Source organism: Streptomyces doebereineriae (assembly GCF_031845645.1).
GTDB lineage: Bacteria > Actinomycetota > Actinomycetes > Streptomycetales > Streptomycetaceae > Streptomyces > Streptomyces canus.
Map to the genome: position 1 here is coordinate 1 of NZ_JAVREZ010000001.1, position 55,623 is coordinate 55,623.

The 55,623-nt window shown below is 70.9% G+C and carries 51 protein-coding genes and 1 pseudogene (1 of these 52 only partly in view); 20 read left to right on the top strand and 32 right to left on the bottom strand.

The genetic code is table 11. The features are described from left to right. The 7 genes and pseudogenes from RNB18_RS00005 to RNB18_RS00035 form a co-directional block, all read right to left on the bottom strand. Positions 1-122, bottom strand: a pseudogene (locus tag RNB18_RS00005) (electron transfer flavoprotein subunit alpha/FixB family protein); the annotation flags it as partial. A 21-nt stretch (positions 123-143) separates the two neighbouring features. After that, entirely contained in the window at positions 144-929 is a 786-nt protein-coding gene (locus RNB18_RS00010) for an electron transfer flavoprotein subunit beta/FixA family protein (RefSeq protein WP_311712025.1), read from the bottom strand. Positions 930-962: 33 nt separating this feature from the next. Continuing rightward, complete coding sequence (locus tag RNB18_RS00015; protein ID WP_311712026.1) at positions 963-1,709, bottom strand: GntR family transcriptional regulator; 747 nt, start codon at positions 1,707-1,709, stop codon at positions 963-965. Then, positions 1,702-2,868: an acyl-CoA dehydrogenase family protein gene (locus tag RNB18_RS00020; RefSeq protein WP_311712027.1), complete on the bottom strand. Its 1,167-nt coding sequence runs from the start codon at positions 2,866-2,868 to the stop codon at positions 1,702-1,704. Before RNB18_RS00020 ends, RNB18_RS00015 begins: the two co-directional genes overlap by 8 nt. A gap of 27 nt (positions 2,869-2,895) precedes the next feature. After that, positions 2,896-4,089 (bottom strand): CaiB/BaiF CoA transferase family protein, encoded by a 1,194-nt coding sequence (locus tag RNB18_RS00025; RefSeq protein ID WP_311712028.1) that lies wholly within the window; start codon positions 4,087-4,089, stop codon positions 2,896-2,898. Positions 4,090-4,223: 134 nt separating this feature from the next. Next, entirely contained in the window at positions 4,224-4,490 is a 267-nt protein-coding gene (locus RNB18_RS00030; RefSeq protein WP_311712029.1) for a hypothetical protein, read from the bottom strand. A 455-nt stretch (positions 4,491-4,945) separates the two neighbouring features. Next, the gene (locus tag RNB18_RS00035) at positions 4,946-5,404 is read right to left on the bottom strand and encodes a MarR family winged helix-turn-helix transcriptional regulator (RefSeq protein WP_311712030.1); all 459 of its coding nucleotides are present in this window, start codon (positions 5,402-5,404) and stop codon (positions 4,946-4,948) included. A gap of 124 nt (positions 5,405-5,528) precedes the next feature. On the opposite strand from RNB18_RS00035, the gene RNB18_RS00040 reads away from it, so the two are divergent. Further along, on the top strand, positions 5,529-5,882 hold the full coding sequence (locus RNB18_RS00040) for a hypothetical protein (protein WP_311712031.1): 354 nt from the start codon (positions 5,529-5,531) through the stop codon (positions 5,880-5,882). A 15-nt stretch (positions 5,883-5,897) separates the two neighbouring features. Here the strand turns inward: RNB18_RS00040 and RNB18_RS00045 are convergent, their stop codons facing one another. Continuing rightward, on the bottom strand, positions 5,898-6,887 hold the full coding sequence (locus RNB18_RS00045; RefSeq protein WP_311712032.1) for a helix-turn-helix domain-containing protein: 990 nt from the start codon (positions 6,885-6,887) through the stop codon (positions 5,898-5,900). 185 nt (positions 6,888-7,072) lie between these two features. Continuing rightward, entirely contained in the window at positions 7,073-8,050 is a 978-nt protein-coding gene (locus RNB18_RS00050; protein WP_311712033.1) for an alpha/beta hydrolase, read from the bottom strand. Positions 8,051-8,297: 247 nt separating this feature from the next. Here RNB18_RS00050 and RNB18_RS00055 point away from each other — a divergent pair, with 247 nt between their 5' ends. After that, positions 8,298-9,266 carry a TerC/Alx family metal homeostasis membrane protein gene (locus RNB18_RS00055; RefSeq protein ID WP_311712034.1) on the top strand — a complete coding sequence of 323 codons (969 nt, stop codon included), beginning with the start codon at positions 8,298-8,300 and terminating at the stop codon, positions 9,264-9,266. A 113-nt stretch (positions 9,267-9,379) separates the two neighbouring features. Next, a complete protein-coding gene (locus RNB18_RS00060; RefSeq protein ID WP_311712035.1) occupies positions 9,380-10,261 on the top strand; it encodes an LLM class F420-dependent oxidoreductase in 882 nt (293 codons plus the stop codon). On the opposite strand, the gene RNB18_RS00065 is transcribed toward RNB18_RS00060, so the two are convergent. After that, positions 10,258-10,464 carry a hypothetical protein gene (locus RNB18_RS00065; RefSeq protein ID WP_311712036.1) on the bottom strand — a complete coding sequence of 69 codons (207 nt, stop codon included), beginning with the start codon at positions 10,462-10,464 and terminating at the stop codon, positions 10,258-10,260. The genes RNB18_RS00060 and RNB18_RS00065 overlap by 4 nt on opposite strands. A gap of 116 nt (positions 10,465-10,580) precedes the next feature. Here RNB18_RS00065 and RNB18_RS00070 point away from each other — a divergent pair, with 116 nt between their 5' ends. Next, positions 10,581-11,486 (top strand): LysR family transcriptional regulator, encoded by a 906-nt coding sequence (locus tag RNB18_RS00070; RefSeq protein ID WP_311712037.1) that lies wholly within the window; start codon positions 10,581-10,583, stop codon positions 11,484-11,486. A gap of 107 nt (positions 11,487-11,593) precedes the next feature. Here the strand turns inward: RNB18_RS00070 and RNB18_RS00075 are convergent, their stop codons facing one another. Continuing rightward, positions 11,594-12,157, bottom strand: a complete 564-nt coding sequence (locus tag RNB18_RS00075; protein ID WP_311712038.1) for an NAD(P)H-dependent oxidoreductase — start codon at positions 12,155-12,157, stop codon at positions 11,594-11,596. Positions 12,158-12,276: 119 nt separating this feature from the next. Here RNB18_RS00075 and RNB18_RS00080 point away from each other — a divergent pair, with 119 nt between their 5' ends. From RNB18_RS00080 to RNB18_RS00095, 4 genes are read left to right on the top strand one after another with little or no spacing between them, the layout of a single operon-like run. Continuing rightward, positions 12,277-12,945: a TetR/AcrR family transcriptional regulator gene (locus tag RNB18_RS00080; protein WP_311712039.1), complete on the top strand. Its 669-nt coding sequence runs from the start codon at positions 12,277-12,279 to the stop codon at positions 12,943-12,945. Between the two features lie 59 nt (positions 12,946-13,004). Continuing rightward, positions 13,005-14,039 carry a LacI family DNA-binding transcriptional regulator gene (locus tag RNB18_RS00085; protein ID WP_394817586.1) on the top strand — a complete coding sequence of 345 codons (1,035 nt, stop codon included), beginning with the start codon at positions 13,005-13,007 and terminating at the stop codon, positions 14,037-14,039. Between the two features lie 17 nt (positions 14,040-14,056). Beyond that, on the top strand, positions 14,057-15,235 hold the full coding sequence (locus tag RNB18_RS00090) for a 4-hydroxybenzoate 3-monooxygenase (protein WP_311712041.1): 1,179 nt from the start codon (positions 14,057-14,059) through the stop codon (positions 15,233-15,235). 30 nt (positions 15,236-15,265) lie between these two features. Next, positions 15,266-16,702 (top strand): benzaldehyde dehydrogenase, encoded by a 1,437-nt coding sequence (locus RNB18_RS00095; RefSeq protein ID WP_311712042.1) that lies wholly within the window; start codon positions 15,266-15,268, stop codon positions 16,700-16,702. 3 nt (positions 16,703-16,705) lie between these two features. Here RNB18_RS00095 and trxA read toward each other — a convergent pair whose 3' ends face one another. Next, complete coding sequence (gene trxA / locus RNB18_RS00100) at positions 16,706-17,092, bottom strand: thioredoxin (RefSeq protein WP_311712043.1); 387 nt, start codon at positions 17,090-17,092, stop codon at positions 16,706-16,708. A gap of 144 nt (positions 17,093-17,236) precedes the next feature. Here trxA and RNB18_RS00105 point away from each other — a divergent pair, with 144 nt between their 5' ends. Then, positions 17,237-18,676, top strand: coding sequence for a dihydrolipoyl dehydrogenase family protein (locus RNB18_RS00105; RefSeq protein ID WP_311712044.1), 1,440 nt, complete (start codon positions 17,237-17,239; stop codon positions 18,674-18,676). Here RNB18_RS00105 and RNB18_RS00110 read toward each other — a convergent pair. Continuing rightward, on the bottom strand, positions 18,673-19,317 hold the full coding sequence (locus tag RNB18_RS00110) for a peptide deformylase (protein ID WP_311712045.1): 645 nt from the start codon (positions 19,315-19,317) through the stop codon (positions 18,673-18,675). The two genes, RNB18_RS00105 and RNB18_RS00110, sit on opposite strands and share 4 nt — an antisense overlap. Positions 19,318-19,453: 136 nt before the next feature. Here RNB18_RS00110 and RNB18_RS00115 point away from each other — a divergent pair, with 136 nt between their 5' ends. Continuing rightward, on the top strand, positions 19,454-20,851 hold the full coding sequence (locus RNB18_RS00115; protein ID WP_311712046.1) for a PepSY-associated TM helix domain-containing protein: 1,398 nt from the start codon (positions 19,454-19,456) through the stop codon (positions 20,849-20,851). 18 nt (positions 20,852-20,869) lie between these two features. On the opposite strand, the gene RNB18_RS00120 is transcribed toward RNB18_RS00115, so the two are convergent. Continuing rightward, positions 20,870-21,316: a MarR family transcriptional regulator gene (locus RNB18_RS00120; protein WP_311712047.1), complete on the bottom strand. Its 447-nt coding sequence runs from the start codon at positions 21,314-21,316 to the stop codon at positions 20,870-20,872. Further along, entirely contained in the window at positions 21,313-21,795 is a 483-nt protein-coding gene (locus tag RNB18_RS00125; RefSeq protein ID WP_311712048.1) for a MarR family winged helix-turn-helix transcriptional regulator, read from the bottom strand. The genes RNB18_RS00120 and RNB18_RS00125 overlap by 4 nt, the downstream gene beginning before the upstream one ends. Before the next feature lie 92 nt (positions 21,796-21,887). On the opposite strand from RNB18_RS00125, the gene RNB18_RS00130 reads away from it, so the two are divergent. Then, positions 21,888-22,853: a pirin family protein gene (locus tag RNB18_RS00130; RefSeq protein WP_311712049.1), complete on the top strand. Its 966-nt coding sequence runs from the start codon at positions 21,888-21,890 to the stop codon at positions 22,851-22,853. Between the two features lie 372 nt (positions 22,854-23,225). Here RNB18_RS00130 and RNB18_RS00135 read toward each other — a convergent pair whose 3' ends face one another. The 5 genes from RNB18_RS00135 to RNB18_RS00155 all read right to left on the bottom strand — a co-directional run bounded on the left by RNB18_RS00135 (position 23,226) and on the right by RNB18_RS00155 (position 30,711). Then, positions 23,226-24,011 (bottom strand): sulfite exporter TauE/SafE family protein, encoded by a 786-nt coding sequence (locus tag RNB18_RS00135; RefSeq protein WP_311712050.1) that lies wholly within the window; start codon positions 24,009-24,011, stop codon positions 23,226-23,228. A 135-nt stretch (positions 24,012-24,146) separates the two neighbouring features. Continuing rightward, positions 24,147-26,009 (bottom strand): hypothetical protein, encoded by a 1,863-nt coding sequence (locus RNB18_RS00140; protein ID WP_311712051.1) that lies wholly within the window; start codon positions 26,007-26,009, stop codon positions 24,147-24,149. 555 nt (positions 26,010-26,564) lie between these two features. After that, positions 26,565-27,320: an NPP1 family protein gene (locus tag RNB18_RS00145; RefSeq protein ID WP_311712052.1), complete on the bottom strand. Its 756-nt coding sequence runs from the start codon at positions 27,318-27,320 to the stop codon at positions 26,565-26,567. 13 nt (positions 27,321-27,333) lie between these two features. Continuing rightward, positions 27,334-28,449, bottom strand: a complete 1,116-nt coding sequence (locus RNB18_RS00150) for a glycoside hydrolase family 19 protein (RefSeq protein ID WP_311712053.1) — start codon at positions 28,447-28,449, stop codon at positions 27,334-27,336. 75 nt (positions 28,450-28,524) lie between these two features. Then, the gene (locus tag RNB18_RS00155; protein WP_311712054.1) at positions 28,525-30,711 is read right to left on the bottom strand and encodes an RICIN domain-containing protein; all 2,187 of its coding nucleotides are present in this window, start codon (positions 30,709-30,711) and stop codon (positions 28,525-28,527) included. A 194-nt stretch (positions 30,712-30,905) separates the two neighbouring features. On the opposite strand from RNB18_RS00155, the gene RNB18_RS00160 reads away from it, so the two are divergent. Together RNB18_RS00160 and RNB18_RS00165 are read left to right on the top strand one after the other, a co-directional pair. Continuing rightward, positions 30,906-31,985, top strand: coding sequence for a YihY/virulence factor BrkB family protein (locus RNB18_RS00160; protein ID WP_311712055.1), 1,080 nt, complete (start codon positions 30,906-30,908; stop codon positions 31,983-31,985). Between the two features lie 50 nt (positions 31,986-32,035). Then, positions 32,036-32,509, top strand: coding sequence for a phosphatase PAP2 family protein (locus RNB18_RS00165; RefSeq protein ID WP_311712056.1), 474 nt, complete (start codon positions 32,036-32,038; stop codon positions 32,507-32,509). A gap of 33 nt (positions 32,510-32,542) precedes the next feature. On the opposite strand, the gene RNB18_RS00170 is transcribed toward RNB18_RS00165, so the two are convergent. From RNB18_RS00170 to RNB18_RS00185, 4 genes are all read right to left on the bottom strand, one after another. Further along, positions 32,543-33,610, bottom strand: a complete 1,068-nt coding sequence (locus RNB18_RS00170) for a LacI family DNA-binding transcriptional regulator (RefSeq protein ID WP_311712057.1) — start codon at positions 33,608-33,610, stop codon at positions 32,543-32,545. Between the two features lie 119 nt (positions 33,611-33,729). After that, positions 33,730-36,114: a beta-galactosidase gene (locus RNB18_RS00175; RefSeq protein WP_311712058.1), complete on the bottom strand. Its 2,385-nt coding sequence runs from the start codon at positions 36,112-36,114 to the stop codon at positions 33,730-33,732. Beyond that, positions 36,114-37,871 (bottom strand): beta-galactosidase, encoded by a 1,758-nt coding sequence (locus RNB18_RS00180; RefSeq protein ID WP_311712059.1) that lies wholly within the window; start codon positions 37,869-37,871, stop codon positions 36,114-36,116. Before RNB18_RS00180 ends, RNB18_RS00175 begins: the two co-directional genes overlap by 1 nt. A gap of 29 nt (positions 37,872-37,900) precedes the next feature. Continuing rightward, the gene (locus RNB18_RS00185) at positions 37,901-39,067 is read right to left on the bottom strand and encodes an MFS transporter (RefSeq protein ID WP_311712060.1); all 1,167 of its coding nucleotides are present in this window, start codon (positions 39,065-39,067) and stop codon (positions 37,901-37,903) included. Positions 39,068-39,173: 106 nt separating this feature from the next. On the opposite strand from RNB18_RS00185, the gene RNB18_RS00190 reads away from it, so the two are divergent. The 3 genes from RNB18_RS00190 to RNB18_RS00200 all read left to right on the top strand — a co-directional run bounded on the left by RNB18_RS00190 (position 39,174) and on the right by RNB18_RS00200 (position 41,350). Continuing rightward, positions 39,174-39,854 carry a helix-turn-helix transcriptional regulator gene (locus RNB18_RS00190; protein WP_311712061.1) on the top strand — a complete coding sequence of 227 codons (681 nt, stop codon included), beginning with the start codon at positions 39,174-39,176 and terminating at the stop codon, positions 39,852-39,854. Continuing rightward, entirely contained in the window at positions 39,851-40,828 is a 978-nt protein-coding gene (locus RNB18_RS00195) for a threo-3-hydroxy-L-aspartate ammonia-lyase (protein WP_311712062.1), read from the top strand. The genes RNB18_RS00190 and RNB18_RS00195 overlap by 4 nt, the downstream gene beginning before the upstream one ends. 162 nt (positions 40,829-40,990) lie before the next feature. Further along, a complete protein-coding gene (locus RNB18_RS00200; RefSeq protein ID WP_311712063.1) occupies positions 40,991-41,350 on the top strand; it encodes a cupin domain-containing protein in 360 nt (119 codons plus the stop codon). A gap of 27 nt (positions 41,351-41,377) precedes the next feature. On the opposite strand, the gene RNB18_RS00205 is transcribed toward RNB18_RS00200, so the two are convergent. Then, the gene (locus tag RNB18_RS00205; protein WP_311712064.1) at positions 41,378-42,352 is read right to left on the bottom strand and encodes an NAD(P)-dependent alcohol dehydrogenase; all 975 of its coding nucleotides are present in this window, start codon (positions 42,350-42,352) and stop codon (positions 41,378-41,380) included. Positions 42,353-42,473: 121 nt separating this feature from the next. On the opposite strand from RNB18_RS00205, the gene RNB18_RS00210 reads away from it, so the two are divergent. Next, positions 42,474-43,175: an SDR family oxidoreductase gene (locus tag RNB18_RS00210; RefSeq protein WP_311712065.1), complete on the top strand. Its 702-nt coding sequence runs from the start codon at positions 42,474-42,476 to the stop codon at positions 43,173-43,175. Positions 43,176-43,907: 732 nt separating this feature from the next. Here RNB18_RS00210 and RNB18_RS00215 read toward each other — a convergent pair. The 4 genes from RNB18_RS00215 to RNB18_RS00230 form a co-directional block, all read right to left on the bottom strand. Beyond that, positions 43,908-45,254 carry a vWA domain-containing protein gene (locus RNB18_RS00215; RefSeq protein ID WP_311712066.1) on the bottom strand — a complete coding sequence of 449 codons (1,347 nt, stop codon included), beginning with the start codon at positions 45,252-45,254 and terminating at the stop codon, positions 43,908-43,910. Beyond that, positions 45,251-46,108, bottom strand: coding sequence for an AAA family ATPase (locus RNB18_RS00220; protein WP_311712980.1), 858 nt, complete (start codon positions 46,106-46,108; stop codon positions 45,251-45,253). The genes RNB18_RS00215 and RNB18_RS00220 overlap by 4 nt, the downstream gene beginning before the upstream one ends. 134 nt (positions 46,109-46,242) lie before the next feature. Beyond that, entirely contained in the window at positions 46,243-47,553 is a 1,311-nt protein-coding gene (locus tag RNB18_RS00225) for an FtsX-like permease family protein (RefSeq protein WP_311712067.1), read from the bottom strand. A 3-nt stretch (positions 47,554-47,556) separates the two neighbouring features. Beyond that, on the bottom strand, positions 47,557-48,342 hold the full coding sequence (locus RNB18_RS00230) for an ABC transporter ATP-binding protein (RefSeq protein WP_311712068.1): 786 nt from the start codon (positions 48,340-48,342) through the stop codon (positions 47,557-47,559). 142 nt (positions 48,343-48,484) lie between these two features. Between RNB18_RS00230 and RNB18_RS00235 the strand changes: the two genes are divergently transcribed. The 3 genes from RNB18_RS00235 to RNB18_RS00245 are packed head-to-tail and all read left to right on the top strand — an operon-like array spanning position 48,485 to position 52,828. Then, complete coding sequence (locus tag RNB18_RS00235; protein ID WP_311712069.1) at positions 48,485-49,129, top strand: hypothetical protein; 645 nt, start codon at positions 48,485-48,487, stop codon at positions 49,127-49,129. Positions 49,130-49,183: 54 nt separating this feature from the next. Then, positions 49,184-49,777, top strand: a complete 594-nt coding sequence (locus tag RNB18_RS00240; RefSeq protein WP_311712070.1) for a hypothetical protein — start codon at positions 49,184-49,186, stop codon at positions 49,775-49,777. Positions 49,778-49,837: 60 nt separating this feature from the next. Continuing rightward, positions 49,838-52,828 (top strand): family 78 glycoside hydrolase catalytic domain, encoded by a 2,991-nt coding sequence (locus RNB18_RS00245; protein ID WP_311712071.1) that lies wholly within the window; start codon positions 49,838-49,840, stop codon positions 52,826-52,828. On the opposite strand, the gene RNB18_RS00250 is transcribed toward RNB18_RS00245, so the two are convergent. The 3 genes in view from RNB18_RS00250 to RNB18_RS00260 are tightly spaced (each overlapping or abutting the next) and all read right to left on the bottom strand, a layout consistent with a single transcriptional unit that may run on beyond the window. After that, the gene (locus RNB18_RS00250) at positions 52,801-53,457 is read right to left on the bottom strand and encodes a LutC/YkgG family protein (RefSeq protein ID WP_311712072.1); all 657 of its coding nucleotides are present in this window, start codon (positions 53,455-53,457) and stop codon (positions 52,801-52,803) included. The genes RNB18_RS00245 and RNB18_RS00250 overlap by 28 nt on opposite strands. Continuing rightward, on the bottom strand, positions 53,454-54,947 hold the full coding sequence (locus RNB18_RS00255; RefSeq protein WP_311712073.1) for a LutB/LldF family L-lactate oxidation iron-sulfur protein: 1,494 nt from the start codon (positions 54,945-54,947) through the stop codon (positions 53,454-53,456). Before RNB18_RS00255 ends, RNB18_RS00250 begins: the two co-directional genes overlap by 4 nt. Next, on the bottom strand, positions 54,944-55,623 hold the 3' portion of the coding sequence (locus tag RNB18_RS00260) for a (Fe-S)-binding protein (protein ID WP_311712074.1). It continues 76 nt past the right edge of the window; the window shows 680 of its 756 coding nt (coding positions 77-756); its start codon lies off the right edge, out of view; its stop codon occupies positions 54,944-54,946. Before RNB18_RS00260 ends, RNB18_RS00255 begins: the two co-directional genes overlap by 4 nt.

Genomic DNA, 55,623 nt, shown 5'->3' on the forward strand with positions numbered 1-55,623 from the left:
GCACCCGCGCCGAGCGCGACGGCGACCGGCTCGCCGATACGGCGGGCCAGGGTCAGCAGCTCCAGGGTGGGCTTGCGGACGGCACCGTCCACGTGATCGACATAGACGAGAACTTCAGCCATGGGAAAGCAACTCCTGTTGACTCAGATGAACTTCTGGCTTGCCAGGAACTCGGCGAGCTGCTTGCCGCCCTCGCCCTCGTCCTTGACGATCGTGCCCGCGGTACGGGCCGGGCGCTCCGTGGCGGAGTCGACCGTGGTGTAGGAGCCCTCCAGGCCGACCTGCTCGGCCTCCAGGTCCAGGTCGGACAGGTCCCAGGCCTGAACCGGCTTCTTCTTGGCGGCCATGATGCCCTTGAAGGAGGGGTAACGCGCCTCGCCCGACTGGTCGGTCACCGACACGACGGCCGGGAGGGAGGCCTCCAGCTGCTCGGTGGCGGAGTCGCCGTCCCGGCGGCCCTTGACCGTGCCGTCCTCGACGGAGACCTCGGACAGCAGGGTCACCTGCGGCACACCCAGGCGCTCGGCCAGCAGCGCCGGGACCACGCCCATGGTGCCGTCGGTGGAGGCCATACCGGAGATCACCAGGTCGTAACCGGCCTTCTCGATCGCCTTGGCCAGCACCAGCGAGGTACCGAGGGCGTCCGTGCCGTGCAGGTCGTCGTCCTCGACGTGGACGGCCTTGTCGGCGCCCATCGACAGCGCCTTGCGCAGCGCGTCCTTGGCGTCCTCGGGGCCGACGGTGACCACAGTGACTTCGGCATCGTCCGCAGCTTCGGCGATCTGCAGCGCCTGCTCGACCGCGTACTCGTCCAGCTCTGAGAGCAGACCGTCCACGTCGTCACGGTCGACGGTCAGGTCATCGGCGAAGTGCCGGTCGCCGGTGGCGTCGGGCACGTACTTCACAGTGACAACGATCCTCAAGCTCAAGGTCTTCTCCTGATTCTTGCGGGTGGGGAAGCATCAGCGTCCGCTGCGCCGCAGCCGTACGCGATACGAGTAGTGCTCGGGCAGGAAGTGACTGACGGCCAGCTCCACGAGCCGTCCGGCCGCCGACTGGTAGACCCGGTCGATGCGCAGCAGCGCACGGCCCGGTTCGCACCCGAGGTGTCCGGCGATCCCGGCGTCGGCCGCCGCGACGGTGATGCTCTGCTCGGCCTCGGCGATCGGCTCGGGCAGCCGTTCGTCGAGCAGTCCGATGACCGTGGTGGCACCGGCGGTGCCGGGCCCGGCCAGTTCCGGGACCGACTCCAGCAGCCGGCCGACCTCCGGCGGCAGAAACACTGAGGTGTGGCAGAACGCGGTGTCCTCGTGCAGCCGTAGGAAGGCGACCTTGTGCACCCGGTCGCTGTGCAGGCCCAGCCGTCCCGCCGCGTCGACGTCGACCCGTTGGTGCAGGGGTTCGACGACCTGCATGCGGGTGTCGATGGACAGGCCCATCAGGTCGTCCACCGAGCCGAACTGACGCAGGTACTGCTCCTCGCGGGGGGTGGCGAAGGTGCCCCGGCCCGGCACCCGGTGCACCAGTCCTTCGGCGACGAGGTCCTGGAATGCCCGCCGTACGGTCTGGCGGCTGATCCCGAACCGGTCGGCCAGCTCGGCCTCGGTCGGCAGTCGTACCCCTTCCGGGAAGTCCTGGCGCAGGATCGCCGCCCGCAACTCCCGTGCCAGCCGCAGGTAGATGCTGTCGCGCTGGATCTGCTCAGCCATCCAGACCACCCCGCGCCACCAACTGGGCCGCGATCACGTTGCGTTGGATCTCGTTGGTGCCCTCGCCGACGATCATCAGCGGGGCGTCCCGGAAGTACCGCTCGACGTCGAACTCGGTGGAATATCCGTAACCGCCGTGGATGCGGACGGCGTTGAGCGCGAGTTCCATCGCCGTCTCGGACGCGAACAGCTTGGCCATGCCGGCCTCCATGTCGACCCGGCGTCCGGCGTCGGCCTCCCGGGCCGCGTACAGCACGAGTTGACGGGCGGCCGTCAGCTTGGTCGCCATGTCGGCGAGGTAGGTGCCGATCGCCTGGTGGCGCCAGATCGGCTTGCCGAAGCTCTCGCGCTCCTGGGCGTAGCGCAGCGAGTCCTCCAGCGCGGCCCGCCCCACGCCCAGGGCACGGGCGGCGACCTGGAGCCGTCCGGTCTCCAGCCCTTTCATCATCTGGGCGAAACCGCGTCCTTCCCTGCCGCCCAACAGGGCGTCGACGGGCGCTCGGTAGCCCTCGAAGCTCAACTCGCAGCTCTCCACGCCCTTGTAGCCGAGCTTGGGCAGGTCACGGGAGACGACTAGGCCGGGACCGTGTTCGGCGAGCAGTACGGAGATGCCCGTGTGGCGCGGTTCGGCGGTCGGGTCCGTCTTGCAGAGGAGGGCGATCAGCCCGGAGCGGCGGGAGTTGGTGATCCAGGTCTTCGCCCCGTCGACGACGTACTCGTCGCCCTCGCGGCGGGCGACGGTGGTGATCGACTGGAGGTCGCTGCCGCCACTCGGCTCGGTCAGGGCCATGGTGGCGCGGAGCTCTCCGGTGGCCATCCTCGGCAGACAGCGCCTCTTCTGCTCCTCGGTCCCGAAGTGGAGGAGCAGCTTGGCGACGACGGTGTGCCCGCCCATCGCCCCGGCCAGGCTCATCCAGCCGCGCGCGAGTTCCTCGGTGACCAGGACGAAACAGGGCGTGGAGACGGGGTTGCCGCCGTGCTCCTCGGGGATCGCCAGGCCGTAGACGCCGAGTTCCTTCATCCTCTCGATGAGTTGCTCGGGGTAGGTGTCGCTGTGCTCCAGATCCCGGACGACGGGCCGGACGTCCCTGTCGACGAACTCGCGCACGGTCCGTACGACGAGACGCTCGTCGTCGGAGAGGATGTCCAGGACGCTCATCGCTCGTGTCTCCTCCGGTCCAGGGCCTCAGACGACCGCGTCGGCACGCAGCGCCGCGATGTCGTCGCCGGTACGGCCGAGCTCCGTGAGGATCGCCTCGGTGTGCTCGCCCACCGCCGGGACCGGGTCCATGCGGGCGGGCAGTCCCGCGAGGTCGGCCGGGGGCAGCAGCGCCTCCACCGTGGCCCCGCCGGGAACGGCGACCTCGTGCCAGCGGCCGCGGGCGGCCAGGACCGGGTGGTCGAGGAACGCGGCGACGTCGTTCACCCCGGCGCAGGCGATGCCGATGTCCTCCAGGTCCTTCAAGACCGCTGCGGCGTCGGAGCGCGCGATCCGCTCGGCGACCACGGCGTTGAGTTCCTCGCGGTGGGTGACCCGGGCGGAGCCGGTGGTGAAGCGCGGATCCTCGGTTAGTTCGGGCCGTCGTAGGAAGTGCGTACAGAGGGCGAGCCACTCGCGTTCGTTCTGGATGGAGAAGAGCACGTCCTTGCCGTCGGCGGCGGTGAAGGCGCCGTACGGGGCGATGGTGGCGTGCTGGGTGCCCAGACGCGGCGGTTGGCTTCCGCCGTAACGCGTGTAATTGGCCGGCTGGCTCATCCACTCGGCCAGTGCCTCGAACAGCGACACCTCCACCGGGTGGGCCCTGCCGGTGGTGGCCCGGGTGTACAGGGCGGTGAGGACGCCGCTGTAGGCGTACATCCCGGCCGCGATGTCGGCGACCGAGATCCCGACCCGCGCGGTCTCCTCGGCGGTCCCGGTCAGCGACACCAGGCCCGTCTGGCACTGTACGAGCAGGTCGTACGACTTTCGGTCCGCCCACGGCCCGTCGGTGCCGTATCCGGAGATCGTGCACGGGATCAGCCGCGGCCAGCGCTCGGCGAGGACGTCCACGCCCAGGCCCAGCCGGTCGGCCGCGCCCGGAGCCAGGTTCTGTACGAACACGTCGGCGCCGTCGAGGAGTTGGTGCAGGATCTCGAGGCCGCGCGGGTCCTTGAGGTCGAGCGTGAGGGACTCCTTGGACCGATTGAGCCACACGAAGTAGCTGGAGTGGCCGTGCACGGTCGTGTCGTAGCGGCGGGCGAAGTCCCCCTCGCCCGGCCGCTCCACCTTGATCACCCTGGCGCCGAGGTCGGCGAGCTGCCGGGTGGCGTAGGGCGCGGCCACGGCCTGCTCCAGGCTGACCACCGTGACGCCGGACAGGGGAAGCTGCGGCACGCTCATGGGGCCTTTTGTACGGCCAAATCCAAGAGGGTGTCAACGGCCGCCGCAGCCCCACGACCTGTGCCCTTCGCCACCTCGGGGCTGTCGGCGAGATCACCCCCGCCACTTTGTACGGCCCTTCGGCCGAGCACGGCTCAGCTCTGGCGGCCCGGATGGCACAGGACCATGACCGCGCGGGCGACGAGCTCACCCGCCCCGCCGAGCTCCTGTCGGTAACGGTCCGTGGTGTCCCGTACGGCCTCCACGAAGCCGGGGTCGACGGCGCGGGCCCGGGCCGGGGCGGGGAGTTCCTGAGCCATCTCGCGTCGGCGCGCGAGCAGCGCGATGATCTCCTCGTCGAGACGCTCCAGCCGAGTGAGTGAGATGTCCTCGCCCGGGGCGGTGGCCTGGTTCGTCGTCACGCTGAATCTCCGTTCGTCGGCGCGAAACGCGGCGCTGTCCTTCACCGCTGGTCCTTCAAGACCTTGCCCGTGGCGGTCAGCGGCAATTCCTCCAGGAACTCGTTGGTCCTCGCACCTTCAGACCGGCGCACCGGGTGGTGGGCTTGGCGCCGCCGCGTCCGCCATGTCGTGTGCCTTGTCCGCGACGATCCTGAAGCTGGGGCGCGGTGGGTCGTTGCCGCGCAAGGACGTCCGCCTGCCGACGGGCAAGGCGGTCACCTTCCGGCGCACCGGGTGGTGGCCTTGGCGCCGCCGCGTCCGCCATGTCGTGTGCCTTGTCCGCGACGATCGAGAAGGTGAGGCGGAGGGCGCCGTGGACGACCGCCTCGGTGTCCCGCAGCGGTCGGTCGGGTCCACGGCGGGCATCGTCGCGATGGCCTCGGACGCGGCGGGCACCTCGACGAACGGCGTCCGCGTCAGGCCGGGAGGCCGTGGGCTTCGAGGGCTCGTACGAGAGGGGCGAGTTCGGGGTTGGCGGCCGCCTGGTCGAGGGCTTCGCGGAGGGCCTTCTCGTTGGTGGGGCGGGCTTGTTCGAGGAGGGTGCGGCCGGCGTCGGTGACGTCGGTGTAGATGCCGCGGCGGTCGGTGGGGCACAGGTAGCGGGAGAGCAGGCCGCGGTCCTCGAGGCGGGTGACGAGGCGAGTGGTGGCGCTCTGGCTGAGGACGACGGCGTCGGCGACCTGCTTCATCTGCAGGTGTCCGCCCTCGCCGTCGTGCTGGCGGCCCAGGACGTCGAGCAGGGAGTACTCGCGCACGCTGAGGTCGTGTCCGGCCTGCAGGGCGCGCTCGATGTGGGCCTCGATCCGTCCGTGCAGCAGGGAGAGCGCGCACCAGCCCTGGGCGAGGGCGGTCAGTGCGGGGTCTGTGGCGGTCATGGGGCCTGCTTCCTCCGTCCCGGTACGGGTAACGCCCAGGATATTGCATGGCTGAAACTTTCAGCGTCTGCTTCTATAGTGCGCGCGCAACTATCAGAACCCGCACCCGCAGAGAGCGACTCCGATGACGACCCGGCCCTCCACCACGACCCTCTGGCGCCCGACCGGCCCCAAGGAGCTGGACCTGGTCCGGGAGCTCGACTGGCGGGCCTGGCCGCCGAGGCTGCCCGAGCAGCCGATCTTCTACCCGGTCCTCAACGAGGACTACGCGATCAGGATTGCCCGGGACTGGAACGTCAAGCACGACGGCGCCGGCTTCGTGACCCGCTTCGAGGTCGAGTCGGACTTCCTGAGCCGCTATCCCGTCCAGCAGGCAGGTGGCCGCACGATCCTCGAACTGTGGGTCCCGGCCGAGGAGCTCGACGAGTTCAACGCGCACATCGTCGGCGTGATCGAGGTCGCGCACGAGTTCCGCTGACCCTCTGCGGTCCCGCTACGGCCGTGCCAAGTGCCGCATGGTCAGGGCCAGTTGCAGCCGCAGTCGCCCCTGAGGTGTGCGCAACGGCCAGCCCAGCAGATGCTCCGCGTGGGACAGCCGGTCCTGGAGGGTGGAGTGGTGGACGTTGATCTCGGCGGCAGCCGCACGCAGGCTCGCCGTCGAGATCACGGCGTGCAGCGTGCCGAGCAGCCAGGGCGTGGCCGCCCCCGCCGCCTCCAGCGCCCGGACGTCGGGCGGCGGCTCGGCATCCGGCGCGACGAGGTCGGCCAGGAGCGCGACGCCGCCCAGTTCGTCGGCGTACACGATCTTCGGTCCAGGATCCTGAGCCGTGCCCTGCGCGGTGAACCGCAGCGCGGTGCGGGCGTCCGCCCAGGACCGCGGCAGATCGAGCACGGGCACGGCGGGCCCCACTCCGACCCGCCCCGCGGGCAGTACGGCGTCCGCCCGCCCGGCCACGATCCGGGGCGGCCCGTCGAGCGGGGCCAGCGCACGCGCGGACGCCATGGTCTCCAGTCCGAGCCGACGCGCGGCGTGCAACCGGGCGGCCTCGGGGGCCGTGGCATCCAGCACGGTCTCGATCAGCGCCGGGTCATCGACGGGCGCGCGTCCCCGCGTACGGTCCAGCACGAGCCGTACGGCACCCGCGGCCCGCTCCAGAATCACCGCGTCGACCACGCTGGGCGTCGCCTCGGCCCGCTCCAGCCACAGCGCGGCGGCCCCACCCGGCGCGAGCGCGGTCGTGGGCCAGCCCGGATCCGGCGGCACCCCGGAGTCCCGGCGCGTTCCATCGGCCTCGACGCGAACCTGCACCCGCCGCTCGACATCGACCAGCCGGGCAGGCACCCCGGCCAGCACGGCGGCCCCCCGCACCAACGCCTCCAGCCCCGCGCGGGCCTCGGACAGCCGATCGAAGTAGGCGATGACCCGGACGGCGGCACCGGCATCCGGATCCAGCGCGGTGAGGCGCCCGGCCAGCTCTTTCATACGCCCATGGTGCGCCCTGGGGGACGCGAAGCGCCCCCGTGGGACGCGGGACTGTGACATCGCGGCTGCACCACGCGGGGACATGTGTGGCTCCGCCAGGTGAGCCCGCGACCAGCCGCGACGCAGCCGCAGCCGCCCCATGTCCGCACGTGGCGCTTCCTTCCGCGCCGCTGCCCGCACCACCCCTAGCTGCCCAGCAACCTCCTGAGCCACCCCACATGTGCCGCCCGCGCCGCCTGGGACAACGCCGCCTGCGGAGCGAACCCGTCGAACCCGTGGAAGCCTCCCGGCCACACATGCAGCTCCGCCACCCCGCCCGCCTGCCAGATCCGCGAGGCGTACGCGACGACCTCGTCCCGGAACGTCTCCGCCGACCCCACGTCGAGGAAGGCCGGCGGCAGTCCCGACAGGTCCTCGGCCCGGGCAGGGGCCGCGTACGCCGGAACGTCGGGACCGCCCCGCAGTTCACCCAGCAACGCCGTCCAGCCCGTCTCGTTGGCCGTCCGGTCCCAGACCCCCAGCCCCGCCATCTGATACGTCGAGTGACTGTCATTGCGGTCGTCCAGCATCGGGCACATCAGCAGCTGCCCCATCGGACGCGGCCCCTCGCGGTCCCGGGTGAGCAGCGCCAGCGCCGCCGACAGCCCGCCACCCGCGCTGGCACCGGCGATCACGATCCGCTCTGGGTCGCCGCCCAGCTCCTTGGCGTGCTCGGAGGTCCACACGAGCCCGGCGTAGACGTCCTCGACCGGTGCCGGATGCGGATGTTCGGGCGCCAGCCGGTACTCCACCGACACCACCACCGCGTCCAGTTCCTTCGCCCAGGCCAGCGGACCGTCCACCCCGACCCGGTTGTTGCCGAGGATCATGCCGCCGCCGTGGACGTGGTAGATCACCGGACGACCGGTGCCCGCGGACGAGGAACCGGTGGGGCGGCAGATCAGCAGCGAGATCTCGGGGGCGCCCGCAGGTCCCGGCACCGACCGGTCCTCCACCTCGAAGAACCCGCCCAGTGTCAGGTCCAGGTCGGCCAGCATCTCGATGCCCGGTCCCTGACGGACGATGTCGATCTCGTCCAGGGTGAGACCGGGAGAGATCACGTCCTTGATCAGATCCAGGGCGGCACTGAGCTCGGGGTCGAACGGGGGCGGCACATGGGTCATGGCTTCTCCTCACGCGGGGCGCGGCGGCTCGTGGCGTCATGATCGGGGCAACGACGTCCGTCCTGGACGCCGCCGTACGGCGGAACCTGCCCGCCGTACGGCGGGTGGTGAGCGGCGAGATTCCGCCATGTTCTCGTGTGACCTGCGGTTCCTTGCCATCGCGTGACCTGTTGTTCACCTTTTGTAGGTGGAAGGGATCCCCGGTGGTGACAACGCTGTCGATGCCCCCCACGCATCAGGAGAACCAGTGAACGTCTCTCTCACCGTCTGGCTGCTGACCATCGTCGCCCTGTGCGTCCTGGTCGGCGCCGACTTCTTCATCGGCCGCAAGCCCCACGACGTGTCGGTCAAGGAGGCCGGCATCTGGACCGTCGTCTGGGTCGTGTTGGCCTGTCTCTTCGGACTCGGGCTGCTTCTCTTCGGCGGTGGGAAACCCACGGGCGAATTCTTCGCCGGATACATCACCGAGAAATCCCTGAGCGTCGACAACCTCTTCGTGTTCGTCCTGATCATGGGGAAGTTCGCGGTGCCCTCGCAGTATCAGCAGCGGGTGCTCATGGTCGGCGTCGTGATGGCGCTCGTGCTGCGCGCCGGGTTCATCGCTGCCGGAGCGGCGATCATCTCGGCGTTCTCGTGGGTGTTCTACATCTTCGGCGCCTTCCTGATCTGGACCGCCTGGAAGCTCGTCCAGGACGCCCGCAAGGACGGACACGACGAGGAGTACGAGGAGAACAAGCTGCTGAAGATGGTGGAGAAGCGGTTCGGTGTGGCCGACCGCTACCACGGCACCAAGCTGTGGATCGAGGAGAACGGCAAGCGGGTCATGACCCCGATGCTGGTCGTGATGCTCGCCATCGGCTCCACCGACGTGCTGTTCGCCCTGGACTCCATCCCCGCCATCTACGGGCTCACCCAGGACCCGTACATCGTCTTCACCGCCAACGCGTTCGCCCTGATGGGTCTGCGCCAGCTGTACTTCCTCATCGGCGGCCTGCTGAAGAAGCTGGTCCACCTCAGCTACGGTCTCTCGATCATCCTCGGCTTCATCGGCGTCAAACTCGTCCTGCACGCCCTCCACGAGTCCGGCGTCCACGTCCCCGAGATCAGCATCCCCTTCTCCCTCGGCTTCATCGTCCTCGTCCTGACGGTCACCACACTGACGAGCCTGCGGGCCGCGAAGAAGCAGGGGGAGACGGAGGCGGAACGGGTGGTGTGAGAGGCGCGGCGGCCGGAGCACGCATGCGCACGTCTCCCCGCCCCTTGACTTCGAGAGCGCTTCAAGTTCTAGCGTCGGGCAGGTCGGCGAAAGTCCCGTGAACGGAGACGGACATGCGTGTGGGCGTGCACATCAACCGGTTCGACCACCCCGCAGGCGCACCCGCTCTCGGTGCCGAACTCGCCGCCGCGGGTGCCGCGGCGGAGGCGGCCGGCGTGAGCTGGCTGTCGGTGATGGACCACTACTTCCAGATGGAGTTCAACGGCGGCGCCGAGGACCCCATGCTGGAGGCCTACACGACCCTGAGCTTCCTCGCGGCCCACACCGAGACGGTCCGGCTCGGCGCGCTCGTGACCGGAGTGACGTACCGCCACCCCGGACTGCTCGCCAAGATCGCGACCACGCTCGACGTGCTCTCCGGCGGCCGGGCCACCCTCGGCATCGGAGCCGCCTGGTACAACCGGGAGCACGAAGGGCTCGGCGTGCCGTTCCCGCCCCTCGCGGAGCGCTTCGAACGGCTGGAGGAGACCCTGCGGATCTGTCTGCAGATGTGGGACCCGGCGGCGAACGGCCCCTTCGAGGGCACCCACTACCGGCTCGCCGAGACCCTGTGCGTACCGGCCCCGGTCAGCCGCCCGCACCCCGAGATCATGATCGGCGGCAGCGGCGAGAAGAAGACCCTCCGCCTGGTCGCCCGCTACGGCGACGCCTGCAACCTCTTCGCCACCTCGCCGGAGGAGGTCACGCACAAGCTCGACGTGCTGCGCGGCCACTGCGACACCGAGGGGCGCGACTACGACGAGATCCGCAAGACCGTCGCCTACATGGGCGAACCGGCCACCGAGGGCGACCTGGAGGCCTTCACCCGGGACATCACCGGCTACGGCAAGCTCGGCATCGACACCGTCATTCTCGCCCCGCGCATCGACGCCCCCGCGGAGTGGATCGAACGCTTCGTCGCCCCGGCCGTGGAGCGGCTCGCGGAACTGGACTAACCCGCACGCGCGGCGGAGGGCCGGCTGCGGGAGAGGACGCGGGTCCCGCAGCCGTCGGTCACGCGGACCTGCAGCGAGCCGCACGCGCAGCGGGTCCACACCGTCCCGCCCGTCGCCGTGCCGTGCCGGGACACCACCTGGAAGGGCTCGGCGCCGTCGGGCCAGCCGCAGTGCGGGCAGACGGCGCGGATCGTGCTGGTCATGGTGACTCCTCGTACCTCTTGGCTGTTACGGCCGTCGCGACACAGCCCAGAGTGCAGCGGAGTCTTCGTTCACGTCCAGGTTGACTTCCTGGATCCGACCTTGAAGCGTGGGCTTCATGATTGACCTGCGCCGACTCCACGTCCTGAGGGCGGTCGCCCACTACGGCACGGTCACCGCGGCCGCCCGCGCCCTGCACTTCACCCCGTCAGCCGCCTCCCAGCAGATCCGCCAGCTCGCCCGCGACCTGGGCGTCGACCTCCTCGAACCCCAGGGCCGCGGCATCCGTCTCACCCCGGCCGCCGAGAGCCTGCTCGCGCACGCCGACGCCATCCAGGCCCGCTGGGACCAGGCCGAACTCGATCTGCGCGCCGACCACAGCGAGCCCGCCGGACCGCTCAGGGTGAGTGGTTTCCCGGTGGCCGTGTCCGTGCTGCTGGCCCCGATGGCGGTCCGGTTGCGCGAGCGGCATCCCCGGCTGACCGTCGGCATCCAGGAGTTGGGCGTGACGGAGAGCTTCGACCTGCTCTTCGAGGGGGAGATCGACCTGTCGGTCGTGGAGGCGACCCCGTACAACCCGCCCATGAGTGACGTCCGCTACGACCAACAGCCCTTGCTGGACGACCCGTTCGACCTGGTCGTCCCCGCGGACCACCCCCTCGCCGGACGCGAGCGCGCCGATCTCGCGGACGCGGCGCACGAGGACTGGATCGCCCCGGTCCCCGACAGCCCCTGCCGCCCCCACGTGCTCTCGGCCTGCGGCGCGGCCGGCTTCACTCCGAGCGTGGTCCACCACGCTCTCGACTGGAACGTCACGGCGCACCTGGTGGCCCACCGCCTGGGCGTCGCCTTGATCCCCCGCCTGGCCCACCTGACCCCCCACCTGCCGATCGCAAGGGTCCGCTGCACGGGCAACCCGCACCGCAAGCTCCTTACCTGCACCCGCGGCGGAGCGCACGAACGCCCGGCGATCGCGGCGGCGCTGGAAGCTCTACGGGAACTGGCGCCCTCGGCAGTGGTGTGAGGAGGCGCGCCCCGCAGGGGCGCGGGGAACTGCGCGACCGCCCCCACGGACCCGCAGGCAGACGAAAAGGGGCCGGAGTCCAAGACCCCGACCCGTTTCGCCGCAGGTCAGGCCGCGGCGACCTCACCCGCGGTGCTGTGCAGCTGCGCGACGACCTCGGCCAGCTGCGCGGCGACCTCGGCGTCGTCGGCCGGGTGCGTCTCGGCGAAGCGCACCAGCGAACCCGGGATGGACAGCTTGACTTCCTCGAGCACCTTGCCGCCGGCGATACCCACGGACTTGCGGGTCTCGTCCTGCGCCCACACACCGCCGAACTGACCGTACGCGGTACCGACCACGGCGACCGGCTTGCCGCCGAAGGCGCCGGCGCCGAAGGGACGCGACAGCCAGTCGATGGCGTTCTTCAGTACGGCCGGGATGGTGCCGTTGTACTCGGGGGAGAAGAACAGGAACGCGTCGGAGGTCTGCGCGGCCTCACGCAGCTTGGCGGCGGCCGCGGGGACGCTGCCCTCCACGTCGATGTCCTCGTTGTAGAAGGGGATCTCGCCGAGGCCCTCGAAGAGCACGACCTCCGCGCCCTCGGGGGCGTGCTTGACGGCCGCCTCGGCGAGCTGGCGGTTGGTCGAACCGGCGCGAAGGCTTCCGACGAGCGCGAGAATGCGAACAGACATGCGAACTCCAAGGGAGGGTGAAACATTGCCGTAATGATGCGGACCGGGGTCCGCTTAAAGTTGTACCCCCATAACCGGACCTCGGTCCAGTTTTCTTCCCGCTGCTTTACGCTTAATTCATGTCCGCCGTCCTGCCGCCCCTGCCACCGCTGCCGACTCCACCTGATCCCACTGAGCCCGAGCTGCTCCAGCTCGGCCTTCCCGAGGAGGAGCCCTGCCTGCGTGCCGACGCCGCGCGCAACCGGGCCCGGCTCCTGGAGGCGGCCACCCGCCTGGTCGCGGAGCACGGGGCGGCCGGGGTCACGATGGAGGCGGTGGCCGCGGCCGCGTCGGTCGGCAAGGGCACCGTCTTCCGCCGGTTCGGCGACCGCACCGGCCTGCTGACGGCACTGCTCGACCACTCCGAGCGCAACTTCCAGGCGGCCTTCCTCAGTGGCCCCGCCCCGCTCGGGCCCGGCGCACCGCCCGTCGACCGGCTGCGCGCGTTCGGCCACGCGCTCCTGCGCCGGTCCGGCGACGAGATGGACCTGATGCTGGCCGCCGAGCCGAGCCCGGAGCGCCGCTTCACCCCCGCGCCCCGCCGGGTGCACCACAGCCATGTGACCCTGCTGCTGCGCCAGGCACGCCCGGAAGCGGACTCCGAACTGCTCGCCCAGGCCCTGATGGGCTACCTCGATCCCGCCACCATCCATCACCTCACCCGGAGGTGCCAAATGCCGCTGGAGCGCCTGGAGAAGGGCTGGGACGACCTCGTCGCCCGGCTCACCTGCACCGATCCGCCACGGTGAGTTCGGGCCGCGCCCCGGTCCGCTACACCCTCACAGCTTCTGCAAAGATGACGACCGTCATGGTGCAGATACCGAAAACGCCCGCGCCCGTTTCCCCGGCGACGCGCTCGGTTCCCACGAGTGCCGACGTGGCCCGCCTGGCCGGCGTCTCCCGAGCGACCGTCTCCTACGTCCTCAACAACACCAGCGCCGTCCGGATCAGCGAGCCCACGCGCCGCCGAGTCCACGAGGCCGCGAAGGAACTCGGGTACGTGCCGCACGCGGCCGCCCGCAGCCTGCGCGCCGGCCACAGCCGGATGGTCCTGATGCCCGCCCCGTCCATCCCGGTCGGCCCGCTCTACAGCCAGTTCATCAGTGAACTCCAGTGGGCCCTGGGCCGGTTGGACTACACCGTCGTGCAGTACGGCAGCGTCGGCCTGCAGGGCGACGAGGCCGCCCGCGCCTGGGCCGAGCTGCGCCCGGTCGCGGTCCTGGTGCCCGGCACGGGACTCGGCCCGCAGGGTGTGGCCCTGCTCCGGCGCTCCGGTGCCCGGGCGGTGGTCACCCTCGGTCCCGACGCGGTCGAGGGGGCCCACGCCCTGCTCATGGACCACGCGGGCGTCGGCCACAGTGCCGCCACCCACCTGTACGCCCGCGGCCGGCGCCGCATCGGTGTGGTGGTGCCCGAGGAGTCCGGCCTGGAGGCCTTCTCGCTGCCCCGGCTGGCAGGTGTGCGCAGGGCCCTGCACGGCACCGACGCCACGCTGACCGAGCTGCCCCTCGCCTACGAGGAGCAGGCCGCGGCCAAGCTCGCCGTCCGCTGGCGGGACCTCGGCCTCGACGCCGTGTTTGCGTACAACGACGAGTACGCGATGCTGTTAATGCGTGCCCTCCAGGATGAGGGCATCAGCATCCCGGAGGACACCGCGGTGATCGGCGCCGACGACCTGCTCCTCGGCCGGCTGCTGCGGCCCCGGCTGAGCACGGTCCACCTCGAGCTGCCGTCCGGCCGCGACCTCGCCGAACTGGTCGACCGCGCGGTGCGCGAACCGGGCGCCGCGACCGAGACGCACACGGTGCTGGGTGCCACGGTGGTGCACCGCGACTCCAGCTGACGCAGGGAGGCCTGCCCATGCGCACCACGGTCGGGATCATCGGCGGCGGCCCCGCCGGACTGCTCCTCGCCCGCATGCTGCATCGCGCGGGGATCGACTGTGTGGTCCTGGAGAGCAGGACGCGGGAGTACGTCGAGCACCGTCAGCGTGCCGGGATGCTGGAGCAGGGCACGGTCGACGCCCTGCGCGCGTGCGGCGCCGCCGAGCGTCTGGAGACCGAGGGACTGGTCCACCAGGGCATCGAGCTGCGGTTCGCGGGGGAGCGGCATCACATCGACTTCCCTGTCCTCACCGGTGGCCGTACGGTCACGGTCTACGCCCAGACCGAGATCGTGAAGGATCTCGTCGCGCTCCAACTGGCCGAGGGGCCACCGCTGTTGTTCGAGGCGGAGGCTCTGGCGGTCGAGAAGCCGCAGAGCGACGCCCCCGTTGTGCGGTTCCTGCACGAGGGCCGCGAACAGACGCTGACCTGCGACTGGATCGCGGGCTGCGACGGCTTCCACGGCATCTCCCGGGAGGCCTTCCCGACGGCGACGAGCCGGACGTACGAGCACGACTACCCGTACTCCTGGCTCGGGATCCTCGCCGATGTCCCGCCGTCCTGCGAGGAGTTGATCTACGCCCGTGGCGAGCGCGGCTTCGCCCTGCACAGCATGCGCTCGCCCACCGTCTCCCGGCTCTACCTCCAGGTCGCGAACGGTACCGATCCCGAGGACTGGTCCGACGAGCGGATCTGGGACGAGCTCGCCGCCCGCTTCGCGATCGACGCCGACTGGACACTGGAACGCGGCCCGATCACCGCCAAGTCGGTGACACCGATGCGCAGTTACGTCCACGAACCGATGCGGCACGGCCGTCTCCTGCTGGCCGGCGACGCCGCGCACATCGTGCCGCCGACCGGGGCCAAGGGCCTCAACCTTGCCGTGTCCGACGTATCCGTACTCGCCCGGGCCCTGACCGCACTGCACCGCACGGGATCGACACAACTGATCGACAGATATTCGAAGTTGTGTCTTTCTCGTGTGTGGCAGGCCACGCGGTTCTCGTACGACATGACTAGGATGTTGCACGCTCAACCAAATGGGGATGCGTTCGAGAGCCGGATGCAGCTCGCACGGCTGCGCCGCATCACCGCATCCCACCACGCGGCCGCCGAACTGGCCGCGAACTACACGGGACTACCGCTCCCCGTGTGAGTCCCACCGGTGATCGAACGGAGAGCCGTCATGTCATTGCTCGACCCCAAGAGCTGGCAGCCCCACCCCCTGTCGGGACCTGAGTACGCCGTCACCGAGCCCGCCACCGGCGACACGCTCGCCACCGTCACCCTCGCCGGCGCCGCGGACGTGGAGCGCTCCTCGGCGGCCGCCCGTGCCGCCCAGACCGAATGGGCCCGGCTCCCGCACTTCGTGCGCGCCGGGGTGCTGCGCAAGGCCGGTGATCTGTTCTCCGCCCACGCCGACGAACTGCGCGAGTGGCTCGTCCGCGAGTCCGGGTCCATCCCCGGCAAGGCCGACTTCGAACTGCACGTGGCCGCCCAGGAGTGCTACGAGGCCGCCGCCCTCGCCTCCCGCCCCGCGGGCCAGGTCCTGCCCAGCGAGGCACCCCGCCTGTCCTACACGCGCCGGGTCCCGGTCGGCGTCGTGGGCGTGATCGCGCCCTTCAACGCCCCGCTGATCCTCTCGATTCGCTCCGTCGCCCCGGCCCTGGCGCTGGGGAACGCGGTGATCCTGAAGCCGGACCCGCGCACCGCGGTCTGCGGCGGCCTCTCGCTCGCCGCCGTCTTCGCCGAGGCCGGGCTGCCCGAGGGGCTGTTCCATGTCCTGCCCGGCGGCCCCGATGTCGGCCAGGCCCTGGTCGCCGACCCGCGCGTCCCCGTCATCTCCTTCACCGGATCGACCGCGGCGGGCCGCGCGGTGGGCGAGGCGGCGGGACGCCACCTCAAGCGCGCCCACCTGGAACTCGGCGGCAACTCCGCGCTGATCGTCCTGGAGGACGCCGACATCGAGGCCGTCATCTCCACGGCGGCCTGGGGATCCTTCTTCCACCAGGGCCAGATCTGCATGACGACCGGCCGCCACCTCGTCCACGACTCGCTGTACGAGGAGTACGTCGAGCGCCTGGCCGCCAAGGCCGACTCCCTCGCCGTCGGCGACCCGAACCGGGAACAGGTCCACCTGGGCCCGATCATCGACGACAACCAGCTCGCCAAGGTGCGCGGCCTGGTCGAGGCCAGCACCGCCCAGGGCGCCAAGCTGGCGGCCGGCGGCACGCACGAGAAACTCTTCTACCGCCCGACGGTTCTCGCAGGCCTGGACGACAGCACGCCGGCCTACACGGAGGAGGTGTTCGGCCCCGTGGCACCTGTACGGTCCTTCAGCACGGTCGACGAGGCCGCCGCCCTGGCCGCCGCGGGGCCGTACGGCCTCTCGCTCGGCATCGTCACCGGGGACGCGGCCCGCGGTCTCGACCTGGCGGAGCGGATCCCCACCGGCATCGTGCACATCAACGACCAGACCGTGAACGACGAGGCGGTCGCGCCCTTCGGCGGTATCGCCGCGTCCGGCACCGGCGCCCGCTTCGGCGGTGAGGCCAATGTGGAGGCCTTCACCGACGTGCGCTGGACGACGGTACGCGCGGACGTGGCGACCTACCCCTTCTAGGGGTTACTCGCTGTTCTGCTCGGCCTGGGCCTGCTGCTCGGCCACGGCCTTGCGGACCTCGGCCATGTCCAGCTTGCGGGCCTGCCCGATGACGTCCGTCAGGGCGGATTCGGGCAGCGCGCCCGGCTGGGCGAACACCGCGACCTGGTCGCGGACGATCATCAGCGTCGGGATCGACTGGATACCGAAGGCCGCGGCCAGCTCCGGCTGCGCCTCGGTGTCCACCTTGCCGAACACCAGGTCGGGGTTGTCCTCGGCGGCCTTCTCGTAGACCGGCGCGAACTGGCGGCACGGGCCGCACCACGACGCCCAGAAGTCGATCAGGACGAACTCGTTGTCCGTGACCGTCTGGTCGAAGTTCTCCTTGGTGAGCTCCACGGTGCTGCTCATGACGTGATCCCTCTTCCTGGTCTCGGAGCGAAGCCGTCGGCACAACACGGCCTGTCCGCCGGGTATTCCACAGCTCTCACCACTCGGTGTGCGGCGCGCGTACCCCTGGTGGCCCGAGTGCACACCACCCACCAGACTGGGCCCATGACGGAAACGGAAAACATCGCCTCCAGTACCTACGATGTAGTGGTGCTCGGTGCCGGGCCCGTGGGGGAGAACGTGGCCGACCGCACCCGCGCGGCCGGCCTCTCCACCGCGGTCGTGGAGAGCGAGCTGGTCGGCGGAGAGTGCTCCTACTGGGCCTGTATGCCCAGCAAGGCCCTGCTGCGGCCGGTGATCGCCCAGGCGGACGCGCGCCGCCTGCCGGGCCTGAGCGCCTCGGTGCAGGGACCCCTCGACACGGCCGCGGTTCTCGCACGCCGGGACTACTTCACCTCGAACTGGAAGGACGACGGCCAGATCGGCTGGCTGGACAGCATCGGCGCCGACCTCCACCGCGGCCACGGCCGTCTCACCGGAGAGCGCACGGTCACGGTCACCGGTCCCGACGGCGTACGGAAGGTGCTGACCGCCCGGCACGCCGTGGCCGTCTGCACCGGCACCCGGGCCGTCCTGCCGGACCTGCCGGGCCTCGACGAGGTCAAGCCGTGGACCAGCCGCGAGGCCACGAGCGCCCAGGCGGCGCCCGGACGCCTTGTCGTGGTCGGCGGGGGAGTGGTCGCCACCGAGATGGCCACGGCCTGGCAGGCACTCGGCTCGCAGGTCACCCTGCTCGTGCGCGGGAAGGGCCTGCTCAACCGCATGGAGCCCTTCGCGGGCGAACTCGTCGCCGAGGCGCTCACCGAAGCGGGCGTGAACGTCCGCACCGGCACGTCGGTCGAGTCGGTCACCCGTGAGAACGGCACGGTCGTGGTCGTCACCGGCACCGGCGACCGTATCGAGGCGGACGAGATCCTCTTCGCCGCCGGACGCGCCCCGCACACCGACGACATCGGCCTGGACACGATCGGCCGGGAGCCCGGCACCTGGCTGGAGGTCGACGACAGCCTCCGTGTGACCGGCAGCGACTGGCTCTACGCGGTCGGCGACGTCAATCACCGCGCGCTCCTCACCCACCAGGGCAAGTACCAGGCGCGCATCGCGGGCGCCGCCATCTCCGCCCGGGCCTCCGGAGCCCCGGTCCAGGCGGATCCCTGGGGCGCCCACGCCGCGACCGCCGACCACGACGCCGTACCCCAGGTCGTCTTCACCGACCCGGAGGCCGCCGCGGTGGGCCTCTCCCTGGCGGAGGCCGAACAGGCGGGCCACCGGGTCCGCGCGGTCGACTACGACCTCGCTTCGGTGTCGGGCGCCGGCCTCTACGCCGACGGCTACCGGGGGCGGGCCCGCATGGTCGTCGACCTGGAACACGAGATCCTCCTCGGCGTCACCTTCGTCGGCCCCGGCGTCGGCGAACTGATCCACTCCGCGACGATCGCGGTCGCGGGCCAGGTCCCGATCAGCCGGCTCTGGCACGCGGTCCCGTCGTACCCGACGATCAGCGAGGTGTGGCTGCGGTTGCTGGAGGCCTACCGGGACAACTAGGGCAGCTCGAAGCCGAGGGACGCGGCCGCCCGCTCCGGTGTCGGCTGCGTCCACCGCTCGGCCATCGCCTGGTTCGAGGACAGCGAGCGCAGCTCGGCGCGGTCGAGGTACAGCATGCCGTCGAGGTGATCCGTCTCGTGCTGGACGATCCGTGCAGGCCAGCCGCTGAACACCTCGTCGACCGGGCGGCCGTTCTCGTCCTCGCATGTCAGCCGTACCTGAGCGGGCCGCGCCACCACGGCCTGCCAGCCCGGCACGCTCAGACAGCCCTCGAAGAACGCGGCCCGTTGCGTGCCGACGGGCTCGTACGACGGATTGACCAGCACGCGGAACGGCTGCGGCACCCGTCCACGCGCCTCCCGCACCTCTTCCGGTACGGGCGCCGGGTCCTCGACGACCGCGATGCGCAGCGGCACCCCCACCTGCGGGGCGGCCAGGCCTACGCCCGGCGCCGCGTGCATGGTGATGCGCAGGGCCTCGACGAAACGGGACAGCAGCGCGGCGTCCAACTGGCCGTCGTACGGCTCGGTGGCGCGCCGCAGGACCGGTTCGCCGGCCGCTACGATCGGCAGCGGACCGTCCGTGGCCAGGAGTTCCTCGACCAGCTCGGCAAGGGGCGTGCGATGACTCGGAGTTGCCATCGCGCCAGGATGTCATGGCACCGAGCGAGCTGTGGGCCTTCCTTGTGATGCAGGTCACTTCACGTCCCGGGAACTCGATGCCCCCTTCCTCCGACTACTGGACCGCTACCGTCCCCAGCCCTCGGAGATGCCGCCGATGTCCATCGCCCCCTCGACGACCACCGACGAGGCCCCGCAACCGGCCGTCCCGGCGCCGGTCCCCAGCAGATGGGCCCCGCTGCGCCCGCTCGTGCTGCGCCTGCACTTCTACGCCGGCGTGTTCGTCGCCCCCTTCCTGCTCATCGCCGCCGTCACCGGCTTTCTGTACGCCGGTGCCTTCCAGGCCGAGAAGATCGTCTACCGGAACGAGATGACCGTCGCCGCCGTCGGCGACAGCAAGCTGCCCATCTCCACGCAGGTCGCCGCCGCCCGCGAGGCCCACCCCGAGGGGACCGTCTCGGCCGTGCGTCCTTCCCCCGAGGACGACGCGACGACCAGGGTGCTGCTGTCCGGGGTGAAGGGGGTCGACCCGAACCACACCCTCGCGGTGTTCGTCGACCCGTACACCGGCAAGGTCCGCGGCACGCTCGAGCAGTACGGCTCCACCGGCGCGCTGCCGCTGCGCACCTGGATCGACGAGTTCCACCGCGACCTCCACCTCGGCGAGAACGGCCGCCTGTACAGCGAGTTCGCCGCCAGCTGGCTGTGGGTGATCGCGGGCGGCGGCATCGCGCTGTGGTTCTCCCGCCGCCGCGCCCTGCGCAAGGTCCGCGGTACCAGCGGGCGGCGCCGCACCCTCGGACTGCACGGCAGCGTCGGCGTCTGGGCCGCGGCCGGTTTCATCTTCCTGTCGGCGACCGGACTGACCTGGTCGACGTACGCCGGCGCCAACATCGACGAACTCCGCACCTCCCTGGGCCAGTCCACGCCATCGGTCTCCTCGGCCGCGGGCGGCGACCACTCGGGCCACGGCGCGTCCGCCTCGGCCGGAGGCGCCGAGCACGGCGTCGGCCTCGACAAGGTGCTGGCCGCCGCCCGTGCCGAAGGGCTCGGCGACCCCGTCGAGATGGTCCCGCCCGCCGACGAGTCGTCGGCCTATGTCGTACGGCAGGTGCAGCGCAGCTGGCCCGAGAAGCAGGACGCGGTCGCCGTCGACCCGACCACCGGCGAGGTCACCGACGTGCTGCGGTTCGCCGACTACCCGCTGCTCGCCAAGCTGACCCGCTGGGGCATCGATCTGCACACCGGCGTCCTGTTCGGGCTGGTCAACCAGATCGCCCTGATGCTCCTGGCGCTGTCGCTGGTCCTGTTGATCGTGTGGGGCTACCGCATGTGGTGGCAGCGCGGTCGGGGCTCCGCCTTCGGCCGGCCGATCCCGCGCGGCGCCTGGCAGCAGGTTCCGCCGCAGATCCTGGTGCCCGGCGTGGTGGTCGTCGCCGTCCTCGGCTACTTCGTGCCGCTGCTCGGCATTCCGCTGGCCGGCTTCATCGTCGCCGACGTGATCCTCGGCGAGGTCGCCCACCGGCGGGGCAGGAAGGGCGTGACGGCGACCTGAGACGTACGTGCTGTCCCGCTACGTGTTCAGGGCGGCGAGCTCCTCGTCGGCCCGCTCGGTGATGAGGCTCAGTACGCGTCCGGCCACCACGAGGTCTTCCGCGGGGATGCCGGCGTAGACCCGGGCGGTGAGGGGGGCGGTCTCGGCGGACGTCGTCTCGAACAGCGCCCGTCCGGTGTCCGTGATCCGCACCTGGGACGGCTCATGGGGAGCCAGCAGTCCCGCGGAGATCAGCTCGTCGACCACGGAGTGCGCCTCCGTCGCGTCGATCTTCAGCGCGCCGACGAGGTCCTCGACGATGCGGTCACGCCCGACCGGGCCCTCGGCGAGGGCGGCGAGCCGCAGGGTGACGGACTGCTGGAAGGTCGCGCCGTGGCGGGCCAGGACGTTCTCGAGAAGTGCACGGGCCGCGTAGTGGGCCAGGGCTATGACGCGGGGGTTGAGGACGGGAGTGGTGGTGGTCATGACTGCTCCTCCAAGTTCACGTTCGTCGGGTCGAGAGGTGCGTCGAGCAGGGTCGCCAGCTCGCGCTTGAACTCCCGCGTGCGCGCGCTGTCCAGGCCTCCGAGCGGTGCCAGCAGTTGCTCCAGGAGCCCCTGGACGACCTTGATGGCCCGCAGGGTCCGCGCGCGGCCCTCCTCGGTCAGCGCCAGTTGCACCGCGCGCGGGTCGCGGGGGTCCCGGGTGCGTTCCAGGAGCCCGGCGCTCTCCAGGGAGCGCGCCAGCTTGGAGACGTAGAGCGGTTCGAGGCCGGTGTGGTCGGCGAGGCGCCGCTGGCTCGGGCGCTCACCGCCGCGCTGCATGCCGTACAGCGATGCCACCAGCGAGTACTGGGCGTGGGTCAGGCCGAGCGGCGCCACCGCGCGGTCGACCGCGACCCGCCACTTCATCGACAGTCGCCAGACCAGGAAACCGGGCGTCGCGCCCTCGGATGCCGTACTCATGCTCGATACAGTACATGGCTACTATGTCTATGGCTACTATTTTCGGGCTGGGAGCCTGACGGGGATCGCCTCACGGGTCTAGGTTGGGCGTCATGAGCAATCTTGATCGCGAGCCGGTTCCCGCCCTGTGCGGCGGCCGCGGCTTCGTGGTGGCGGAACCCGTGCGCGAACTCCTCAGCCCTCGGCGCGTCAAGCTCGGCGAGGCCGGCGAGGTACGCCGGCTTCTTCCCAACCTGGGCCGCCGCATGGTCGGCGCCTGGTGTTTCGTCGACCACTACGGCCCAGACGACATCGCCGACGAGCCGGGCATGCAGGTGCCCCCGCACCCGCACATGGGCCTGCAGACGGTGAGCTGGCTGCACCAGGGCGAGGTGCTGCACCGCGACTCCACCGGCAGCCTCCAGACCATCCGTCCCCGTGAGCTGGGCCTGATGACCTCCGGCCGCGCGATCAGCCACTCCGAGGAGAGCCCGAAGTCCCACGCCCGCTTCCTGCACGGCGCCCAGCTCTGGGTTGCCCTGCCCGACGGCCACCGCCACACCGACCCGCGCTTCGAGCACCACGCCGAGCTGCCGCAGATCACGGCACCCGGCCTGACGGCCACGCTCATCCTGGGCGACCTCGACGGCGCACGCTCACCCGGAACGGCGTACACCCCCATCGTCGGCGCCGACCTGACCCTCGCCCGCGGCGCGGAGGTACGTCTGCCCCTGGTACCGGACTTCGAGTACGCCGTCCTGTCCATGTCCGGCGAGGCCCACGTGGACGGGGTGCCGCTCCTGCCCGGTTCGATGCTCTACCTCGGCTGCGGCCGCACCGAACTCCCGCTCCGCGCCGAGTCGGACGCGGGCCTGATGCTCCTGGGCGGCGAGCCGTTCGAGGAGGAGCTCGTCATGTTCTGGAACTGGATCGGGCGGTCCCAGGAGGAGATCGAACAGGCCCGTGAGGACTGGATGACAGGGTCCCGCTTCGGTGAGGTGAAGGGCTACGACGGGGCTCCGCTGCCCGCTCCGGAGCTGCCGCCGCTGCCGTTGAAGCCGCGAGGCAGAGTGCGCTGACCTGCAGGGATGCCTGCGTGTTGGTGACGCAGTCGAGTGGGGCGCGGCCTGGCATTGCCTCCGGCGGTCGACCGCTTGCTGTAGCCGTCTGTGGGCAGCTGTGGCAGAGCGATTGCTGACCTTTGCTGACGTTCCTGACGGTCCGTCAGGCCAGGTTGCGAAGTTCCTTTCGAAGCCCAGTCGCTTGCGCAGGGCTTCCGCGGGTTTGATGACGACCGGGGAGGGCTGACGCGACACGTGGTGCAGGCGGCGGGCGACGTCCCGGTGGGCTGAAGACGGTGACCACGCGTCCGTGTTCCCTGGACCTCGGTCGTTGTCCAGTGCCGACCGACCGTTGATGGTCTCCGTCGGAGGTCCCCAAGCGGCATGGGCTCAGTTCAGGGTCTGGGCTGCGTACAGGGTGCCGAGGGCTGCGGCGAGGGTGCCGAGCAGGAGACGTAGGGCTCGTTCGGGCAGACGGGGCTGGAGGCGGGCGCCGAGGTAGCCGCCGATGAGTCCGCCGGTGCCGCAGGCGAGTCCGAGCCACCAGTCGGGGGCGACGTCTCCGGAGCCGATGAGTGAGAACAGCGCGTAGGCGGCGGCGCCGACAACGGAGGTGGCGAATGTGGCGGCGAGCGCCGCCGGGGCGACGCGTGCGACGGGCAGGCCGCGTCCGGCGAGGATCGGTCCGAGGAGGGAGCCGCCGCCGATGCCGTAGATGCCGCCGACCACTCCGACCGCCAGGGCGAGACCGGTGAGCGTACGTGGGGTCAACTCGCCTGCGGACGGCGGGCGGTGGCGTACCGGGGTGAGGGTGCGCAGGCACAGCCACAGGCCCAGCGGCAGCAGCAGGGCGGCGATCAGGAGCCGGAAGACGCTCGGGCCGGGGAGGGCGAAGACGCGGATGGCGGCGCCGAGGACGACGCCGGGCAGGGTGCCCAGCACCAGACGCCGGGCTAGGTCGCCACGCAGGGCGCCGTCGCGGCGGTAGCGCCACAGAGCTCCGGGTCCGGCGACGACGTTGAACAGCAGGTTGGTCGGGGTGACCGCCGGGTTGGGCACACCGAAGACGCTCAGCTGGACCGGAAGGAGGAACACCGCGCCGGACACACCGACCGGGGCGGTCACGGTCGCGATCAGCAGGCCGGCGGCCAGCCCTCCTGCCAGTGTCCAGTCCACCGTTGCCCCCGCTTGTCGATCGCCCCGTCAGTATCAGTGTCCCGGGCGGTGACAGTGGAACGGGGGCGAGGAGTCGGCGTCCTGCGCGGAGTGGTCACGGTCGCGGCAGCCTCTAAGGTTCTGCCCTCGGCCTGCTCATACGAAGAGCGCGGCTGCCGTGGTGAGGGCGACGAGGAAGAGCAGAACGGGACCGAGCGGCAGGCCGTGGTCGCGCGGTGAGCAGCGGTCGGTGGGGCGCAGTTCCGGGTGGAGGTGCAGAGTGGTGACCTCCTCGACCATGCGGACGTACGACGGACGCACCCGCAGACGTCGCTCGAGCCGCGGCTCACCCAGGCCCGTCAGATGCCAGGTGCTGCCGTCCGACAGGCGTATCTCCACACTGCCCTCATCGGTGTACCGGGCCGCCCGCAGCTGTTCCCAGGGGACGTGTCGTACCGTCCAGGCCCCGGTCAGCCGCAGGCCGGTGCTGTCCGCAGTGACGCGCCAGTTCAGGAGAACGGCCGCCAGGTTGATCCATATCAGCAGGCCGAGCAGGGGGAGGATCTCCCAGCCGAAGCCGTCGGTCACGAGGGAGCGCGTGAAGTAGGCGATGCCGGCTGCCACGCCTGCGGTGAAGGCCAGTCCCGCCGTTCGGGCCACCGAGCCTGGTCCCCAGCGCAGGGGATGGCTGGTGGGTGCCAAAGTGGCGGCGATGCGGTCGGCCCGGTCCTGGTGGCGTGGCCCTGCGATATCGGAGCGGGCTGCCTTGAGGGCATGGGGATCCAGGAGTGGGTCCTTGCCGGTTCGAGCAAATCGGAGCCGGCCGGCGGTACGGATCACGATCGGATGCCCGTCCCGGTCTGTCGTGACAAGGAGCAGTTCACCGCCGTCGTACGGCGCACCGAGCATGACCGCTTCGTGCAGTCGTGTGTCGACGACGGGGTCTTCCTCCTCCTCGTCATTGTCATCGAAATCGATGCGGCTTGCGGACCCGTCGCCGTCCGGGAGCGCCGCTGCGAAGAAGCAGGCGAAGAGCGGGGTGCGGCCTGAGCTGTCGTCGGCCGCGTAGACCCAGGTCCGGCCTTCATGATCGGTGCGCTCCAGCACGCGCAGAGCCGGCACCGGTGCGCGGCGCAGCGCCGCGGCACGGCGGCGGGCGAGGACGCCCACGGTGAGCAGGGACAGCCCGGGCAGTGCGGTAGCCAGGACCAGCAGTTGCCAGCCGATGGCGTCGTACGGCTCGGCCACCAGGCGCCGCCACGAGCCGTCCTCCAGCACGGTCACCGTGCCGCCGACGCCGTAGTCCTCCGGGTAATACGAGTCGACGGTGATGCGCCGTGCATCATCGGTGCGGAGCTGTACCGACTCCTCGCCATGGCTGATCACTTTCGCCGTGGTGCGCACGGCCCGGGCCGCGCGCTGCTCGTCTCCATGGATGCCTCTCAGCCCCAGCAGCACGCCACCGGCGGCCACGGTGCACAAGACCAGCGCGGCGGCGAGCGGGAGCGTCCCTCGCCTGAGCGGGCCGACCGGTCCCGGTAGCGGATGCCCCATGCCGGCGGCCCGCTCCGTGAGCCGGCGTTGCCTGGAGCGTGTGGCCAGTCGCTCGCGGGCCGCGGTCCAGCCGAAGGCGAGAGCCGCGATCACGGCGACGTTCGCGGCCCGGGACATCGAGTCGGCGCTCGGTAGCTCGACCCATGCCACGATGCCCGCCAAGGCGGGCGCGGCGATCAGCGTGAGTTCCGGCAGCCGGGTGAGCCAGTACAACAGGCCCACGGCCAGGCCAATCTGCACCATGCCGCCCCAGTCGGTCCCACACGGCACCGCATCACTGCACGGCGGTTCCGGCTCCACCGCGATGGCCCATCCGACGGTGACCAGCAGCGCCAGCACGGACCACATCGGCCGCACCCAGCCCGCGGGCCGCGTCTGCAGCCACTGGACGGCGTCGGCGGATGACCAGGCGGGCGTACCTGTCGGAACGGATCCCGACGGTATCGGGACGGGAGTTTCGGACACGCGAGGATTATGCGGTACAGCCCACAGAACCCGATGGTCTGGGCGCGAACCATCCGATGGTTCGCCGGGTCAGGACCTGGCATCGGCTCCAAGTGACCGCCGGTGGACGCGCCCGCCGAGTTGTTGGGCACGGTGGCACAGCACAATCTCCGTCCCGGTGACCGTGTGGCCGGAGCCTGTCTTCCGCCGGGAAACCGGCGACGGACCGGTTGCGGCACCCCTTCAGCCAGTCACACGACGCAAACGGAGGGATCCATTACCGGTTTCTTCTCCCTGCCCGAACTCGAATTGCCTTGACCGGCTGAGCGGCCTCGGTGATGTGGGGCTGCGGTTCGGGTACGAGGCAGGGCGGGAGGGGCTGCCCACGCCGAAGATCCTGGATTGACGTCTGATCAGGGGCGCGAGGCGCGTGAGCGTCAGCGGGCACGTGATCTCATGCCGGGCACCAGACTGCGTCTTGAGTACATGCGGCTGATGGGACGGGCGGGCGAAGCCGCGGGGGGAGGACGCGCCGACCGGTACGTCGGAGACCCGCGGCTCGGCCTGCCGCCCTTCTCAGGCGTACGGGTCGAAGCTGATCCCGGTCGGCTTGGCGCGGTCGAGGGCGTACGGGAAGTCGCCGTCGTCGATCTTGAGGGTCGCCGAGCCGAAGTCGGCGCCGATGAGCTTGTCGCGGTACCCGGCGGGATAGCCGTTCCAGCCGACGAGACGCGGGAAGAACCAGCCGCCCGTGGCGTTCTCCGGCGGCTCGTCGTTGCCGCCCGCGAACCGGAAGCAGTGGGTCGAGACACCGTCCTTGTGGTAGACGATCTTCGGGTGGCTGCCGTCGAAACGCACCGCGGAACGGGCTGCCACCTGGTAGCCGGAGTGCTGGGACACCGACACGTACTGGACCTGGTCGCCGAGGATCCACACCACGACGTGCTCCCAGTCGTGCCTGTGCCCGATGGCCGCCGGACCCAGGGTCGCCTGGTCCTTCTCGAAGTAGCTGGCATACATCACGGCACACCAGCCGTTGTCGCACTTGGCCCGGGAGTAGGTGTTGGCGTTGGCCAGTTGGGCGTAGTCGTGGCACTTGCCGTTGACGTCGCCGCCGAGCTTCTGGCCGGGATTGAGCGTGCCGTCCGCGCCGATCGCGGCGGTGGCGTAGCAGCCGTCGCGGTCGTAGTCGTAGGCGGGGGAGAAGGTCTGCTCCAGACCGTCGGCGTTCTGGGGCAGCAGGGTCAGGACGTTCGCGTGGGCGGTCGCGGGGATCGTCACGACGAGCGCCAGTGCGCCCAGAAACGTGGCCAGGGTTCTCAACTTGCGCACGAGGTCCCCCTGTTCAGCAGTAGAGGTTGCCGCCGGGGATGACCCCGAGGATCGACGTGAACCGGTTGTAGGCGTCGACGCGGCTCTGCACCTGGGCCGGGTTGCGGCCGTCGCACTCCAGGGAGCCGTTGATGCTGCGGATCGTCTGGCCGAAGCCGGCCTGGTTGACCATGGCGTTGTGCGGAGTCATGGTGCCGGGGCCGGACTGGGTGTTCCAGTACCAGAGGCCGGTCTTCCAGGCCACGGCGGAGTCGTTCTGCACCAGCCAGGGGTTGTTGAGCAGGTCGAGCCCCAACGCGTCGCCCGCGGCCTTGTAGTTGAAGTTCCAGGACAGCTGGATCGGTCCGCGCCCGTAGTACGCGGCCTGTCCCGCCGGGCAGCCGTACGGCTGGTTCCAGTCGCAGTAGGTGGGGTAGTTGGCCGTGTTCTGCTCGACGATGTGGACGAGACCGCCGGTCTCGTGGTTCACGTTGGCGAGGAACGCCGCGGCCTCCTGCTTCTTCACCGTGTCGCTGCCGGTGCTCGCGAATCCGGGGTAGGCGCTCAGCGCCGCGACCAGGCCGCTGTAGGTGTAGAAGGAGTTCCGGTTCGGGAACATCTGGTTGAACTGCGCTTCGCTGACGACGAATCCGGACGGTGTGCCGCCGCCTCCGCTCGCGGGCGCGTTCCACTTCTGGTTGGCCGTACCGGCGCAGGTCCAGATCTGGAGCCGGGTGCCGTTGGCGCTGCTGTTGTCGCGGACGTCCAGGCACTTGTTCGCGGCCGGGTTGACGATGTCGCGTGCGGCGGAGACCACCCACTGCTGGTTGGCGCCGCCCGAACAGTCCCAGAGTTGTACGGCGGCCCCGTCGGCGGTGCTGCGGTCGGCGACGTCCAGACACTTTCCGAGCGCCCTCAGGGTCCCGTCACCGGAGTTGGACCAGATCTGCGCACCGGTGCCGTTGCAGTCGTAGAGCTGTACGGCCGTGCCGTTGGCGGTGCTCGCGCCCGCCACGTCGACGCACTTGCCGGCGAGGCCGGTGATCGTGCCGGAGGCGGCGTGTGCGGGCGTCACCGTGAACAGCGCGGTGAGCACGGCGGCGAGGACGGAGAAGACCGCGAAGCGGCCTCTGCGGAGGGATACGGACATGGGTGAGCACGCTCCTTGAGGGGGGTGAAGGAGGCCGCCCCCCCGTCGAGGGGGGGGCGGCCGAAGGACGGAGCTCTACGGGTAGCTGGTCAGATTGGCCACGTTGGTCGCGGAGTTGGACGGGCCACCGGTGCCGTTGACGACGTGCCGGATGGTCCCGGTGCCGCCGAGGGAGACCGTCACCATGCTCTGGAAGCGCACGCCCGCGGTGTTGGGCGCCTCGATGGCCCGTTCCGCGACCACACCCGGGTTCACGTTGAAGTAGCAGTAGCTGCCGAGGCCGTAGGCCTGGTGGCTGGTGACCGAGTCGGCGACCTTGTAGGCGGCGTAGCCCTGGGTGGAACCGTTCGTCCAGGCCGCCTGGTTGGGCGGGTCGTAGGGCATCTCGTTCTGGTAGAAGTACGTGCGGCCGCCGTTGCCGTTCCACACGGTCTGGTACTTCTGGTAGTGCTCGACGAACAGGCCGTACGCCGTGACGTTGTCGCCGTTGACGATCAGGCCCGTGTCCGCGGTGTTGGTGGTCCAGCCGACGCCACTGCCGTGGTCGGCGCGCCAGATCCACATGTGGTCGCCGATGACGTTGTCGCTGTTGATCACGAGGCTGGTGGTCGCCTTGCCGACGCCCGCGCCGCCGACGCGGAAGTACACGTCGTGCAGGGAGGTCGGGTTCGCGGCGTGGGAGGCGGAGGAGCCGGTCGGCCCGACCTCCATCAGGGTGGGCGAGTTGGTGGTGCCCGCGTCGAAGAGGACGCCCGCGACCTTCACGCCGTCGACGTCGGCCACCTTCATCGCCGTGACGCCGTTGTCCGGAACGAACGTGGCGAGGCCGAGGCCGAGCACGACGGTGTCGGCGCGGTTCACCTGGAGCGTCTGGTTCAGGTGGTACACGCCGGGGGTGACCAGGAGGTTCTTGCCCGCCGCGAGTGCCGCGTTGATGTCGGCGGCACTCGCGCCCGGCTTCACGACGTAGAAGGTGTCCAGGGGCAGGGAGCTGCCGGACGGGGAGCCGTTCGCCCAGCTGGTGCCGGTGGAGTTGGACCGCACGGACGGCACGAACACCTGGTAGGCGCCGTCCCCGTCGACGTACAGGAAGGGCTTCTCCCGGCTCACCGGGGACTGCGCGACCGTGGTGTGGGGCGGGTTGGGGAAGCTGGTGCCGGGGACGCCCTGGCTGCCGACGAAGACCATGTTCCAGTTGGCGCCGGTCCAGCTGCCGAGCTGGGAGTTGCGGGTCAGCCACTGCTGCTGGCTGCCGGAGTCGACCTGTCCGTCGATCTTCGTGTCGGCGAGCAGGCCGCCGCTGGACCAGCCGTTGTCGTCGAGGGCGAGGTTGCCGCGCAGGTGCATCCGGCGGTACGCCGCCGCCTGCGAGACCGCCCAACGGTCGCTGCCGTTCGTGGGGTTGACGGACAGGTTCTCGGCCCCGCGCCAGAAGTTCTGCGTCGCGTTGCCCTGGAACCAGTCGGCCTCGGCGTGCACCGCGCCGTTGACCGTGACCGAGTCCGGGCTCAGACCGAGCCCCGCGACCTGCGTGTAGAAGCCGACGTTGACGTCCGCGCTGTAGGAGCCCGGCTTGAACAGGACGGCGTAGCGCTGGGCGCCGAACTGGTTGGTCTCCTGCTGCTGGAAGATCGAGTTCAGCCGCGACTGGATCGTCGAGGACGACATCGACGGGTCGAAGACGACCACGTTGGGCCCCAGGTCCGGGTTGGTGGCCGACTGGGCCACGGGGACCACCTGGAAGCGCTGGGCCGCGCTGCCGTTGCACATGTACTGGACGAACTGCACGCTGTCGGCGGTCGAGGCACCGGGATCGTCCAGGCACTTGCCGCTGTTGCGGTTGACGAAGTGGTAGGCGCCGCCGCCCTCGTGCACGGGCAGCCACTGCTGGTTGGCGCCACCGCCGTAGGCCCAGAGGTGGACAGGAGCGTTGTCGGCGGTGGAGACGTCGGCGACATCCACGACCTGGCCGGTGCCGTTGCGGTTGTCGATGCGGACGTAGCCGTCGCTCGTGGCGGTGAAACTCCACTGCTGGGCCGTGGTGCTGTTGCACGCGTACTGCTGGACGACGGTGCCGTTGGCGGTGCCGGCCGACCTGGCGTCCAGACACCGCCCACTTGCCGCGTTCATGACAGTAGAAAAGCCGGTTGGCAGCGCGGTGGCGGCGTCGGCAGGTGTGGAGATGGAGGTCAGCAGAGACGCGGCGGCCACCGTGACGAGGGTGGCGGCGCCGGATCTGCGGAGGCGCGGGAGGGTGTGCATGCGCAGAGCCCTTCGTGGGGGGTGAGGGAGTCGCGAGGTGTCTGGCTGACCCGTGAACCTAAAGGTATGGACCACTTACGTCAAGGGATGAAGTAAGGTTTGAGGGAAGCGGGTTGGTGTCATCGCCGTGGACACCTGGGGACTCCCGCATCGGCGTTCTGATTGGGTCGGCGTCCGGGGGTACTCGGGCCGGCATGAAGCTGCATCTTCCTGGTCGTAAAGAGCACCACGGCGGCGGCGAGGCTCCGGAACGCGAGGCCCCGAGGGCCGAGGACGTGGGCCCCGGGCCCGCCGTGGAGCGGCATGCGCCGGACACGCCCTCGCAGCTGCCGAAGCCGGCCTGGGGGGCGGTGCTGCGCGGCAGCATGCGGGAGTTCAAGGACGACGAGCTGACCGACCGGGCCGCCGCGCTGACGTACTACGGCCTGTTGTCGCTCTTCCCGGCCCTGCTGGTCCTGGTGTCGCTGCTCGGTCTGACCGGCAAGTCCGCCACGGACACGGTGCTGCGCAATCTCAAGCAGTTCACTCCGGGTTCCGCCCGAGACATCATCACCGGGGCCGTCGAGCAGCTGCAGAACAAGGCGGGTGTCGGATCGCTCATGGCGATCGTCGGCATCGTCCTGGCGGTGTGGTCGGCGTCCGGGTACGTGGCCGCGTTCATGCGCGCGGCCAACCGGGTCTACGACATGCCGGAGGGCCGCCCGATCTGGAAGATCCTCCCGGTGCGGGTCGGCCTGACGGTCGTCCTGATGGTGCTCGCCGTCGTCAGCGCCCTGATCGTGGTCTTCACCGGCACTCTGGCCCGCAAGGCGGGCACCGCGCTCGGGGCCGGAGACACCGCCCTGACGGTGTGGTCGATCGCCAAGTGGCCCGTCCTGGTGGTCCTGGTCACGATCATGATCGCGCTCCTGTACTGGGGCACGCCGAACGCCAAGGTGAAGGGGTTCAGGTGGATCACGCCGGGCAGCTTCCTCGCCCTGGTCATCTGGCTGCTCGCGTCCGCGGGATTCGCGTTCTACGTCGCCAACTTCGCCTCGTACAACAAGACCTACGGCACCATGGCCGGTGTCATCGTCTTCCTGGTCTGGCTGTGGATCAGCAACCTGGCGATTCTCCTGGGCCTGGAGTTCGACGCCGAGACCGTCCGGCAGCGGGCCATCGCCGGCGGCCTGCCGCCCGACAAGGAGCCCTACACGGAGCCCCGTGACACCAGGACGTGGGACGAGCAGGACCTGCGCCGGCTCGACGACTCGGGACCGGCGCACAGCGGGTGACGGTCGACCGGGCTCTGACACAGCAGGCGGCTTCCCGGATCCCGCCGGGCGTGGCCAGGGCGCTGTCGGCGGTGGAGGAGTCCGCGGAGAGCAGCAAGCTGTGGTGCGGTGCCGCTGCCGCCATGGCGTGGCGGGGCGGGTGGCGGGGCCGCAGGGCCGCGGCCGCCGGACTGATGGCCTTGACGGTCGCCCAACTGGCGTCGAACGGCCTGTGCAAGCAACTGGCCGACCGGCCCAGGCCACCCGCGGAGTGGATCCCGCACGACGAGGTCGCCGACCGCCCCGACTCGTCCTCGTTCCCCTCCGGGCACACGGCGGCCGCGGTCGCCTTCACCGCCGCCGTCGCCCCCACCTGGCCGGCCGCGGGCGCGCTGTGCGCGGTGCCGACCGCCCTGGTGGCCGTGGAACGGGTGCAGTCGGGCGCCCACTACCCCAGCGATGTCGCCGCCGGTGCGGCCATCGGCCTGGCCGGCGCCTGGCTCACGCGACATGCCGTCGCCCTGTTCCTGCGCCATTGGCCTTAGGACAGGCCGACCTGGATCGACAGGGCACGGCTCTCAGTGCCCCGGCGCCGCCCCGCTGCTCGCGCGGATCACGAGGTCCACGGGGATGAGTGACTCGGGATGCGGCGGTTCGGCCGAGTTGTCGATCCGGCTCAGCAGGAGCCGCAGGGACCGGGTGCCGATCTCCGCGAAGTCCGTGCGCACGGTGGTCAGCGGCGGCAGCAGATGCGCGGCCTCGGGGATGTCGTCGTAGCCCACCACGCTGATCTCGCCCGGCACCGAGCGGCCCGCCTCGTGGAAGGCGTGCAGGACGCCGAGGGCCATCTGGTCGTTGGACACGAACACCGCGGTGACGTCCGTACGCCGGGCCAGCCGGCGCCCCAGGTGGTAGCCGGAGTCGGCGCTCCAGTCACCGAACAACGGCTCGGGGATCCGCGCCCCGGCCGCCTCCAGAGTGGAGCGCCAGCTCGCCAGCCGGTGGTCGGCGGAGGTCCAGCCGCTCGGGCCCGCGATGTGCCAGACGGTCGGGTGGCCGAGTCCCAGCAGATGCTCGGTTGCCTTGCGGGCGCCCTTGCGGGAGTCGCCGGTGAGCCGCTCGGTCTCCGGGTCGAAGCCGTTCTCCAGCACCACCAGCGGGGTGTCGAACCGGGTGTCCGCCAGGGCGTGGCCCACCCACAGCTGCGGGGCGATGGCGATCACACCGTCCGCGCCCTCGGCCGAGAGCCGGTCGACGGCCTCGACGACCGTGTCGTGCTCGGCCGTGTCCAGGGAGATGGAGCTGAGCAGATAACCGGCCTCCTGGGCGGCGGTGTTGATCGCGGTCAGGATCGCGGACGGTCCGTAGCGCGCCGCGTCGAAGGTGATGACCCCGAGCATCCGGGTCCGCCCGCTGGCCAGCGACCGGGCGCTGCGGCTGGGCCGGTAGCCGAGGGTCCGCATGGCCGTCAGGACCACCTCGCGGGTCTCGGGGCGGACGGACGGATGCTCGTTGAGCACACGGGAGACGGTCTGTTTGGAGACACCGGCCAGCCGGGCCACGTCGTCCATCACCGGGCGCGAGCCGGCGAAGTTGCGTCGGCTGCGCCCCTTCGGGACGGCTCCCTCGGCGGCGCTTGGGGTCATGGTGGCTGTTTCCTCGACGTGTGGTGGCGGTGGTACGGCGGTCCCGGCCCGCCCCGGGAGCACAGCATAGGCGGGCCGGTCCCGGGGATCCGGCGGGCGGTATCGGGCTCCGGGGCAGGTCAGCCCGCCCGGACCGACCAGGTGTGCCCGGTGATCAACTCGGCGTGGGTGACGGCGGCCGTCTCCCGCTCACCACACGCCTGCTCCGGCAGATGCACCGGTGCCCCGGCGTGCAGTGGCAGCACCCGCAGCCGCAGCCCCTCGGCCCGCAGGGCCTCGGCGGGCAGCCGGTCCAGGCCGATGTCCCAGACCCGCCCCGAGCAGAACTGGTCGGCGACGAGCATGTCTCCCACGTACGCCCGCCCCACGTCCCCGCTCCAGTGCAGCCGCAGCAGCGTCCCGGGCGGCAGCGCGTCCGGCACCTCGACGCGGTACTCGGCGGCCACGGTGTCGAAGTACTTGTCGGCCGGCGCGCTCGCCCGGCCCTGGATCCCGGTGACGCTCTCCGGGGCGGGCCCGGCGGCCCGGACGAGGGTCACCTCCACCGCGGAGCCCTCGCCGGCCGACGCCTTCGGGACCGCGTAACGGGTGAACACCCCGTCCGCGACCGGCTCCGCCGTCACCCCGTCCACCACGGGCGCCCGCTCCGGTGCGGGGAGCACGGCGAACGACGTCGCCGTCCCCGAACCGTGCAGCCGTACCTCGTCCCGGTCGAAGACCACGCCGTCACCGCACAGCACCAGCCGCTCGGCACCCCATGCCAGGCCCCGGTAGGCCGTACGGGCGGTCGCCGCGTCCAGCACCAGCAGGCCGACCCGCCCGCCGTCTGCGGTGTCCACCTCCACCAGGGCGTCGGTGCCGGGACGCAGCCCGGTCACCAGCAGCCGGTCGCCGACCGGGGTGACGTCGCCGGTGGGCGTGCGCAGAGCCGACACCGTGGCCGTGTCCAGGGCGAGTTCGGGCGCGATGCCGTCCGTCGCGGTCAGCACCAGGACGGTACGGCCGTCGACGTCGACCGTGCACACCGGCTGGGCGGTGGCCCACTCCAGCCGCACACCGGCCACGTCGAGACGCAGCGGCCAGCAGAAGTACGCGCCGCTCGGAACCGTGACAGGAGTGCTGGGCAGGGTCAACTCGCCGCCGCTGGACGTGAATTCGACTGTGAACGAGGTCTCCGGGTGCTCCGGGAGCTGTTGGTGCGGCTGGTGGTTGTTGACGAACAGAAAGCCCGAGGTGCCGTCACCGCGCACCGCCCAGCGCAGGGTGTCCCGGTCGAACTGCCCCTCCGGCCGCCGCTCGGGCAGCGCCGACTCCATGGGGGCGATCAGGTGCCCGAAGTCGGCCAACAGCAGGTGCTGGAGCCGGAGTTCGTGGTACGTCCTTCGATACTGGCCGTACTCGCCGAGCGGTGCCTGGAAGTCGTACGTCAGGACGGGCAGGTCGTTCGGATAGCCGGTGGCGTGCGACTCCTGCAGGGTGCTGAGCTCACCCGCGGGGTTCGTGCCGCCGTGGAACATGTAGAAGCCCTGCCAGACCGAGCCGCAGCCGATCTTGGTGAGGCCGAGTGCGCCGATGTCGTCGGGGTCGACGTACGGCCGACGGTGGTACGACACCGCCATGCCGCCGCCCAACTCGCAGGTGGCCCAGGGGAATCGGTCCGCGAAGGCGTCGGGTTCGCTGCCCCGCACGCTGACCGGGCGCAGGTCGGATCCGATGCCCTCGTCGTCGCGCTGGTGGGTGAAGAAGAAGTGCTTGCGGCAGGTGTCGGGCCAGCCGCCGTCGGCCTCGGTCCAGAAGGCCTCGGTGTAGCCGCCGTAGAGCGGAAGCAGTTCGTCCGGCGGGAGTCGGACACCGCCCCAGGCGGTCGACGTCCACAGAGGCGCGCTCAGCCCGGCCTCCCGGGCCATCCGCTTCAGCGTCAGCAGGTGGCCGGGCTGGTCGTAGAGCTCGTTCTCGATCTGGATCGCCACGATCGGGCCGCCGTGGGCCCGGTCGAGGCCGCTCAACTGCTCGGCGATCGCGGCGAACCAGGGGCGTACGGCGTCCAGGTACACCGGGTCGTCGGTGCGGGGGGCGCAGTCGCGGGCCAGGACCCAGTCGGGCAGGCCGCCGTTCCGGACCTCCGCGTGCGACCAGGGGCCGACGCGGGGGATGAAGTCCAGGCCGTGGCGGGCGCACAGCTCGGCGAATCGGCGCAGGTCACGGTCGCCGTCGAAGCGGACGCGGCCCTCGATCTCCTCGTGGTGGATCCAGATGAGGTAACTGGCGACGGCGGTGACACCGCCCGCCTTCATCTTCAGCAGCTCCTCCTCCCACTCCCCGGCGGGGTAGCGGGAGTAGTGGAACTCACCGGAGACCGGGAACCAGGGCCGGCCGCCACGGGTGAGCCAACGGCTGGTCACCTCGATCGGGTCGGGCACCCCCGGGGCGTCCGCGAAGGGAAGGTGCCCGGTCAGCGGTGGCCCGGCGGGGGAGGGGACGCGCAGGTGGTGCGGGTGGGACATCAGTCGATCTCCGGTCCGAGGTCGGGCGTGTCGGTGAGCTGGGCGCGCGTGCCGGTGGTGGCGTGCAGCTCCAGCAGTACCAGTTCGTTGGTGCCGGGGCGGAGGACGGGCGCGGGGACGTACAGGGTGTACTGGGGGCCCCGGTTCCAGTAACGGCCGAGATGGAACCCGTTGACCCAGGCCTGGCCCTTGGTCCAGCCGGGCAGGGCGAGGAAGGTGTCGGCCGGGGTGTCCACCTCGAAGGTGCCCCGGTGGAAGGCGGGTACGGCGTCCGTGGTCGCCCCGGACGGGCCGAACGGCACGGCGGCCAGGTGGTCCAGGGGCACGGCCCGCGACTCCCAGCCACGCAGTTCGGCGCCCTGGAAGGACACCGGGCCGAGCAGCCCCTTGGGTGCCCCGATGCGCGGACCGTAGTTGACGCCGCCCATGTTCTCCACGAGGACTTCAAGGACGGCACCGGCGTGCGGCACCCGCACGGACAGGGTCTCGTCGTGCCGTTCCCGCTCCAGTACGCCGACGGAGGCGCCGTCCACGAAGATCTGCGCGCGGTCGCCGACCCCGCCCGGGAAGTGCAGCAGACCGTCGCCCGAGCCCGGAAGCGTGGTGCGGTAGAGCACGTAACCGGTGTGCACGCCCAGTTCGTTCATCGTCACCGGTGCCTCGGTGTTCGTCGACGACAGCCCGCGGACGTACGGCAGCAGCGGCGCCCGGTGATCCAGGTCGACGTCGGTGAGCGGGAGTTTGGGAGCGGGTGAGGGCGCCGGTTCGTCGGGCGTGGCCGTGTGGCGTGCGATCACCTCGCGGAACGCGTGGTACTTGGGGCCGGGGTCGCCGCTCTCGGTGAGCGGGGCGTCGTAGTCGTAGGACGTGACGGTGGGCTCGTAGGCGTGTTTGTGGTTGGCGCCGTTGGTGAAGCCGAAGTTGGTGCCGCCGTGGAACATGTAGATGTTGACCGAGGCCCCTGCCGCCAGCAGCCGGTCCAGGTCGGCCGCGGCATCGGCAGCCGGCCGTACATGGTGCGGGCCGCCCCAGTGGTCGAACCAGCCGATCCAGAACTCCGAGCACATCAGCGGGCCTCGGGGCTGGTGGGCGCGGAGCGCGGCCAGGTTCTCCTCGACCCGGCTGCCGAAGGTGACCGTGGCGAGCGTGCCCGGCAGGGTGCCGGCCGCCAGGTGCTCGGAGTTGGCCTGGTCGCAGGTGTACAGCAGTTCCTCGACGCCGCGGTCCCGCAGCGCCTGCTGGACGTGCTTGAGATACGCGGTGTCGTCGCCGTACGCCCCGTACTCGTTCTCCACCTGTACGGCGATCACCGGGCCGCCGTGCGCGGCCATGAACGGCCGCAGCGCGGGCAGGAGTCGGTCGAGGTAGCCGTCGAACGCCGCCGTGAAACGGGGGTCGCTGCTGCGCAGCCGGATGTCGGGGTCCGCGAGCAGCCAGGCGGGCAGACCGCCGTCGTCCCACTCGGCGCAGATGAACGGCCCCGGGCGCAGCAGGACATGCAGACCCTCATCCTGGGCGAGGCGCAGCCAGCGGGGCAGATCGAGGAAGCCGTCCAGGACCAGGGTGCCGGGTTCGGGCTCGTGGAGGTTCCACGGCAGATACGTCTCGATCGTGTTGAGACCCATCAGACGGGCCTTGCGCAGCCGGTCGGTCCACTGGTCGGGATGGATCCGGAAGTAGTGCATGGCCCCGGAGATGATCCGGAACGGCTCGCCGTGCAGGAGGAAACCGTCGGAGGACGTTGTCAGAGCGGGCATGCGGGGCATCCCTTCGAGTCAGCGGGAGTTCAGCGAGTCCGGGTACTGCGGATGAGCCAGAGCGTGGCGGCGAGACACACCGCGGAGACACCGCTCAGCAGGAGCGGAACGGCCCGGATCCCGGACCATTCGATGGCCTTGCCCAGCGCCGGGCCGGCCGCCACACCGCCGATCATCGAGGCGGCGATGACCAGCGCGCCGGCGCGTCGGGCGCCGGGGGCGGCCCGGTGCAGCCAGGGCAGACCGGTGGGGAAGATCGGCGCGATGAACAGACCGACACCGGCATACGCGTACGGCGCCAACTCCCGTACGGACGCCAGCAGAAGACAGACCGTCATACCCGTGCAGGACACGGTGATGATGGCCTGTGCCGAGTACCGCAGCGCGATCGGGGCGACCAGGAAGCGGCCCACCGTCATCATCAGCCAGTAGACGGAGGTGGCGGTCGCGGCCACTCCGGCGCCGTATCCCACGGTCTGCAGATGGGTGGGTTCCCAGCCGCCGACGCCCGCCTCGATGCCTACGTGCAGGACGTAGAGGGCGACGAACACGGAGAGCACGGAGGCCAGGCTGCGGCCGAGAGCGCCGGGGGAGTCGGGAGCCGTGCCGGACGGCTGGGGCGCCCCGTCCCGTACGCCCTTCAGGCACAGCAGCAAGGGCAGGTTGGCGAGCGCGAAGCCGAGGAAGACCGCCGGATAGTGTCCGGCACCCACCACACCGATCAGCGCCGGACCCAGGATCGCGCCCACGCCGAAGTGCGCGTTGAGAATATTCAGCATCGCGGTGGAACGGTGGCCGAAGCCGACCGCGAACAGCTGGTTCAGGCCGTAGTCGATGCCACCGAAGCCGAGACCGGCGAGCAGTGCGGCGGTCAGGGCGGTGGGCCAGTTCGGCGCGAGCGCGAAGCCCGCCGCACCGACGGCCATCAGCAGGTACGAGGCGCCCAGGATCCTCCGATTGCCGATCCGGCCGAAGAGCCGGTCGAACAGCAGGACCCCGGCGACCCCGCCGACGAAATGGGCGCTGAGACCGAGTCCGGCTCCCGACGGAGACAACCCGAACTCCTCGCGGAGCGCGGGGATCGCCGGGCCGTACAGCGCCTGGAGCGCGCCGATGAGCACGAACCCGACGCAGGAGGCGACCACGGCGGCCGGGCTGAAGACCGGAGTGCGCGGGGGCGCCAGTGTGGAGGACATGGACGTTGATGTTACCGGTAACATGGCGACCGTCAAGATCCCCGAAGAAACAGGGAGGGGCGTTCGGAATTGGACTGTTGGTCCAGTGTCTGGACTGTTAGTCTAGATGGACTGTCGGAGGTGGGAGGACGCGATGGAGGTCGAGCGGGACGCGATCATCGCCGCGCTCACATCGGTCGTCGACGGGATCGCGGCGACCTTCGGGCCGGTGTGCGAGGTGGTGTTGCACGACTACCGCAGGCCGGAGAACTCGGTGGTGGCCATCGCCGGTTCGGTGACCGGGCGCAGAGTCGGCGGGGCGATGAGCGAGATCGGCCTGCGGATGGTCGCCCGTGGCGACGAGGCGGCCGACGAGCTGAACTACGTCACCCGGACCGATGCCGGCAAGCTGGTCAAGTCGTCGACGATGCTGCTGCGGGACTCCTCGGGCGCGGTCTTCGGCGCGCTGTGCGTCAATGTCGACGTCACCGCGGCGAGCGAGGTCCACGCCCTGCTGGGAGCCCTGGCCGGGACCGGCACAGCCCCCGAGGAGCCGCCCGTCACCACCTTCGGTGACGACATCGACTCCGTCGTCGACGTCATGCTCGACGCGCACCGGCATCAGTCGTGGGCGCTGCTCGACCGCTCCGGGCGCCTGGACCTGTTCCGCAGCCTGGACGAACGGGGTGTGTTCGCGGTCCGGCGGGCGATCGAGCAGGTGGCCGGACGGCTCGGTATCTCGCGCGCCTCCGCCTACAGCTACCTCTCCCAGTCCCGGAAACAGGCGAACACTGGAGGGCACTCGTGACGACCACCACCCCGCCGGTCACCCCGGACGACGTCCAGGACGCGGCCACCCGGCTCAAAGGCGTCGCGCACCGCACACCGGTGCTGCGCTCACGGACCCTCGACACGCTGGTCGGCGCCGAGGTCTTCCTCAAGTGCGAGAACTTCCAGCGGGTCGGCGCCTTCAAGTTCCGCGGCGCCTACAACGCGGCCTCCCGGCTGACCCCGGAGCAACTGACCCGGGGCATCGCCGCCTACTCCTCGGGGAACCACGCCCAGGCAGTCGCCCTGGCCGCCCGCGAGCTCGGCACCACCGCGGTGATCGTCATGCCCGAGGACGCCCCACCCTCCAAGCGGGCGGCCACCGAGGGCTACGGCGCCGAGATCGTCACCTACGACCGCTACACCGGCGACCGCGTGGCCATCGCCGAGGCCCTGGCCGCCGAGCGGGGTCTGGCACTCATCCCGCCGTACGAACACCCGCACGTGATGGCGGGACAGGGCACGGCAGCCCTCGAACTCCTGGAGGAGACAGGCGAGTTGGGCGCGCTGCTCACGCCGGTCGGAGGCGGCGGTCTGATGGCGGGCAGCGCGACCGCCGCCAAGGGCCTGCACCCGGGTATCCGCATGGTCGGTGTGGAACCGGAGGCCGGCGACGACACCAAGCGGTCCCTGGAGGCGGGGCGGCGCATCAGCATCCCGGTACCGAAGACCATCGCCGACGGACAGGCCCTGCACACGCCCGGCGAGTTGACCTTCTCGGTGAACCGGCGGTTGGTCGACGAGATCGTGCTGGTCTCCGACGACGAGATCCGCGACGCCATGCGGTTCGCCTTCGAGCGGCTGAAGATCGTCATCGAGCCGAGCGGCGCGACCCCGCTGGCCGCCCTGCTCAGCGGCCGGGTGAGCGGCCTGCCGGACCGGGTCGGTGTGATCGTCTCCGGCGGCAATGTCGACGCGGAGCGCTTCGCGCGGCTCTGTGCGAGCGAGGTCTGAGCGGGCGGGGCCTGAGCGGGCGTCCTCACTCGAATGGCAGGCCGGACTGGACAGGCGGACGATGGAGTGGTGGGGCTGGGCCGCCGCCAATGCCGTCCAGGAGGGCGGGAGACGGAGACCGGCCTCGGCCGTACCTAAACACGGCCGGAAGGGAGAGCCGTCATGTTTGAGGTGAAGACGCTCGACAAGCCGGACGAGCGCCGCGATTTCCCGCGTGGCCACCTCGAAGCGGTCCACATGAGCGGACTGGACTTCGCCGTGGGCACGTTCGAACCAGGTTGGCGCTGGTCCGAGTCCGTTTCGCCCATCGCGGGCACCAAGAGCTGCGAGGTCCACCACAACGGCTATGTGGTCCAGGGCCGCATGCACATCGTCATGGACGAAGGCGGCGAGGGCGAATTGGGCCCCGGCGACATCTTCGTGGTGGCACCCGGGCACGACGCCTGGGTCGTCGGCGACGAGCAGTGCGTGGTCTACGACTTCGCGGGCGGCATGGCGAAGGACTACGCGAAGGGCAAGTGAGGTACACCCGTTCCGTACCGTCACCTCTCACACCGTGACGACGATCTTCGCGCGTGCGTGCTCCACCTCCAGATGCCGTATGGCCTCGGCCGCCTCGCCGAGTGGATACGTCCGCTCGACGGCCGGGGCGATCTTTCCTGCCTCGGCGAGTTCGCGCAGGGCGGTGAGGTTCTCCTTGCTCGCCCTGGCCAGGAGCTGAAGCACACGTTGGCGTACAAAGGGAGAGACCAGGCGTCCGCCCACCAGGAGCCGCATCGGGCCGAGGACGCTGCCGCCCTCGTAGACACCGCCGCCGGACAGGACGATGGTGCCGGTGGGAGTCGTCGCGCGCCGCAGATCGCCCAGGGAACGATTGCCCACCAGGTCCAGTACGACGTCGTAGCGGCGTCCGGCGCGGGCGAAGTCCTCCCTGGTGTAGTCGACGACCTGGTCCGCCCCGAGCGACCCGACGAGCTCGACGTTGCGCGCGCCGCACACAGCGGTCACCTCGGTGCCGTACGCCTTCGCGATCTGTATGGCGAAGCTGCCCACGCCACCCGACGCGCCGTTCACCAGGACGGACTGTCCGGCCCGGAGCCCGGCCACGTCCCGCAGTCCGATGAGCGCGGTGTTCGCGGCCAGTGGCATCGCGGCCGCCTGTTCGAAGGAGAGGCCGGCGGGCTTGAGGTCCGTCTCACTGTCCTTGGCGCAGACGAACTCGGCGAACGTCCCGTCCGCCTCGCCGTACACCTCGTCGCCCGGACGCAGCCCCTTGACCCGGTCACCGACCGCCTCGACGCGGCCGGCGAAGTCCCGGCCCCTGATCCGCACCTTCGGCGCGCGCGGCCCGAACGACAGCCGGGCGATCTTCGGGTCGCCGTGCAGGTAGTGCCAGTCGTAGGCGTTCACCGAGGCCGCGTGCACCCGGACGAGCACCTCGTCGGCGGCCGGCACCGGCTGCTCGACCTCCCTCAGCTCCAGTGTGTCCGCCGAGCCGTACCGGTCCTGGACGACTGCCTTCATGCGACCCCCTCCGTCGTTCCGGAGCGTAGGGAAGAGGCCTCGCCTTGCCATCGGAAACCGATCGGTCTACTCTGCTGACGTAGGTAAACCGATCAGTTTCTCGATGTTCCTGGAGACTCGCATGACCACCATCGAAGGTTCCGTCGCCCTGGTCACCGGCGGCAGCCGCGGCATCGGCCGGGCCCTGGTGTCCGCCCTGTACGAGCGCGGTGCGAAGAAGGTGTACGCCACCGCCCGCGACCCGCGGACCGTCACGCACCCCGACGCCTTCCCGCTGGCGCTCGAGGTGAGCGACGCGGCCTCCGTCGCGGCCGCCGCCGAACAGGCCCAGGACGTCACCCTGCTGATCAACAACGCGGGCGCGTCCGTGAACGCCGGCTTCCTGGACGCACCCGTCGAGGACGTCCGCCGCGAGTTCGAGACCAACTTCTACGGCCCGCTCCTCGTCACCCGGGCCTTCGTCCCGGTCATCGAGCGCAACGGCGGCGGCCACATCCTGAACGTCCACTCGGTGCTGTCGTGGCTCGGCGTCGCCGGTTCCTACAGCGCGTCCAAGGCCGCCCTGTGGTCGCAGACCAACTCCCTGCGCCTGGACCTGAGGCCACGCGGCATCGAGGTCACCGGCCTGCATGTCGGGTACGTCGACACGGACATGACCGCGAAGATCGACGCCCCGAAGGTCACCCCCGAGAGCGTGGCCGCACAGGCCCTCGACGGCATCGAGGCCGGCGCCTACGAGGTGCTCGCCGACGATCTGACTCGCCAGGTGAAGGCAGGACTCGCCGCTGATCTCGCCGCGCTGTATCCGCAGTTGGCGGCCTGAACGACCTGGACGTGCACGGGACGGTCCGCGCCGATGGATGCTCGGACCGGCCGGATACCGGCCCGCCCCTCTTCCGGACTGCCGAGCTCGGGTCGCCGACGCGGCTGGTCCTGGGCGGCGATGGCGTGGCCGTTGGTCTGGCCGAGCCGACGAGGAGTCCGGCGGTCATCCGGACCGGAGTGCTCCGCGCGTGACTCCCCGGCGCGGCTGGTCCTTGGCGGCGACGGTCTGGGCGGCCGTGCGAGGGGTCCGGTGGCGGTCGTCCGGGCCGTGGGTGGGGGTCGCCGGTCGGGTGTTGCGGTGCGGGGAGGTGCTCCGCCTGGCGCACGGGTGTTGCCCCGGCGCCCCGTGGTCGGGCTCGGTTTCCCGGAACGTCTGGTTTAGGGGTGGGTGTGGGTGAGCCCGCGAGGAGTTCGGCGGGCGTCCCCGGGACCGTGGGCGGGATCGCCGACCGGGTGTCGCGGTGCGGGGCCCGGGAGGTGCTCCGCGCGCGGCGGACGGGTGTGGCTGTCATCCGGACCGGTGCTCCGCCCCCTGCGCACAGGTGCCGCCCCTTCACCCACGGTCGGGCGGTGTGGGTGAACCTGCGAGGAGTCCGGATCCGGTCGGTGGGTCCGGGACCTGTTCCGCTTCTGGCGCACAGGTGTCGCCCGGCGCGTGGAACGCGGCGGTCCTGAGCCGGGCGTCCGCGCCGGCGGCCATGGTGGTGAGTTCGTCGGCGCCGGCCTCGGGTCAGATCGGCAGCAGTCGTCCCACCAGCGCACTGAGCTGCCGGACATTACGGCACTCGTGCATCTCCACCGACTCGGCGTACTCGTACGCGGCCGAGTCGCCCGTGCCCCACTGCGCACGCGCCTCCGGGTTCAACCAGTAGACGCGGCGCGCCCGTTCGGTGATCTCCCGTACGGCGGGCAGGTTCGGGTCGCTCATGTTGGTGCGGGCGTCACCGAGCACGAACACCGTCGTGCGCGGGCTCAGCGCATCCCCGTACAGCGACGCGAACTCGCCGAGCGCCACGCCGTAGTCGCTGCTGCCGTGCCACCCCGTCAGCGTGGCCTCGGCCCGGATGCGGGCGCCGAGTCCCTCCGGGTCGGCCGCGCCGTGTTCGAGGAGCCGGGTGATCTCGTCGAGCCGGTTGACGAAGGCGAACACCCGCACCTTGCTGAACTGATCGTGCAGCGCCTGCACCAGCAGCATCGTGAAGTCCGAGAACCCCGACACCGAGCCCGACACATCGCACAGCAGCACCAGTTCGGGCCGGGCCGGCCTGCGTCGCCGCAGGACCGGTTTCATCGGCACCCCGCCCGTGGACAGCGAACCGCGCAGAGTCCGCCGTAGATCGATACTGCCCCGCGCGGCACGGCGACGACGGGCCGCGAGCCGGGTGGCGAGCTTGCGGGCCAACGGCTGCACCGTGCGCCGCAGTTCGGCCAGCCGGTCCTTCCCGGCGAACAGGAAGTCGACCCGGTCCGTCGTCGGGGCCACCGCCCGCCGCGCGATCTCGTCCCTGCCCCGCCGCTCGGCGACCCGCCGCCGGGCCTCCGCCGCCACCAGCGCGCGGAACGCCTCGATGCGCCGCCGGAGCTCGTCCTCAAGGAGCCGGTCCGTGAACCCGGACATGCCCTGCTGCCCCCGGACGTCGTCGCGGACGCGCGCGAGCAGCGTCTGCGGGCGCAGCCGATCGAGGGTCTGGTACGACGACCAGCCGTCCGACGCGGGGGAGTTGCCGTATCCGCCGAACCCGTCGACCGCCTCCGCCGCCAGCCGGGCCATCTGGGTCTCGTCGTTCGCGGCAAGGGCCTTGGCGAGGCGCTCGCGCAGGTCGCCCCGGTCCCCGGAGGTCTCTTCGGGGGCGCCGACGCCCCGCGGGAAGTACAGGTCGAAGACCGGGTCGAACACCTGCCGTTGGGCCGTGCCGTGCAGCAGGGTCGCCGCCAGGCCCTCCCGCAGTCGTTCCCGGTCCGCGAAGCCCAGCGCCTCGACCGCCCGGGCCGCGTCCACGGTCTCGCCGGTCCCGATGCGGACGCCGTGCGCGCGCAGGGCACCGACGAGGGAGGTGAGCCGCTCGGCGGTGCTCACACCGCGTCCAGGTCGAGCTTGGCCCCCGCCTTGAGGATGTCGTCCTGATGCTTGAGCAGCACGCCCAGACTGTCCCGTACGACCGTCTCGTCGAGGTGGTCCGCGCCGAGCGCGAGCAGTGTGCGCGCCCAGTCGATGGTTTCCGCGACCGAGGGCACCTTGCGCAGGTCCATGGCCCTGAGCGCCCCCACGACCCGGACCACGGACTTCGCCAGCGCCTCGTCCAGGCCCGGCACCCTCAGCCGTACGATCCGCCGCTCCAGCTCCTCCTCGGGGAACCCGATGTGCAGGAACAGGCAGCGGCGGCGCAGGGCCTCCGACAGTTCGCGGCTGGCGTTGGAGGTGAGGACGACGAAGGGACGGCGGGACGCGGTGATCGTGCCCAGCTCGGGAACCGTGACCTGGAAGTCGCTGAGCACCTCGAGGAGCAGGCCCTCGACCTCGACGTCCGCCTTGTCGGTCTCGTCTATCAGCAGCACCTTGGGCTCGTCGCCGCGGATCGCCGTGAGCAGGGGCCGGGGGAGCAGGAACTCCTCGCTGAAGATGTCCGTGCGCGCCTCGTCCCAGGTCTCGTCGCGCCCCGCGCTGATCCGCAGGAGCTGCTTGGCGTGGTTCCACTCGTACAACGCCCGGGACTCGTCCACACCCTCGTAGCACTGCAACCGGACCAGCCGGGCCTGCGCGACCTCGGCCACCGCCTTGGCCAGCTCCGTCTTGCCGACCCCGGCGGGGCCCTCGACCAGGAGCGGCTTGCCGAGGCGGTCGGCGAGGAAGACGGTGGTCGCGACCGCGGGCGAGGCGAGGTAGCCGGTCTCGGCGAGGCGTGCGGAGACGTCGTCGACGGATGTGAACAGCAACGGGGCCTCCTGCGCGCGCGAACTCATGTCCGCCAACTATCTAAGCGCTTGTTCACCCATCCTGTCACGTGGTGCGAGAGGCGCAGCAGGAAAGGGGGCGTCACCGAAGTGACGCCCCCGACCGCTGCTCCTCACGCTGCCACCCCCACCGCCTCCACCGCCGGAGTGCGCAGCACCCTGCGGGCCGTGACCAGGCCCGTCCCGATCGTCGCGGCCGCCGCGATCGACGCCACCGCCAGCCAGATGCCGAGGCCCTGGTGGGGCAGCACCGTGTCGGAGCGCACGACCGTGAACGGAATGATCCCGGCCAGCGCCGCCACCGTGCCGAAGCACAGTCCGACGGCCGTGAGGACCAGCCCTTCCACGCCCACCGTGCCCAGCACCTGCCCCGGGGTCGCCCCGGCGAGGCGCTGCTGCCCGAACTCCCGTCGGCGGTAAGTCGTCGCCGCGTACAGCGAGTTGACCAGCATCACACAGACGAACACCACGATGATGCCGACGACCGTGAGGTTCAGTGTCTGAAGGTTCTTCGCGTCTACGGTCCTGACCGCGCCCGAGGTCCTCATGGCGTCGCTCTCCACGCCCTGCATGTACAGCGTGGCGACGGACACCGCCGTGAACAGGATCAGCGACATCAGGATCCCGGACAGGTGGTCCGCCCGCCGGCGCAGGTTCCGCACGGCCAGCCAGCCGCTCGAGCCGGTCAGTGGCATCCGGTCCAGGACACCCTTCAGCAGTCGCGGCGCCAGCAGTGCGAACCCCACTGACAGCAGGATCGCCCCGTACGCCGGTGTCGCCATGAGTGCCTCGTCCGTCGCCGAGAAGGCGAAGGTGGAGGTCGCCGACGCGGCACCGATGCCGAGAGCCGCGTACGCGAGGAACGTCCGCGCCCGGCCGCGACGTCGACGGGCGCGCGTGGCCCGCCGTACGGCGAGGAAGGCGGCGCCCGCCGCGGCGACCAGCGTGATGTCGACACCCGACAGCAGCGCGACGGGGCCGAAGGAGTGGTCGACCGAACCGGCGACCTGCCCACTGTCCTGGAAGGCGTCCAGCAGGGCCTGTCCGCCGAGCATCGCCGGACCGATCGCCAGCACGGCACCGATCAGGGCGACGGCCACGGCCTCACCCACGACCATCCGCCTGATCTGCCCCGGAGTCGCCCCCGAGCAGCGCAGCAGCTCCAACTCACCCGCGCGCTGGCGGACGTTGACCGTCAGCGTCGAGGCCACGGCGAAGAACACCAGGAGGGTGCCGTAGCCGCCGACGACACTCGCGGACGTGGTCAGCGTGTCCGAGCTCACCGGGTCCACACCCGGCCGGCCCGCCGTGTCGTACAGCGAGTTGAACGTCATGATGATCCCCGCGCCCAGGAAGGCGGCCAGCAGTGTCGCGAGGAACCGTCCGGGCCGTTGCCCTATCGACCGCATCGCCAGCATGAACATCGCTCACACCCCCGCCGTCACGTCGTCGCCCAGGTGCGCGAGGCGCTCGGCCACCGCGTCCGGTGTCGGTGCGTCCATCCGGCCCGCGAGCCGGCCGTCCGCGAGGAACACCACGGAGCCCGCGTAGGAGGCGGCGACCGGGTCGTGGGTCACCATCACCACGGTCCGGCCGTGCACCCGCACCGCCTCCTGCAGCAGCCGCAGCACATCCCGCGCACTACGGGTGTCCAGGGCGCCCGTCGGCTCGTCCGCGAAGATCACCCGAGGGTCCGTGACCAGGGCGCGGGCGATGGCGACCCGCTGCTTCTGACCGCCGGAGAGCTGGTCGGGACGATGGCCGAGGCGGTCGCCGAGCCCGACGGAGGTGAGGACCTCCTCCGCCCTCCTCCGGTCGACCTTCCGGCCCGCGAGCTTCAGCGGCAGCACCGTGTTCTGCGCGACCGTCAGCGTCTCCAGCAGGTTGTACTGCTGGAACACGAACCCGACCCGCCCGCGCCGGAACCTCGTCAGCTCCGCCTCGCCACCGCCCGTCAGCTCCGTGCCGTCCACCTGCACGATCCCGCTGTCCGGCCGGTCGAGACCGGCCGCGCACTGCAGCAGCGTGGACTTGCCGGATCCCGACGGCCCCATCACCGCGGTGAAGGTGCCCCGGCCGAGGCTCAGCGTGATCCCGTCCAGGGCGGTCACGGCACTGTCGTCGGTGCCGTAGGTCCTGGTGACCTTCACCAGCCGCAGCGCCTCGGCGGCGGGTCCCGTGTCGTGCCTGCGTCGTGAGCCTGAGCGAAACATCGTCGTCCCCCTTCGTCCGGCACGCCGTGTGCCTCACTCAAGAAGCTACGGAGCCGCGGGCCGGGGCACATGGGGCGCAGAACCCGTCTTCCGGGGTGTACTCAGTGACACCCTCCGGGCGGATACGGCAGGGTTGATCGCCATGACCGACGGAACAGCCTGGCTCGCCGAACCCCAGTCCATCGCCCACGGCGGCTACAGCGTGGTGATCGCCCCCGACCTCGAGTCGGAATCGCTGGCGAGAAGGATCGCCGAGACGGCCCGGGGACCGTACCGGCCCCGCCTGATCGGGGAGTTGACCGGCCGCCAGGTGCAGGACCTGCTGGAAGGCCTCTACGGAGAGGTCCGCGGGGGCATCGCCCTGCGCCACGGCGAGCTCGACGAGTGGTCCTACGTCATCAAGTACGGGGGCTGGCAGGGCGAGTTCGGCTCCGCCGGCCGACCGGTCGACCGGGGCGGGCTGCACGTCTTCCACCTGGAGTACGAGGAGGAGAACGGCAAGCCGGTGCCCCCGCGTTTCACCTACCGCCACGACGAGAACCTGATGTGCGCGTTCAACCTGCACCTCGACGGCAGCTGGGCTCAGGGCAGTCCCGAGGGCGACCCCGAGGTGGTCGCCGCCGTCCAGGAACGGCTCACCGCCGCCGGACTGCCCGACGACGACCTGGACCGCCGTGCCGTGCACCGGGCCTGCCTGGAGGTCGTCCAGCGGCACTTCGGCCTCACTCTGCCCCGCGAGCGGATCCTGGAGGACACCCTGCCGACGCTCCTGCTGACCGCGCCGTGACCCTCGAACGCCGACGGCGGTCGGTTGTCAGTGGGGCGCTGTACGTTTCCGGGCATGGGGATCTATCTGGTGAGCGTGGCTGCGCGGGAGTGGTTCGACGCGGACGAGGAGGAGGGCCGGGGGGCCGTCGCCGCGGGGCTGAACGAGGAACTGCGCCGCCGGGGGCTGCCGCCGTACGGGTCCGTGCCCGAAGACACTGAGTTCGTCCGTGGGTCGGGGCTGCAGTTCGAGGAGAAGCTGGTGCCGTCCATGGACGGCTTCCTGCGGCTGGCGCGTGAGCATCTGGCGCCCTCCGAGCCGGAGGCCCTCCTCGACTGGTCGGTGTTGGTGCCGGTGTCGCTCGACGTGGAGGTCGAACTGCCCGTCGAGTCCTCCTACTCGGACACCACGGTGATCGCCGGAGCCCCGCAGATCCTCGACCTCGCGCGCCGGCTGGCCGAGGCCGTGCGCCTGCCCCTCGACGAGATACCTGAAGCCTGCGACAACCTCGACCTCACCACGTGGTTCCTGGACGGCGAGGCGAAGCGGGTGGCGGCCGCCCGGCCCGGACCGTGGGGCGAGGACCTGGACGCGGCGTTCTATGTGGCGCTGTATCTGCGCGCCGCCCAGCACTCGCTGCGGCGGGGGTGTCCGATCGTCTACTGCTGACGTCACCCCGGCTGTGCAGCAGAAGTAGATACACCTCCGAACAGCCGAAGGGACAAAGGCATGACCGACGGAGTCGACAGCACGAACACGGCCGCCGACCGTACCGCCGTGGAGGGCCTCACGGTGGAGCACCGCATCAATCCGCTCGGCGTGGACGCGGCCCGCCCGAGGTTCGGCTGGCGCACCGCGTCCCGGGTCCGTGGCCGGCGTCAGACGGCGTACCGCCTCCTGGTCGCGTCCACCCCCGACCGCCTGGCCGACGGCCGCGCGGACGTCTGGGACAGTGGCCGGGTCGACTCGGCGGACTCGGTGGCCGTGCGCTACGCGGGCCCCGGGCTGCACGCCTCGACCCGCTACCACTGGACGGTCCAGGTCTGGGACGAGAACGGCCGCAGCCTCCCCGAGGCCCCGACCGCGCGCTTCGAGACCGGCCTGCTCAGCACCGACGGCGTGACCGGCTGGGACGGCGCGAAGTGGATCAGCATGGCGGGCAAGGCGCCGAACAGCGAGGGCGCGCCGCTCCTGAGAAGGCAGGCGGACCTGAAAGCCGGCCGGGTGCGCGAGGCCCGGCTCTATGTCTCCGCGCTCGGCGTGTACGACGCCTACGTCAATGGCCGCCGGGTCACCGTGCCCCAGGACGGCGGCACCACCCACGAACTCCTCACCCCGGGCTGGACCAACTACGACACCACCGTCAGCTACTTCACCTACGACGTGACGGGCCTGGTGGTGGGGAAGCCGCAGGTCACCCTCGCGGCCGTACTGGGCAACGGCTGGTTCAACGGCCGCATCTCCGACAACAGCGTCTACCACTCCGCGGACGGCAACCGCCTCGCCCTCAAGGCCAAACTCCTGATCCGTTACGAGGACGGCTCGAACCAGACCCTCGTGACCGCGCCCGGCGACGACTGGAGGTCCACGGACACCGGCCCCTACCGCGCCGACGACATCTACGACGGCCAGACCTACGACGCCCGCAGGGAACTGCCCGGCTGGACCGCGAACGGCTTCGACGTCTCCGCCTGGTCCGGCGTCGAGGAGCACGACTTCACCACCCGGTTCCCCGAGTCCCGCCTGATCGCCTACCCGGGCGAGTCGGCCCGGCTGATGCCCGCATGGGACTGCAGGCCGCGGTCGATCACCGTCTGCACCGGCGGCGGCGATTTCGTCCCCGACCCCGCCCGCACGGTCACCGATCCCACCCGGGCCGCCACCACCCACACCACCCTGCACCCCGGCGACACCGCCGTGATCGACCTCGGCCAGAACCTGGTCGGCGTCCCCCGCTACACCCTCCGCGGACCCGCGGGCGCCGAAGTGGCCTTCACACCGGGAGAGATGCTCAACGACGCCGGCGCGGGCGCGGACGGCCCGGAGGGTTCCGTCTACCGGGCCAACCTCCGTACCGCCAAAGCCACCAGCACGTACATCCTCAAGGGCGACCCGAAGGGCGAGACCCACCAGGACTCCCTGACCTTCTACGGCTTCCGCTACGTCTCCGTCACCACGACCGCCACCGTCACCCTCACCGAACTGACCGGCAGGGTCGCCACCTCCGCCCTCCACGACATCGGCACCGTCGAAACGGACGACGCCGACGTCAATCAGCTGATCAGCAACGTCCGTTGGGGCCAGCGCGGCAACTACTTGTGGGTGCCCACCGACTGCCCGCAACGCGACGAACGCTGCGGCTGGACCGGCGACACCCAGGTCTTCTCCCACACCGGTCTCTACAGCACCGATTCGGTCGCCTTCCTGAGCCACTTCCAGGACATCCTGATCGACTCCCAGCGCACCTATGGCGCGGACGGCGCCCAGTTCACCTGGATCGCGCCCGGGGCCCGCTACAACGAGCCGGTCCCGGCGAGCGGCTGGGCGGACTGCGGGGTCGTCGTCCCCTGGACCGTGTGGCAGATGAGCGGTGACACCACCCTCGTCGACCGCAGCTGGGGCGCGATGACGGCCTACATGGACTGGATCCGCGCGCGCACCGGGGACACCTACGCCGGCCAGGGCGCGATCTTCGGCGACTGGCTGGCCTTCCAGGTGACCAGCACCCAGCTCATCAGCGATGTCTACTACGGCTACAGCGCCCGGCTCATGGCGGAGATGGCGCGCGCCACCGGCCGCACCGGCGAGGCCCACGCCTACGAGGAGCTCTTCTCCCACATCAAGCGGGCGTTCATCAGCAAGTACCTGAGCACCGAGGGCGGCCGCCTCACGGTGCGTTCCAGCCTCGGCTCCCCGCCGCCGTGGACTCCGGGCGGCAGTCCCACCCGGACCGAGGACGACAGCCAGACCGCGCTGCTCTGGGTCCTCAAGCTGGGCCTGTACGACACCGAGGTCCAGCGGCGCGCCCTCCTCGAGCTCCTGGTCCAGAACATCGGCAACGACTCCGCCTACAAGGCCGCCCACCCCGACAGCAGCCGTGTCGGACACGCCGAGAACACCCTCTCCGTCGGCTTCCTCGGCGTGAACGTCCTGGCCCCGGTCCTCACCGCGGAGGGCCAGGTGGAGCTGGCGTACAAGGTGTTGCACCAGGACGCGATGCCGTCGTGGCTCTACTCGGTGAAGAACGGCGCGACGACGGTCTGGGAGCGGTGGAACTCGTACGCGAAGGAGGAGGGCTTCGGGCCGGTCGAGATGAACTCGTTCAACCACTACTCCTACGGCGCGATCATGGAGTGGATGTACGAAAGCATGGCCGGCATCGCCAAGGACCCGGCCCACCCGGGCTTCAAGCACTTCTCCCTGCGGCCCCACCTCGACCCGACCGGCAGGATCACCCGGGTCTCCGGCTCGCACCGGTCGCCGTACGGCGAGATCGTCAGCGAATGGGCGGTGCGGGAGGGCGAGTTCAGGTACCGGGTCGCGGTGCCCGCCAACAGCACCGCGACCCTGCGCATCCCCACGAGCGACCCCGACTCCGTGCGCGAGAGCCGCACACCCCTGTCACGCGTCAAGGGAGTGAAGTACCTGGGCTTCGAAGACGGCACCGCGTCCTTCGAACTTCCGTCCGGGCGCTACGAGTTGGTCTCCGCGCTCGACTGAGTGTCCACCAGCACCACCTCGAGGGTGCGCGGACCGTGCACCCCCTCGACCCGGTCCAGTTCGATGTCACTGGTGGCCGATGGACCCGAGATCCATGTCAACGGGCGTGCCGGGTCGAGGCGTTCGAGGGCCTGCGGCACCGAGGAGACGACCTGGTCCGGGACCCGTACGACACAGACGTGATGGTCCGGGACGAGGGTGATGCGGCGGCGGCCCTGGTCCGGGCTCCCGTCCAGCACGATGGTGCCGGTCTCGGCGACAGCCACCGCGCACGCCGTGACCACGCTGTCGATCCGGTCCAGTTCGTGCGGGGTGCTCTCGACCCGGTCCGGAACCTGCTCGGTATCGGCCTCGGCCAGCCATGACCGTTCCAGGCCCGGCGGTACGAGGACCGTCTTCGACCCCCGTGCCGCCAGCATCCCGGCGAGCGTCGCCGGCAGGTCGGCCGCCGTGCAGCGGTGCACGATCGCCCGGTAGTCCGCGAGGTTCTCGGCCAGCAGTTCCACCGTCTCCTCGACGCTTCGGTCGCCGTGCTCGCGCAGATACGCGCGTTCGATCGGCGTGTCCTCGCTCGGGACATCGGCCAGCGCGCGCCGCACCCGGCCCAGGATCCGTTCCCTGCTGCTCACTTGCCGCCCTCCTTGCCACCGTTGGTGCGCTGCCACCAGTCGCGGAAGGGTTCCGCGGGCACGGCAGGCAGATCCCGGGTGCCGCTCCACGCCTTGCCGGGACCCGGCAGACTGCGCGGATGCAGACGTCGGGTGCGCGAGGCCAGCCGCTGGCCGGTGCGCAGTGCGCCCGGGTGGGCGAACGCCCAGCGGGCCGCCCGCATCGCCGCCCGCTCGGCCGCGTGTCCCTTGGCGGGCTTCAGCACCACCTTGTTGCCCTCGCGGACCACCGGACCGCCCTCCACGATCCGCTCCCGCAGATGCACCAGCACCTCCGGGATGTCGATGGCGACCGGACAGACCTCGTAGCAGGCCCCGCAGAGACTCGACGCATACGGCAGCGAGGCGTCGATCTCGCTTGCCGTGCCCCGGAGTTGAGGGCTGAGGATCGCGCCGATCGGGCCGGGGTAGACCGAGCCGTAGGCGTGGCCGCCGGCCCGCTCGTAGACCGGGCAGACGTTCAGGCACGCCGAGCAGCGGATGCAGCGCAGGGCCTGGCGGCCGACCTCGTCGGCGAGGGTGTCGGAGCGCCCGTTGTCGAGCAGCACCAGATGGAAGTTCTGCGGGCCGTCCTCTTCCCCGGCGCGGCCGTCCCTGGTGCCTGTCCACGTGGACGTGTACGGGTTCATGCGCTCGGCGGTCGAGGAGCGGGGGAGCGTCTGGAGGAAGACCTCCAGGTCCTGCCAGGTCGGCACGATCTTCTCGATGCCGACGACCGAGATCAGCGTCTCGGGCAGGGTCAGACACATCCGGCCGTTGCCCTCGGACTCCACGACCACCAGGGTGCCGGTGTCGGCGACCATGAAGTTGGCGCCGGAGATGCCGACCTTGGCGCGCAGGAACTTCTCCCGCAGATGCAGCCGTGCGGCCTCGGCGAGTTCGGCGGGCGTGTCGGTGAGCCCCTCGGGGGCCGGGCGGCCCCACTCGCTCATCTCGCGCGCGAAGATGTCCCGGATCTCGCCCCGGTTGCGGTGGATCGCCGGTACGAGGATGTGCGAGGGCCGGTCCTTGCCCAACTGCACGATCAGCTCGGCGAGATCGGTCTCGTAGGCCCGGATGCCCTCGGCCTCCAGAGCCTCGTTGAGCCCGATCTCCTGCGTGGCCATCGACTTGACCTTGACGACCTCCGACTCACCGGTCATCTTGACGAGCTTGGTCACGATCTCGTTGGCCTCGTCGGCGTCGGCGGCCCAGTGGACGGTACCGCCCGCCGCCACGACCGACTCCTCCAACTGCACCAGATAGCGGTCGAGATGACGCAGCGTGTGGTCCTTGATCTGCTTGCCCGCCTCGCGCAGCTCCGCCCAGTCGGAGACCTCGGCGACGGCCTTCTCCCGCTTGGCGCGGATCGTGTGCGTGGCGTGGCGCAGATTGCCGCGCAGCGTCCGGTTGTTGACCGCCTCGTGCGCGGCCTTCGGGAAGGCCGGCATCCCTACGAACGTTCCGCTCATGCGGCCGGTTCCTCCTCCGTGCTCGCCAGGATCTCCGCGATGTGCACCGGCCGCATGCCCGACTCCAGCCGGCCCATGGTGCCCCCGATGTGCATGAGGCACGAGTTGTCGGCGGCGCACAGCACCTCCGCGCCCGTCGACTCGGCGTTGCGCACCTTGTCCGCGCCCATCGCCGCCGAGACATCGGCGTTCTTCAGCGCGAAGGTGCCACCGAAGCCGCAGCACTCGTCGGCGCCCGGAAGCTCCTTGAGCTCGAGCCCCTTGACCGCCTGGAGCAGCCGCCGGGGCCGGTCACCGAGCCCGAGGCTCCGCAGTCCGTGACAGGTCGGGTGGTATGTCACCGTGTGCGGGTAGTACGCCCCGACGTCCGTCACCCCCAGCACATCCACCAGGAATTCCGTCAGCTCGTAGGTCTTCGGCACCACCGGCGCGAGAGTGGTCGCGAGGCTTTCCCCGCGCCCCTCGGCCCGGGCCCGCTCACCCATCCGCGGATACAGCTCCCGCACCATCGCCCCGCACGATCCGGACGGCGTCACGATCGCCTCGTAGTCCCGGAATACATCGGAGAAATGCCGGGCCAGCGGTTCCGCCTCATGCCGGTAGCCGGTGTTGTAGTGCGCCTGCCCGCAGCAGGTCTGGGACATCGGAAAGTCGACGTCGACGCCCAGCCTGGTCA

Bases quoted from the DNA above. Each gene is read 5' to 3' on its own strand.
- RNB18_RS00015 (WP_311712026.1), bottom strand. From the start codon at position 1,709: ATGGCTGAGCAGATCCAGCGCGACAGCATCTACCTGCGGCTGGCACGG.
- RNB18_RS00020 (WP_311712027.1), bottom strand. From the start codon at position 2,868: ATGAGCGTCCTGGACATCCTCTCCGACGACGAGCGTCTCGTCGTACGG.
- RNB18_RS00025 (WP_311712028.1), bottom strand. From the start codon at position 4,089: ATGAGCGTGCCGCAGCTTCCCCTGTCCGGCGTCACGGTGGTCAGCCTG.
- RNB18_RS00035 (WP_311712030.1), bottom strand. From the start codon at position 5,404: ATGACCGCCACAGACCCCGCACTGACCGCCCTCGCCCAGGGCTGGTGC.
- RNB18_RS00040 (WP_311712031.1), top strand. From the start codon at position 5,529: ATGACGACCCGGCCCTCCACCACGACCCTCTGGCGCCCGACCGGCCCC.
- RNB18_RS00045 (WP_311712032.1), bottom strand. From the start codon at position 6,887: ATGAAAGAGCTGGCCGGGCGCCTCACCGCGCTGGATCCGGATGCCGGT.
- RNB18_RS00050 (WP_311712033.1), bottom strand. From the start codon at position 8,050: ATGACCCATGTGCCGCCCCCGTTCGACCCCGAGCTCAGTGCCGCCCTG.
- RNB18_RS00060 (WP_311712035.1), top strand. From the start codon at position 9,380: ATGCGTGTGGGCGTGCACATCAACCGGTTCGACCACCCCGCAGGCGCA.
- RNB18_RS00065 (WP_311712036.1), bottom strand. From the start codon at position 10,464: ATGACCAGCACGATCCGCGCCGTCTGCCCGCACTGCGGCTGGCCCGAC.
- RNB18_RS00070 (WP_311712037.1), top strand. From the start codon at position 10,581: ATGATTGACCTGCGCCGACTCCACGTCCTGAGGGCGGTCGCCCACTAC.
- RNB18_RS00075 (WP_311712038.1), bottom strand. From the start codon at position 12,157: ATGTCTGTTCGCATTCTCGCGCTCGTCGGAAGCCTTCGCGCCGGTTCG.
- RNB18_RS00080 (WP_311712039.1), top strand. From the start codon at position 12,277: ATGTCCGCCGTCCTGCCGCCCCTGCCACCGCTGCCGACTCCACCTGAT.
- RNB18_RS00085 (WP_394817586.1), top strand. From the start codon at position 13,005: ATGGTGCAGATACCGAAAACGCCCGCGCCCGTTTCCCCGGCGACGCGC.
- RNB18_RS00090 (WP_311712041.1), top strand. From the start codon at position 14,057: ATGCGCACCACGGTCGGGATCATCGGCGGCGGCCCCGCCGGACTGCTC.
- RNB18_RS00095 (WP_311712042.1), top strand. From the start codon at position 15,266: ATGTCATTGCTCGACCCCAAGAGCTGGCAGCCCCACCCCCTGTCGGGA.
- trxA (WP_311712043.1), bottom strand. From the start codon at position 17,092: ATGAGCAGCACCGTGGAGCTCACCAAGGAGAACTTCGACCAGACGGTC.
- RNB18_RS00105 (WP_311712044.1), top strand. From the start codon at position 17,237: ATGACGGAAACGGAAAACATCGCCTCCAGTACCTACGATGTAGTGGTG.
- RNB18_RS00110 (WP_311712045.1), bottom strand. From the start codon at position 19,317: ATGGCAACTCCGAGTCATCGCACGCCCCTTGCCGAGCTGGTCGAGGAA.
- RNB18_RS00115 (WP_311712046.1), top strand. From the start codon at position 19,454: ATGTCCATCGCCCCCTCGACGACCACCGACGAGGCCCCGCAACCGGCC.
- RNB18_RS00120 (WP_311712047.1), bottom strand. From the start codon at position 21,316: ATGACCACCACCACTCCCGTCCTCAACCCCCGCGTCATAGCCCTGGCC.
- RNB18_RS00125 (WP_311712048.1), bottom strand. From the start codon at position 21,795: ATGAGTACGGCATCCGAGGGCGCGACGCCCGGTTTCCTGGTCTGGCGA.
- RNB18_RS00130 (WP_311712049.1), top strand. From the start codon at position 21,888: ATGAGCAATCTTGATCGCGAGCCGGTTCCCGCCCTGTGCGGCGGCCGC.
- RNB18_RS00150 (WP_311712053.1), bottom strand. From the start codon at position 28,449: ATGTCCGTATCCCTCCGCAGAGGCCGCTTCGCGGTCTTCTCCGTCCTC.
- RNB18_RS00155 (WP_311712054.1), bottom strand. From the start codon at position 30,711: ATGCACACCCTCCCGCGCCTCCGCAGATCCGGCGCCGCCACCCTCGTC.
- RNB18_RS00160 (WP_311712055.1), top strand. From the start codon at position 30,906: ATGAAGCTGCATCTTCCTGGTCGTAAAGAGCACCACGGCGGCGGCGAG.
- RNB18_RS00170 (WP_311712057.1), bottom strand. From the start codon at position 33,610: ATGACCCCAAGCGCCGCCGAGGGAGCCGTCCCGAAGGGGCGCAGCCGA.
- RNB18_RS00175 (WP_311712058.1), bottom strand. From the start codon at position 36,114: ATGTCCCACCCGCACCACCTGCGCGTCCCCTCCCCCGCCGGGCCACCG.
- RNB18_RS00180 (WP_311712059.1), bottom strand. From the start codon at position 37,871: ATGCCCGCTCTGACAACGTCCTCCGACGGTTTCCTCCTGCACGGCGAG.
- RNB18_RS00185 (WP_311712060.1), bottom strand. From the start codon at position 39,067: ATGTCCTCCACACTGGCGCCCCCGCGCACTCCGGTCTTCAGCCCGGCC.
- RNB18_RS00190 (WP_311712061.1), top strand. From the start codon at position 39,174: ATGGACTGTCGGAGGTGGGAGGACGCGATGGAGGTCGAGCGGGACGCG.
- RNB18_RS00200 (WP_311712063.1), top strand. From the start codon at position 40,991: ATGTTTGAGGTGAAGACGCTCGACAAGCCGGACGAGCGCCGCGATTTC.
- RNB18_RS00205 (WP_311712064.1), bottom strand. From the start codon at position 42,352: ATGAAGGCAGTCGTCCAGGACCGGTACGGCTCGGCGGACACACTGGAG.
- RNB18_RS00210 (WP_311712065.1), top strand. From the start codon at position 42,474: ATGACCACCATCGAAGGTTCCGTCGCCCTGGTCACCGGCGGCAGCCGC.
- RNB18_RS00225 (WP_311712067.1), bottom strand. From the start codon at position 47,553: ATGTTCATGCTGGCGATGCGGTCGATAGGGCAACGGCCCGGACGGTTC.
- RNB18_RS00230 (WP_311712068.1), bottom strand. From the start codon at position 48,342: ATGTTTCGCTCAGGCTCACGACGCAGGCACGACACGGGACCCGCCGCC.
- RNB18_RS00235 (WP_311712069.1), top strand. From the start codon at position 48,485: ATGACCGACGGAACAGCCTGGCTCGCCGAACCCCAGTCCATCGCCCAC.
- RNB18_RS00240 (WP_311712070.1), top strand. From the start codon at position 49,184: ATGGGGATCTATCTGGTGAGCGTGGCTGCGCGGGAGTGGTTCGACGCG.
- RNB18_RS00245 (WP_311712071.1), top strand. From the start codon at position 49,838: ATGACCGACGGAGTCGACAGCACGAACACGGCCGCCGACCGTACCGCC.
- RNB18_RS00255 (WP_311712073.1), bottom strand. From the start codon at position 54,947: ATGAGCGGAACGTTCGTAGGGATGCCGGCCTTCCCGAAGGCCGCGCAC.